Here is a 54,443-nt window from a genome sequence, read left to right as displayed (position 1 = left end):
ACTGGCCCAGGCCTTCGACGAAGGCCCGGCGCAGAAGAACATCAGCGACATCATCAGCCAGGTCGACCGGATGTCGCAGTGGGTGCGCGAGCTGCTGCAGTCGCTGCGTCCGCTCGGCGACGAGGCCGTGCCGGTGGATGTGGCCCAGGCCCTGCGCGACAGCCTCCAGGCCCATGGCCAGGCGCTACAACAGGGTGGTGTGCGGTTGGTACTGGCCGACCTGCCGGCGGTCCGGGTGCTGGGCCAGCCGGCCTTGCTCGGGCAGATCTTCAACAGCCTGATCGCCAACGCCCTGGAGTCGATGGAGGCGGGTGGCGAGCTGCGCGTGGAGGTGATGCGTCACGACCGGCGCACCCTCAGCCTGCGCCTCTCGGACACCGGCAAGGGCATGAGCGAGCAGCAGCAGCGCATGGCTTTCCGGCCATTTTTCACCACCAAGCAGGGTGGCGTAGGGGTGGGGCTGATGCTGGTCAAGCGGATCATGGAGTGCTTTGGAGGCTCGGTGCGGTTGAGCAGTCGCGAGGGGATGGGAACACGGGTGCTGTTGAATTTTCGCGTCGCAGCAATGTGATGTTTAACTGTAAATAAATTTCTTAATGCATTGTTTTAAAAGCATTTTATGAAATATGGGGTACGACTCCCCAGAAGTGGGGGTTTTTTCAATAATCAGCATTAAGAAAATAACTTATGTCTATGATTTATAACAAAATAAAAAATATTGAATGCACTGGCTGACTTTTTGCTTGACCTGACACAGGCCTGCGGTGGCACCGTCTGCCCGGCCTCAATGAAGTCACTTTGCTACCACCGGTAGCAAGGGCATGCCGATAGCCCTCATTGGCCCCCAGGCGGGAGCGACGCGATGCAGACGCTCGAAAACGATGCCCCCGACAAGCCCGGCGCCTCCGCCACCGGGCTGGCAGCGCCGCTGCGCGAGTTCAACCTGCTGCGCTGGTTCTCGCTGGTCAGCCTGTTGATCATCGCCTCGGTCGCCGGCGGGCTGGGATATGTCTCGACGCGTTTCGTGGTGCGTGACAGCGTCGAGCGCGACGCCATGCTCACCGCCCAGTTCATCCAGGCCATGGCCCAGGCCGAAGTGCGCCATTCGCAGCTGCCGCCGGGCATCACCATGGGCGAGCTGCTCGACCCGCGCCTGGACCAGCAGCACCTGCAGTTCACCCCGCAACTGGCCGAGTCGACCCGGGTCGAGTTCCTCGACCACGTCGAACACCTGCCCGACACCCTGCTGGCCAATGTCTATGCTCGCGACCGCCTGGTGGTCTGGTCGACCAACCCCAACTTGATCGGCAAGCGCATCGACGAGGACGACGACCTGGAGCATGCCTTCCATTCGCGCCAGTCGGTTTCGGCCAGCTACCACAAGGCCGACGAGGATCGCGAGGAGCAGAAGTTCCAGCGCGAGCCCCGGCACCTGTTCATCGAGAACTACATCCCGCTGTTCGACAGCCAGGGCGAGCAGGTACTGGCGATGGTCGAGATCTACAAGGAACCCCAGGACCTGGTTCGGCGCATCCAGCGCGGCTATGTGCTGATCTGGGCCTCGACCCTGGTCGGCGGGGCGCTGATCTACTTCGGCCTGTTCTGGATCGTGCGCCGCGCCGCCAGCCTGCTGCGCCACCAGCAGGACCGCCTGGTGGCCAGCGAGACCTATGTGGCCCTGGGCGAGATGTCCTCGGCGGTGGCCCACAGCCTGCGCAACCCGTTGGCCAACATCCGCTCCAGCGCGGAGCTGGCGCAGGACATCGCCAGCCCGACGGCGCAGAAGAACATCGGCGATATCATCACCCAGGTCGACCGCATGTCGCGCTGGGTCCGCGACCTGCTGGTATCGCTGCGCCCGGCCAGCGACGAGCCCGAGTCGGTGGACCTGGTGGCGGCCATCGAGGATGCGCGCCAGACCTTCGCCCCGCAGATCGAGCGCAACGGCGTGCGTTTCGCCTTCGACGGGCCGCCGACGCAATGGGTGGCCAGCCAGCCGCTGCAGCTGACGCAGATCCTCAACAGCCTGTTCGCCAACGCCCTGGAGGCCATGCCACAGGGTGGCGAGCTGCGCGCCGAGGTGCGCCAGCTGGAGGGCCAGCAGGCCCAGCTGCAGCTCAGCGACACCGGCAAGGGCATGAGCGAGCAGCAGCGGCGCATGGTGTTCAAGCCGTTCTTCACCACCAAGCAGGGCGGGCTGGGTGTCGGCCTGGCCCTGGTCAAGCGGATCATGGAACGCTTTGGCGGCGCGGTCGAACTGACCAGCCGCGAAGAGGAAGGAACCCGCGTCAGCCTGACTTTCAACATTGCAGCGGGAGGGGACCATGGAGCACAGCATCCTGGTGGTCGAGGATGATGAAATCCTCGCCGACAACATTCGCACCTACCTGAGCCTGAAAGGCTTCGAGGTCACGGTGTGCCACAGCGCGGAGCTGGCGCTGGAGCAGATCAAGCGCGCCCAGCCGGACGCCGTGCTGACCGACAACTCGCTGCCCGGCATGAGCGGCCACGACCTGCTGCGCACGCTGGTGGCGCAGGCGCCGGAGCTCAAGGTGATCATGATGACCGGCTACGGTAACGTCGAGGACGCCGTGCTGGCCATGAAGGAGGGGGCGTTCCACTACCTGACCAAGCCGGTGGTGCTGGCCGAGCTCAAGCTGATGCTGGACAAGGCCCTGGCCGCCGAGCGCATGGAGCGCACGCTGTCGTTCTACCAGGAGCGCGAGGCGCAGAAGTCCGGGCTGCAGGCGCTGATCGGCGAGTCGCCGGCCATGCTCGAGCTCAAGCACACCCTGCGCCAGCTGCTCGACGCCGAGCAGCGCATGGCCAGCGGCGACCTGCCGCCGGTGCTGGTGGAGGGTGAGACCGGCACCGGCAAGGAACTGGTGGCCCGCGCCCTGCATTTCGACGGCAGCCGGGCCAAGGGGCCGTTCATCGAGTTCAACTGCGCCTCGATTCCTGCCAACCTGCTGGAGGCCGAGCTGTTCGGCCATGAAAAGGGCGCCTTCACCGATGCCAAGGAGCGCCGTGTGGGCCTGGTCGAGGCGGCCGACGGCGGTACCTTGTTCCTTGACGAGATCGGCGAGATGGACCTGGTGCTGCAGGCCAAGCTGCTCAAGCTGCTGGAGGACCGCACCATCCGCCGCATCGGCGCGGTCAAGGAGCGCAAGGTCGACCTGCGGGTGATCAGCGCCACCAACTGCAACCTCGAGCAGATGGTCCAGCAGGGCAAGTTCCGCCGCGACCTGTTCTTCCGCCTGCGCATCATCGCCCTCAAGGTGCCGCGCCTGTACGCGCGTGGGCAGGATATCCTGCGCCTGGCCCGGCATTTCCTGGCCCACCACGGGCGGCGCTACGGCAAGCCCAACCTGCGTTTCTCGGCCGAGGCCGAGGCGCTGATGCTGGGCTACGGCTGGCCGGGCAACGTGCGCGAACTGCGCAACATGCTCGAGCAGACGGTGCTGCTGGCGCCCAGCGAGGTGATCGGCGCCCACCAGCTGAACCTGTGCCTGACCCTGGTCGACGAACCGCAGACGCAACCGGCGCAGGTGCTGGCATTCGAAGCACTGCGCCAAGAGCCTCCGGGCGCCGCCAGCCTGCCGGACATGGAGCGCGACATGGTCTGCCGCACCCTCGACCGTACCGACTGGAACGTCACCAAGTCGGCACGACTGCTGGGGCTGTCGCGGGACATGCTGCGCTACAAGATCGAGAAGCTGGGCCTGACCCGCCCGGACAAGCGCCAGTGGTGACCAGCCCTGCGCGATCCCTGTAGGAGCGGCCTTGCGTCGCGAAAGGGCCGCACAGCGGCCCCGGCAGGCCCAAATCGGACGTTAAATATCAACACCTTGAAAGGGCCGAAAACGGAGCGCCCCAGTATCTATGAGGCGCTACGGACTTGAGCCATAGGATAAAACATTTGAGGTATGGCTGTAGTCAGTTTGTCGTTATCCTCAGGATCATACTCACGTAGAGGCATTGGTTTACCATCTTCCGAAAGCTGGTTAATTAGGTGGGCCTTGGGGGCTTTGAGCTTTCTCATGTATGCGATGACTGGTCTGTGCAATGTATCGGCGACAATCTGTGCGGCGCCAGTGGACCCTGCATAGCATGCGAGTAGAATGAGGGGTTTGTTTGGGTCTTCGCGGTAGGCTTTCATCCCCATCAGTCGAGGGGCAATCTCTTTCCTTGCCACTTTTTTCGCTGCCCTGAGATGACCGAATTCATTGGTCAATCGCGAGTCGCTCGGTGTGGAGTGTGTAACGAAACCTGCCATCCCACTACCTAGTACCTCTTTATGGAACACGGTTGGCGCAATCTGGTCATTACCTTTGAACAGAACCTGGTATGCACCTTCGAACACAACCCTTCCGGTAATAGCATTACGGACTTTCTCCAAGATATGCCCGGACGGGTCAGTATTGTTGACCGGGTCACCCGCGCAGTAACTGTAGGCATTGATGCCTCCATCACCAAACGGGCTTTTACTATCGGCGGAGTGGAAGCGCATCAAGACGCTATTGAAGGCACGATAGCCATTGCCCAGAAGATAGAGGGGGATGGGCAGTTCCAGAGGCTGTCCGTTGAACCTCAACAACGTTGAGTTGTTACGTTCTGGTAGGTAGCCGTAAGGGCAATAGGTGAATGTGGAGGGCTGTGATACATGGCTTCTCCTCAATACAGTGGCCTGCCGGTCGACAGCCAGTATTCCCGGGGCTGCTGAACGGCCCCGGTTTGATTTGTCCATGTGTCGCCCCCGACCAGTATTCCCTGGTAATACTGGTGCGCCACTGGGTGCTGTACAACTGGTAAAAATGTCAGGTGGCAGGACTCAGGGCTTGCTGCTCCCTGAACTTCCCCCGTCACGCCCCATCCCCTCCGACCCACTACCCCCCATCCCCGGCAGATCACGATCATCGTTCTGCTCGGCTGGCGGGCTTTCCGGGTCATTGCCCTTGATCCGCGGGTCGGCATCCCGCGGCATGGGCTTCTCGATCGGATTGAGGGTGCTGTCGACCCCCGGCTGTGGCGCCGGATTGTGCGGATCGTCAGGGTAGGTGGCGCCGGTACCGGCGGCCAGGGCCAGGGGCGAGGCGAGCAGGGCGGCGAGGAGGAAGGCGTGTTTCATGGGGCAGGCTCCTTTGCAACGGAGAAAGCGGCCCTGCCTGCGCAGGGCCTCTGTCTCACTTGGGCCTGTGGCCCGTCAGCAAGGTGCCATGACGGCGACCAACGGTCACACCACCATCGACAGCAGCATGATGAAGATGATGCCGACCACCGAGAGGATGGTCTCCATCATGCTCCAGGTCTTGAAGGTCTCGGCCACGGTCATGTTGAAGTACTGCTTGACCAGCCAGAACCCGGCGTCGTTGACGTGGGACAGGATCAAGGAACCGGCGCCGGTGGCCAGCACCAGCAACTCACGGTTGACCCCCGGCACCAGATCGATCACCGGGGCGACGATGCCGGCGCCGGTGATGGTGGCCACGGTGGCGGAGCCGGTGGCGATGCGAATTACCGCCGCCACCAGCCAGGCTAGCAGGATCGGCGAGATCTCGGCCTGCACTGCCATCTGCCCGATGACGTTGCCGACACCGGTGTCCACCAGCATTTGCTTGAAGCCGCCGCCGGCGCCGACGATCAGCACGATGGCGGCGGTGGGCGCCAGGCTCTGGTCGAGCATCTTCATGATCTGCTGGCGGTTGAAGCCACGGGCCGAGCCGAAGGTGTAGAAGGCCAGCAGCAGGGCGGCGAGCAGGGCGGTGATCGGGTGGCCGATCAGGTCCATCCACTGGCGCACGATGTGCTCGGCCGGCAATACCACGTCGGCGAAGGTTTTCAGCAGCATCAGCACCACCGGCAGCAGCACGGTGATCAGGGTCACGCTGAAGCTCGGCAGGTTCTGCTGGTTCGACTCGCGGGCGATCTGGTCCATCAGCTCCTGGGACGGGTTGCCCGGGATGTAGCGCGAGATGAAGTTACCGAACAGCGGGCCGGCGATCACTGCGGTCGGCAGGGCCACTAGCAGGCCGTAGAAGATGGTCTTGCCGATGTCGGCGTGGAAGATGCCGATCGCCAGCAGCGGCCCCGGGTGCGGCGGCACCAAGCCGTGCACCACCGAAAGGCCCGCCAGCAGCGGGATGCCGATCTTCACCAGCGACACGCCGGAGCGGCGGGCGACGATGAACACCAGCGGAATCAGCAGCACGAAGCCGATCTCGAAGAACAGCGGGATGCCCACCAGGAAGGCGGCGAACATCATCGCCCAGTGCACCTTCTGCTTGCCGAAGGCGCGGATCAGGGTCTGGGCGATCTGGTCGGCGCCGCCGGAGTCGGCCATCAGCTTGCCGAGCATGGTGCCCAGCGCCAGGACGATGCCGACGAAGCCGAGCACGCCGCCGAAGCCGTCCTGGAACGACTTCATCACCTTGGCCACCGGCATGCCGGAGGTCAGGCCGAGAAAGCCCGCGGCCAGGGTGAGGGCGACGAAGGGGTGGACCTTGAAATGGGTGATCAGCAGGATGAGCCCGACGATGGTGACCAGTGCGTCGAGCAACAGGAAGGTATCGGTAGCCAGTCCGAACATGGTTCGTGAACCTCGGTCTTTTCGTTGTTGTTTTGGTGTCGCGTGTCTTGCGTCATTGCGTCTTGAGAAGCATGGAGACAGCGCTGTCTTTGGTGAGCCGGAAAAACCGCCGGATCAGGCAGTCCGCGCCAGCGCCTGCTCACCGCAAGGCTTTAGCCATTGGTGCACGTCCTCGGCCAGCGTCGTCAGCGGGCGGGTGGCATCCAGGGCCAGGGTCAGGGGTTCGGCGTGCGGTGGCTCCAGTGCGGCGAACTGGCTGTCGATCAGGCTGGCTGGCATGAAGTGGCCTGGGCGGGCCAGCACGCGCTTTTCCGCTTCCTGCGGGGTCAGTTCGAGGAACACGAAGCACAGTTCGGGCACGGCCTGGCGCAGGGTGTCGCGGTAGCGGCGCTTGAGGGCCGAGCAGGTCAGGATCGGGCGCTCGCCGACGGCCAGGGTGTCTTGCAGCTCCTGGCCCAGACGCACCAGCCAGCCGGCGCGGTCGTCGTCGTCCAGGGGAATGCCGGCACTCATCTTGGCGATGTTCGCGGCGGGGTGGAAGGCATCGCCTTCGATCAGGCGGCCGCCGCTGCGGGTGGCGATGGCGGCGCCGACGCTGCTTTTACCACAGCCGGCTACGCCCATGACCACGATCGCGGACAGGGAAGGGTTCATCTGTACCTCCTGCTGGGTGAGATAGCGCTGTCTTGGCCGGGACGAGCCTAAGGTGATGCGCCACCCTCCCGGGTGTTATTGATCTTGTCTTTGGCAGTATGGACGCTGAACGCATGCCTGCTACCAAGATTGCATTGCCTGCATTCAGAGACAGCGCTACCTTAGTGACCGTTCCCCATTCCTGCAAGCGGTAAAATTACAACACTCATGTCCCGCACTGGCTCGCGCACTACCGGTCGTCCCACCCTGGCGGAAGTCGCCAGGCTTTCCGGGGTTTCCCCCATCACCGCTTCCCGCGCCCTGCGCGGCGTCAGCACGGTCGCGCCGGAACTGGCGCAGAAGGTCATGGCCGCGGCGGCCAGCCTGGGCTACGTCGCCAACCCGGCGGCGCGCGCCCTGGCCTCGGCACGCAGCCAGTCGGTGGTGGTGTTGATCCCGTCGCTGTCCAACCAGCTGTTCATCGACACCCTCGAGGCCATTCACGAGGTGATGCGTCCCCGTGGCCTGGAAGTGCTGATCGGCAACTATCACTACGATATCGCCGAGGAAGAGAACCTGATCCGCAACTACCTGGCCTACCAGCCGTGCGGCATGCTGCTTACCGGCTTCGAACGCAGCGACGCCTCGCGGCAGATGCTCGCCGCCAGCCGGGTGCCGTGCGTGCACATGATGGAGCTGGGCGGCGAGGCCGATGCCCTGTCGGTGGGCTTCTCCCAGCACGAGGCCGGTCGCGCCGCGGCCCGCCACCTGATCGAGCGTGGTCGGCGGCGTCTGGGCTTCATCGCCGCGCAGCTCGACCCGCGGGTGATGCAGCGCGCCGAGGGCTTCCGCCAGGCCCTGGCCGAGGCCGGCCTGCAGGCGCCCGAGCTGGAAATGCTCGATCCGCAGCCATCGTCCATCGGTCTGGGCGGCACGCTGTTCAGCCACCTGCTGGCCAAGGCGCCGGATGTCGACGGCATCTTCTTCTGCAACGACGACCTGGCCCAGGGCGCGGTGCTGCAGGCGCTGCGCGAAGGCGTCGAGGTGCCGCGGCGGGTGGCGATGGTCGGCTTCAACGACCTGCCAGCCTCGGCGCACATGGTCCCGCGGCTGACCTCGATCCGCACCCCGCGTGCGGCGGTCGGCCGCGGCGCGGCCCAGGCGCTGCTGGCGCTGCTCGACGGCAAGCGGGTGGCCAGCGGGCAGCAGGACCTGGGGTTCGAGTTGATGGTGCGGGAGAGTTCCTGAGCCGCTACAGACACTGCATGAATCTGCCTGCACAAAACGGATAGCACTCTGCACAATCCGGATATCCCCGTCCCACCCAGGGACCTAACCTGACTCGGCCTGAACAATAACAACGGAGGCCCTGGCCATGTCCCTGGGATTCGACTATCTCAATGCCTTGCTCGAGGATGACCGGGAGAAGGGCGTCTACCGCTGCAAGCGGGAGATGTTCACCGACCCGCGCCTGTTCGACCTGGAGATGAAGCACATCTTCGAGGGCAACTGGATCTACCTGGCCCACGAAAGCCAGATTCCCGCCAACAATGACTTCCTCACCCTGACCATGGGGCGCCAGCCGATCTTCATCGCGCGCAACAAGGACGGCGAACTCAATGCCTTCCTCAACGCCTGCAGCCACCGCGGTGCCATGCTCTGCCGGCACAAGCGCGGTAACCGCTCCAGCTACACCTGCCCGTTCCACGGCTGGACCTTCAACAACAGCGGTAAGCTGCTCAAGGTCAAGGACCCGGGCAACGCCGGCTACCCTGACAGCTTCAACTGCGACGGCTCCCACGACCTGACCAGGGTCGCCCGTTTCGAGTCGTACCGGGGCTTCCTGTTCGGCAGCTTGAATGCCGAGGTCAAGCCGCTGGTCGAGCACCTGGGCGAGTCGGCGAAGATCATCGACATGATCGTCGACCAGTCGCCCGAGGGCCTGGAAGTGCTGCGCGGTGCCAGCTCGTACATCTACGAAGGCAACTGGAAACTCACCGCTGAGAACGGCGCCGACGGCTACCACGTCAGCTCCGTGCACTGGAACTACGCCGCCACCCAGAACCAGCGCAAGCAACGCGAGGCGGGCGACGAGATCAAGACCATGAGCGCCGGCGCCTGGGCCAAGCAGGGCGGCGGCTTCTACTCCTTCGAGCACGGCCACCTGCTGCTCTGGACCCGCTGGGCCAACCCCGAGGATCGCCCGGCCTATGAGCGACGCGAGCAACTGGCCGCTGACTTCGGCCAGGCCCGCGCCGACTGGATGATCGAGAACTCGCGCAACCTGTGCCTGTACCCCAACGTCTACCTGATGGACCAGTTCAGTTCGCAGATCCGCGTGGCCCGGCCGATCTCGGTGAACAAGACCGAGATCACCATCTACTGCATCGCGCCCAGGGGTGAAAGCGCCGAGGCCCGCGCCCGGCGCATCCGCCAGTACGAGGACTTCTTCAACGTCAGCGGCATGGCCACTCCGGACGACCTGGAGGAGTTCCGCTCCTGCCAGACCGGCTACGGCGCAGGTGCCGGCTGGAACGACATGTCCCGGGGGGCGAAGCACTGGATCGAAGGCGCCGACGCGGCGGCCAGCGAGATCGCGCTCAAGCCGCTGCTGTCGGGCGTGCGCACCGAGGATGAAGGCCTGTTCGTGCTGCAGCACAAGTACTGGCAGGACACCATGGTCCAGGCCCTGAAGGACGAACAACAGCTGATCCCCGTGGAGGCTGTGCAATGAGCCTGCATGACACCGTGCGCGATTTCCTCTACCGCGAGGCGCGCTACCTGGACGATGCCCAGTGGGACCAGTGGCTGGAGCTGTACGCCTGTGACGCGACCTTCTGGATGCCGTCCTGGGATGACGACGACACCCTGACCGAGGACCCGCAAAGCGAGATCTCGCTGATCTGGTACGGCAACCGTGGCGGCCTCGAGGACCGGGTGTTCCGCATCAAGACCGAGCGCTCCAGCGCCACGGTCCCGGATACCCGCACCTCGCACAACCTCAGCAACATCGAGATCGTCGCGGCGGACGAGGGCAGCTGCCAGGTGCGTTTCAACTGGCACACCCTGAGCTTTCGCTACAAGACCACCGACAGTTACTTCGGCACCAGCTTCTACACCCTCGACCTGCGCGGTGAACAGCCGCTGATCAAGGCCAAGAAGGTGGTCCTGAAGAACGACTACGTGCGCCAGGTCATCGACATCTACCACATCTGATTCACCGCCGAGCCTGTCGGTGTGCCTGAGGGCGCGCCGCGCCCAGGCTCGCCCGCGAGGTGCACCATGAGCTACCAGATCGCACTGAATTTCGAGGACGGGGTCACCCGCTTCATCGAGGCCGCCGGCCACGAGACCGTGGCCGACGCCGCTTACCGCCAGGGCATCAACATTCCGCTGGACTGCCGCGACGGCGCCTGCGGCACCTGCAAGTGCAAGGCCGAGTCCGGGCAATACGCGTTGGGCGACAACTTCATCGAGGATGCCCTGAGCGAGGAGGAAATCGCCCAGGGCTACGTGCTGACCTGCCAGATGCGCGCCGAGAGCGACTGCGTGGTGCGCATCCCGGCTTCGTCGCAACTGTGCAAGACCGAGCAGGCCAGCTTTGAAGCGGCCATCAGCGACGTGCGCCAGCTGTCGGCCAGCACCATCGCCCTGTCGATCAAGGGCGAGGCGCTCAGCCGCCTGGCGTTCCTGCCAGGGCAGTACGTCAACCTCAAGGTGCCGGGCAGCGAGCAGAGCCGTGCCTACTCGTTCAGTTCGCTGCCCAAGGACGGCGAAGTCAGCTTCCTGATCCGCAATGTGCCGGGCGGGCTGATGAGCAGCTTCCTCACTCAACTGGCCAAGGCCGGCGACAGCCTGAGCCTGGCAGGCCCGTTGGGCAGTTTCTACCTGCGGCCGATCCAGCGCCCCTTGCTGCTGCTGGCCGGCGGCACGGGCCTCGCGCCATTCACCGCAATGCTGGAGAAGATCGCCGAGCAGGGCAGCGCGCATCCGTTACACCTTGTGTACGGGGTGACCAACGACTTCGACCTGGTCGAACTGGACCGCCTGCAAGCCCTGGCCACGCGTATTCCCAACTTTACCTTCAGCGCCTGTGTGGCCAACCCCGACAGCCAGTACCCGCAAAAGGGCTACGTCACCCAGCACATCGAGCCGCGCCACCTCAATGACGGCGATGTCGATGTGTACCTGTGCGGCCCGCCGCCGATGGTCGAGGCGGTCAGCCAGTACATCCGCGAGCAGGGCATCACCCCGGCCAATTTCTACTACGAGAAGTTCGCCGCGGCGGCCTGAGGTTTCACAGGGCTGCCTGCATCGTGCGGGTGAGGGTGGCCTCTTTTTATTCGGCGTGTGATTTCGCCTTCGTGGGAGCGGGCTGGCCCCGCGATCGCAATCGCGGGGCAAGCCCGCTCCCACGCTGGTGAATTGGAGAAGTCAGCATGAATGCAAGATTCCACAACAAAGTCGCCCTGGTCACCGGCGCCGCCCAGGGCATCGGCCGCGCCGTGTGCTGGCGGCTCAAGGCCGAGGGTGCGCAGGTGGTGGCGGTGGACCGCTCCGACCTGGTCCACGAACTGGCGGGCGAGGGCGTGCTGACCCTCACCGCCGACCTCGAACGGCATGCCGACTGCGCCCAGGTCATGGCCCGCGCCGTCGAGACCTTCGGCCGCCTCGACATCCTGGTCAACAACGTCGGCGGCACGATCTGGGCCAAGCCCTTCGAGCACTACCAGGTCGAGCAGATCGAGGCCGAGGTACGCCGCTCGCTGTTCCCCACCCTGTGGTGCTGCCACGCCGCGCTGCCGTTCATGCTCGAACGCGGCAGCGGCGCCATCGTCAACGTCTCGTCCATCGCCACCCGCGGCGTCAACCGCGTGCCCTACGGCGCGGCCAAGGGCGGCGTCAACGCGCTCACCGCGTGCCTGGCCTTCGAGACCGCCGGGCGCGGCATCCGGGTCAACGCCACTGCTCCCGGCGGCACCGAGGCGCCACCGCGACGCATCCCCCGCAACGAGGCCGAGCAGAGCGTCCAGGAGCGCGCCTGGTACCAGCAGATCGTCGACCAGACCCTGTCCAGCAGCCTGATGAAACGCTACGGCAGCCTCGACGAGCAGGTCGGCGCGATCCTCTTCCTGGCTTCTGACGAGGCCTCGTACATCACCGGCGTGACCCTGCCGGTGGGCGGTGGCGACCTCGGCTGAAGGCCGCCCCGGCAAGGTTTCTCTGCACACAACAAGAACAACGGAGACAGATGCCATGCGAACACTCGACATCCACGCGATCATCGACAATGCCCGCTTCACCCCCTTCCACTGGATGGTCATGGCCTGGTGCGGCCTGCTGCTGATCTTCGACGGCTACGACCTGTTCATCTACGGCGTGGTGTTGCCGGTGATCATGCAGGAATGGGCGCTGACCCCGCTGCAGGCCGGCGCCCTGGGCAGCTACGCGCTGTTCGGCATGATGTTCGGCGCCCTGGCGTTCGGCAGCCTGGCCGACCGCATCGGGCGCAAGAAGGGCATCGCCCTGTGCTTCGCGCTGTTCTCGGGGGCGACCATCCTCAACGGCTTCGCCAGCAGCCCCAGCGAATTCGGCCTCTATCGTTTCTTTGCCGGTCTGGGTTGTGGCGGACTGATGCCCAACGCCGTGGCGCTGATGAACGAGTACGCACCCAAGCGCCTGCGCAGCACCCTGGTGGCGATCATGTTCAGTGGCTACTCGCTGGGCGGCATGCTCTCGGCGGGTATCGGCATTTTCCTGCTGCCGCGTTTCGGCTGGGAATCGATGTTCTTCGCCGCCGCCGTGCCGCTGCTGTTCCTGCCGGTGATCCTGTTCTACCTGCCGGAGTCCATCGGCTTCCTGGTGCGCAAGGGCCGTACCGAAGAGGCCCGCAGTCTGCTGAAGCGCCTCGACCCGACCTGTGATGTCACCGAGCGCGACACACTGGTCGTGGGAGCGGGCTTGCCCCGCGAAGCTGGCAACGCCTCATCTGTACTCGAACTGTTCCGCAACGGCCTGGCCATCCGCACCCTGGCCCTGTGGCTGGCGTTCTTCTGTTGCCTGCTGATGGTTTACGCCCTCAGCTCCTGGCTGCCCAAGCTGATGGCCAGCGTCGGCTACAGCCTCGGCTCGAGCCTCTCGTTCCTGCTGGCGCTGAATTTCGGCGGCATGGCCGGGGCGATTCTCGGCGGCTGGCTGGGCGACCGTTACAACCTGGTCAAGGTCAAGGTGGCGTTCTTCCTCGCCGCCGCGCTGTCGATCAGCCTGCTGGGGGTAAACAGCCCGATGCCGGTGCTGTACCTGCTGATCTTCATCGCCGGCGCCACCACCATCGGCACGCAGATCCTGCTGTATGCCGGGGCCGCCCAGCTGTATGGCCTCTCGGTGCGCGCCACGGGCCTGGGCTGGGCCTCCGGCATCGGCCGCTACGGCGCCATCGTCGGGCCGTTGCTGGGCGGCGCGCTGATGGGCATCAACCTGCCGCTGCAACTGAACTTCATCGCCTTCGCCATCCCCGGCGCCGTCGCCGCGCTGGCCATGGCCGTGCACCTGGCCAGCGGCCGGCGCCACGCCCTGGCCGTAGCGGCCTGAACTCCCACCCTGACTGAACTGGAGCCTGCATGACACGCCCGACCATCGACCGGCTGGAGACGCTCATCGTCGACCTGCCGACCATTCGCCCGCACAAGCTGGCCATGCACACGATGCAGCGCCAGACCCTGGTGATCCTGCGCCTGCGTTGCAGCGACGGCGTGGAAGGCATCGGCGAGGCCACCACCATCGGCGGCCTGGCCTACGGCTACGAAAGCCCCGAGGGCATCAAGGCCAATATCGACGCACACCTGGCGCCGGCACTGATCGGCCTGCCCGCGGGCAACATCAACGCCGCCATGCTCAGGCTGGACACGCTCGCCAAGGGCAACACCTTCGCCAAGTCGGCGATCGAGAGTGCCTTGCTCGACGCCCAGGGCAAGCGCCTGGGGCTGCCGGTCAGCGAGCTGCTCGGCGGGCGAGTACGCGACAGCCTGGAAGTGGCCTGGACCCTGGCCAGCGGCGACACCGCCCGGGATATCGCCGAGGCCGAGCACATGCTGGAGATCCGTCGTCACCGGCTGTTCAAGCTGAAGATCGGCGCCAATGCGCTGGAGCAGGATCTCAGGCACGTGCTGGCGATCAAGCGCGAACTGGGCGAGCGCGCCAGTGTGCGGGTCGACGTCAACCAGTACTGGGACGAGTCCCAGGCGATCCGCGCCTGCCAGGTGCTGGGCGACAACGGCATCGACCTGGTCGAGCAGCCGATCTCGCGCATCAACCGGGGTGGCCAGGTTCGCCTGAACCAGCGCAGCCCGGCGCCGATCATGGCCGACGAGTCCATCGAGAGCGTGGAGGACGCCTTCAGCCTGGCCGCCGAGGGCGCGGCGAGTGTCTTCGCCCTGAAGATCGCCAAGAACGGCGGCCCCCGCGCCGTGCTGCGCACCGCGCAGATCGCCGAGGCCGCGGGCATCGCCCTGTATGGCGGGACCATGCTCGAAGGGGCGGTGGGCACCCTGGCCTCGGCCCATGCCTTTCTCACCCTGCGCCAGCTGACCTGGGGCACCGAGCTGTTCGGCCCGTTGCTGCTGACCGAGGACATCGTCCGCGAAGCACCAGCCTACCGCGATTTCCACCTGCACGTTCCGGCCACCCCCGGCCTGGGCCTGACCCTGGACGAGGCGCAGTTGTCGCGCTTCGCCCGCCGCTGAGACAAGGAGAGACACCATGCTGTTCCACGTGAAGATGACCGTGAAACTGCCGGTCGATATGGACCCGGCCAAGGCCGCGCAACTGAAGGCCGATGAAAGGGAACTGGCCCAGCGCCTGCAGCGCGAGGGCACCTGGCGCCACCTGTGGCGCATCGCCGGCCACTACGCCAACTACAGCGTGTTCGACGTGCCCAGCGTCGAGGCGCTGCACGACACCCTGCTGCAACTGCCGCTGTTCCCCTACATGGACATCGAGGTCGCCGGCCTGTGCCGTCATCCCTCGTCGATCCATGCCGACGACCGCTGAACCCCACAAGACAAGAACAACCAGAGGTACCTGATCATGACCGTGAAGATTTCCCATACCCCTGAAGTGCAGCAGTTCTTCGAAGAGGCTGCGGGCCTGCACAACGACAACGGCAGCCCGCGGCTCAAGCGCATCGTCCAGCGGGTGCTGCAGGACGCCGCGCGCCTGATCGAAGACCTGGAGATCAGCGAGGACGAGTTCTGGCACGCCGTCGACTACCTCAACCGCCTGGGCGGGCGCGGCGAGGCCGGTTTGCTGGTAGCCGGGTTGGGCCTGGAGCACTTCCTCGACCTGCTGCAGGATGCCAAGGATGCCCGGGCCGGCCTGGGCGGCGGCACCCCGCGTACCATCGAAGGCCCGTTGTATGTGGCGGGCGCGCCGATTACCGAGGGCGAAGCGCGCATGGACGATGGCAGCGAGGAGGGCGTGGCCACGGTGATGTTCCTCGAAGGGCAGGTATTCGGGCCGCAGGGCCAGCCGCTGGCCGGCGCCACGGTCGACCTGTGGCACGCCAACACCCGGGGCACATATTCGTTCTTCGACCAGAGCCAGTCCGCCTACAACCTGCGTCGGCGCATCGTCACCGACGCCGATGGCCGCTACCGCGCCCGCTCGATCGTGCCGTCGGGCTACGGCTGCGACCCGCAGGGGCCGACCCAGGAATGCCTGGACCAGCTCGGTCGCCACGGCCAGCGCCCGGCGCACATTCACTTCTTCATCTCGGCACCGGGGCATCGCCACCTGACCACCCAGATCAACCTCGCCGGCGACCGCTACCTGTGGGACGACTTCGCCTATGCCACCCGTGAAGGGCTGGTGGGCGAGGTGGTGTTGCGCGACGGCGGGCAGGGGCGGGTTGCCGAACTGACCTTCGACTTCCAGTTGCAGCAGGCACAGGACAGCGAGGCCGAGCAGCGTAGCGCAAGGCCACGGGCTTTGCAGTCCGCTTGAAGGCCTTGCGTTACTCAGATCAAAACGTAGCCCGTTGATTTGACAAGGGCAGCGTGGGAGCGGGCTTGCCCCGCGATCACCGGCGAAGCCGGTGCCATACATCGCATCGCGGGGCAAGCCCGCTCCCACGCTGCAGATGCTTGCAACTCTGGTCCCTGCGCGACAGCGCAGCCCAAAGGGCAGCCCCGGTTTCCCTCCGTTCCAGCACTTCATCACATAACAACAAGATCAGAGAGCTTCGGAATGAATCACACCCCTTGCGTCGTCCTGGGCCTGACCCTGCTCAGCCCCTCCCTGCTGGCCGCCGAAGGCGGCTTCCTCGAAGACGCCAAAGCCAGCCTCGGCGCGCGCAACTATTATTTCAGCCGTGACTACGGCGACATCGTCGGCGCCAACCGGCAGTCCCGGGCCGAGGAGTGGGCCCAGGGCTTCATCCTCGACTTCAAGTCCGGCTATACCCCCGGCACCGTCGGTTTCGGTGTGGACGCCCTGGGCCTTCTGGGCATCCGCCTGGACAGCAGCCCCGATCGGGTCAACACCGGGCTGCTGCCGGTGCACGGTGATGGTCGCGCCGCGGCCGAGTACAGCCGCCTGGCGCCGACCTTCAAGGCGCGCTGGTCGAAGAGCGAGCTGCGCCTGGGCGAGCTGCAGCCCAACCTGCCGGTCCTCACCTTCAGCGATATCCGCCTGCTGCCGCCGACCTACCAGGGCATCAGCCTCAGTTCCGCCGAGCTGGAGGGCCTGACGGTGCAGGCCGGTCACCTGAGCAGCACGCACCTGCGCAACGAGGGTGGCGACGACAGGATGAACGCCATGCTTGGTCATGTGCCGATGCGCCAGGCACAGAGCGACGCCTTCGACTATGCGGGCGGCGACTATGGGTTCAATGCCGGCCAGAGCAGTGTCAGCTTGTGGTATGGGCAACTGCAGGATATCTACCGGCAGGGTTTCGTCGGCCTCAAGCACAGCAAGCCGGTGGGCGACTGGGTGCTCAGCGCCAACCTCGGCTACTTCAGCGCCCGCGAGGCAGGCGACGCGCTGCTGGGGCGGATCGACAACCAGGCGTTCTTCTCGCTGCTGACTGCCCGGCGAGGCGGGCACGGCTTTCATGTCGGCTACCAGGGCATCTACGGCGACAGCCCGTTTCCCCGGGTGTTCGCCAACATCTCGCCGCTAGGCAACGAAGTACCGACCTACGAGTTCGCCTACACCGACGAGCGCTCCTGGCAGCTGCGCTACGACTATAACTTCGCCGCCCTGGGCATCCCCGGGTTGACCGCGACGGTGCGCTACATCACCGGCGACAACGTCGACACCGGGCAGGGCTTCGAAGGCCGGGATCGCGAGCGCGATATCGATCTGGGCTACGCGGTGCAGAGCGGGGTGTTCAAGGGGCTGGGGATCCGGGTGCGCAACGCGATGGCACGTTCGAACTATCGCAGCGACATCGACGAGAACCGCTTGATCCTGGTGTACACCTGGCAGCTGTTCTGACTGCCACGATGGCTATTTGCATATTCACTGGCGAAGCAGGTAGCTTGCGCAGGTCTCGCTCAGGAACCGTTCCCTTTGGACTCACTCACCCAAGCCGTACTCGGCGCCGCCCTGCAGGGCACTGTGCTGGGTCGCCTCCAGGGGCGCCGTGCGCTGCTCTACGGCGCTGCCCTGGGCACCGTGCCCGATCTGGATGTGGTGATCCGCTACGCCGATCCGGTGTCGCAGATGACCTTCCACCGTGGCTTTTCCCACTCGATCTTCGTCCTGACCGGCCTGGCCTTGCTGCTGGCCTGGCTGGTCGCCTGGCGCTGGCCGGACAAGGGCTACACCCGGCCCCGGCTGTTCCTGGCCTTCTGGCTGGCACTGGTCACCCACCCGATTCTCGACGCGTTCACCGTCTACGGTACCCAGCTGTTCTGGCCTTTGCACCTGACGCCGGAAAGCTGGGCCGCGGTGTTCATCATCGACCCGGTATACACCGTGCCGTTGCTGCTGGCGGTCGGCTATGCGGCGGTCAAGGGCCTGAAGGGCAGGGCGACCGTGCTGCTCTCCCTGGCGCTGGCGTTCAGCACTGCATACCTGGGCTTCGGCCTGGCTGGGCGGATGGCTGCCGAGCAACGTTTCGCCACGGCCCTGCAGGCGCAAGGCGTCACCAACAGCGAGGTCCGCGCGGTGCCCATCGCCTTCAACAGCCTGATCTGGCGAGTGCTGGCGAAAACCCCAGAGGGCGATTACTACGAGGGCGTGAGCAGCTGGTTCGACCGCGAGCCGCCCGAGATGCTGCGTCAGTCGCGCAACCTGGAGATGGCCGGGGTACTGGCGGGAGCCGCGTTACACGAGCGGCTGCGCTGGTTCACCGATGACTGGTTGCGCTACGACATCATCGGCGACTCGCTGGTGGTCACCGACCTGCGCATGGGCATGCCTGGTAGCTACAGTTTCCGCTTCGAGATGGCCCGGCGTGACGCTGCCGGACAATGGGCGGTTTCCCAGCCCCGGGGCTGGATCGGCGGCGGAGCCGCGTCCCTGTTCGATGGCGGCAGGCTGGCCTTGATCTGGCGCCGCATCCTCGACCAGCAACCGCCGCTGCCTTTGGCGGCGTGGGCGACGCCGGGCTCCGGGCACTTGTGAGGCAAAAAAAAGCCCGCCATGACGGCGGGCAACAAGAGGCGTAGGGAGCAACGCACAACAAATTCGGGGTCAGGCGGCGAACGTATCGCCGAGCAGGCGACCGGCCAGGGTCTCGGCCGAGCGGCGGCTGGTCAGCGGGCCGCTGATGGTTTCACCGTTGCGCATCAGGTACCAGCAGGCCAGCAGGCCTTGTTGGCGCAGGCTGCTGGGTACCGCGCTGCCGACAACGGACATGATCTGGATCGGGGCCATGGTGTATCTCCTCTCGAACATGGCCCCACCTTACGCAGATGCCCTCAGGGTTTGAAATCAATGTCCTCGATAGTGGTCATTGCTTTTATCAACTATGGCGCCTACCAGCGCGGCGGACCGTAGTACACCGGTGGCGGGCCGTAGTAGCGACGGTACACCGGTGGCGGCGGGGCAGGCACATAGCGCTCGACCACATAGGGCTGGTAGTAGACCGGCGGTGGTGGCGCCTGCACGTAGACCGGAGGCGGCGGGTAATAGGCCGGCTGGCGCTCGACGTAGACGGTACGGTCATGGCCGCCCGATACCGCCGCCCCGACCACCGCGCCCACTACCGCCGCGCCGATCACTGGCCCCGGGCCATACCAGCCGCCGCCACCATGGGCCGATGCCTGCCCGCTGATGGCCAGCGCACCGACCAGCAGGGCGATTCCGGGGATGAAACGCTTCATGGCGAACACCTCGCAAGACAACCCCACGCACGGGGCCTGATAACTATGACCGCAGCCACGGTAAAGTGCGCGCTGGCAAAGGGTAAAGGTTGTGTAAGGGGCGACCGGCGGCAGGGTCTGGTACGCTGGCACAATCGATTCAGCCATGACAGAGGAACCGCGATGAGCCATTCACCGAGCCGGGACACGGTGCTGTGCATCTCCCTGGCAGGGCGCCCCGGGACGTTCGGCGTGCGCTTTCACAACCATCTCTACCGCCAGCTCGGGCTGGATTACTACTACAAGGCCATGACCACCCAGGACCTGCCCGCCGCCGTGGCCGGCATCCGCGCTTTGGGCATCCGCGGCTGCGGCGTGTCGATGCCGTACAAGGAGGCGTGCCTGGCGCTGGTGGACGAGGTCGATCCGTCCGCCGCGGCCATCGCCTCGGTGAACACCCTGGTCAACACCGATGGCTATCTCAAGGCCTATAACACCGATTACCTGGCCGTGCGCCAACTGTTGGCCCGGCATGAGCTCGATCCGAGCACCGCGTTCGCCCTGCGCGGCAGCGGCGGCATGGCCAAGGCGGTGGCCAGTGCGCTGCGTGACGCAGGATTCCGTGAGGGCACCATCGTCGCCCGCAACGAGCAGGCCGGGCGGCAATTGGCGGACATCTGCGGGTATCGCTGGCTGCCGGACCTGGGCGACCGGTGTCCGCCGATGCTGGTCAATGTCACGCCGATCGGCATGGCCGGAGGGCCTGAAGCCGAGCAGTTGGCGTTCAGCGAAACCGCCATTGCGGCGGCGCAGCAGGTATTCGACGTGGTGGCCATGCCCGCGCGCACGCCCTTGATCCGCGCCGCCGAGGCGCTGGGCAAGCCGGTGATCACCGGGCTCGATGTCATTGCATTGCAGGCGCTGGAGCAGTTCGTGCTGTATACCGGGGTGCGGCCAACAGCTGAGCAGGTGGCGGCGGCAGTGGCACATGCCCGGGAGGTCTGACCTGAAACCTTGCCCCAAACATCAGACTTGACCGCTTCCTTCTGACCTTGGTTGGGGTAACGGAGAGCGAACCACGCATGGTCTGGGCCGCTCACTATCTCAGTGCCCTGGCCAAGGCGTTGATGGACGATGTCGAATTGGGCAAGGTGCATTAAGCCTCACTTGGCTTGTAATCGCCGGGGCGCAAAGCGCCCCCCGTCTTTGGGGCAGCCTCCCCAGTTTTCTCTGCTACTTTCTACAATACATTGATTTAAAACACTTTTATTGCTGGCATAACGCTTGCTTCCACCCTCCACAGAAGCCTTGAACCCCGTGGAGGTGCAGCATGGTCATCCCGCTCGAAGGCGCTGCCCCGTGCGCGCCCATCCCCGTCAGCGGAGCGCGGGCATGAACCGCAAGCTGCGCCCAGCCTACCTGGGCCTGCTGCTGGGCACCGCGCTGATCGGCCTCGGCGTGGCCTACGAAAAGCTCTGGTGCGACCCCCGCGAGCTGCTGCAGGAGGCTGCCGATCCCCAAGCCTTGCACACGCTCAGCCGCGACGGCGTCACCGTGGAGTTTGAGGCGCGCCCCCTCAGCGGCGGTGAACTGCGTGAAGGCGATTTTGCCAATATCCGCTTCAAGGTCAGCGACCAGTCAAGCGGCCAGCCGCTGTCGGGCATGGCCCCCGGCGCCTGGCTCGACCCTGCGCAGTCGGCGCCGGTCGGCGACCGCGATAGCAGCTGCAAGGCGCGGGTGGCGTTGTTCCTCAAGAGCAGCATCGGCGCTCGACCTTTGCTCGACCTGAACAGCTACTTCCTGCTGGTGCTGAACAAGGACGCGAGCCTCACCGTGATCGACCCGACCGTGTCGGTGGGCGGGGTCACCAGCACCCTGGCGCGCATCGACCTGCCGGGTCGGCCCATGGACTGGGTGGCCACCGGTGACGATAAGCAGGTGTTCGTGTCCATCCCCGAACGCAACCAGGTGGCGCTGATCGACACCGAGACCTTCACCCGCGTCGCCACCCTGGAGGCCGGCGAGCAGCCGCTGCGGGTGGCGCTGCAACCCGACCAGCGCCTGCTGTGGGTGGGCAACAACAGCCAGGACCCGGCCAAGGGCGGGGTGACGGTGATCGACGTGCCCAGCCGGACCATGCTCAAGTCGTTCGTCACCGGCTCCGGCCACCACGAGATCGCCTTCAGCGCCGATTCGCGCTTCGCCTTCGTCAGTAACCGCGACGGCGGCACCCTGAGCGTCATCGACACCGCCCAGATGCGCTTGGTGAAAACCCTCGAAGTCGGACCGCATCCGCTGTCGGTGGCCTACTCGCCCTTGTCGCAGGCGGTGTACGTGGTCGATGGCCAGGAGGGCACGGTGCGGGTGATCGACGCCCGCAGCCATAGCCTGCGCCACACGGTCAAGGCCGAGCAGGGCCTGGGGCCGATGCGTTTCAGCCACGATGGCCGCTACGGCGTGGTGCTCAACACCCTGGAGAACCAGGCGCTGGTGATCGATGCCAGTACCGACCAGCTGATCCACCACATCCCGGTGGCCGCCGAGCCCTACCAGCTGACCTTTACCAAGGCCTACGCCTACGTGCGCGGCCTGGCCTCGCCGAAGGTGAGCATGATCAACCTGGCAAGCCTCGGGCAGGGGCGCACGCCGATCGTCCAGGGCTTCGAGGCCGGTCCGGCGGCGCCGCGCCAGGCCGGTGACCTGCCGCTGGCCCAGGGGGTGAGCATTTCCCGCGACGACAACTCGGTGTTCGTGGTCAACCCGGTGGACAACACCACCTACTTCTACGCCGAGGGCATGAACGCGCCGATGTCGGGCTACAACAACCGCGGCCACCAGGCACGCGCCGCGCTGGTCATCGATCGCAGCCTGCGCGAGGTGGCGCCGGGGGTGTATGGCTCGACGGTCAAGCTGCCAGCGGCCGGAACCTTCGACGTGGCGTTCCTGCTCAACCAGCCGCAGATCATCCATTGCTTCAGCACCGAGGTCGCGGCGCTGCCGCAGTCGAGTCTGCGCAAGCGGGCCCATGCCGAGTTCATCGGCACCGCGCGGCCATTGCTGCAACACGCGCCCTACATGGCCCAGGTACGCATCCTCGGCGAGGATGGCAAGCCGCGCCACGGGCTTGAAGACCTGAGCCTGCGCTACTTCCTCGCGCCTTCGTCGCTACCGCGCGACGTGGCGCTGGTCGAGGTGGGCGACGGGCTCTACCAGGCACCGCTGGAGCTGGCCGAGGCCGGCGCCTGGTACCTGCACGTGCAGTCGCCCAGCCTCGGGCGCGCCTTCACCGAAGACAACTACACCAGCCTGCGCGTCCTGCCGAGCGCAGCAAAGCCCAGCACTTCCCAAGGGGAAGCCAGGAGTGTGCGATGACGCGTCTGCATGGCGGAAAACTGCTGGGCCTGAGCCTGCTGCTGGCCAGCAACCTGGCCCTGGCCCACGCCGGCCACGATCATGGCGGCCAGCCCGAGCCACCACCGGCCGCGCGCCAGGAGAAGGCCAGCGTACGCTTCGCCGACGTGGCGCTGCTGGACCAGGACGGCATGCCGGTGCGTCTGGAGCAGGACCTGGTGGGGGATCACCTGGTGGTCATGGGCTTCATCTACACCAGCTGCACCACGGTGTGCCCGGTGGTCTCGTCGATCATGAGCAAGGTCCAGCAGCAGCTGGGCGGGCGGGTGGGCGAGGAGATCCGTCTGGTGTCGATCAGCGTCGACCCGCAGCGCGATGACTCGAAACGCCTGGCCGGGTACGCCCGGGCGTTCCAGCACGGGCCGGGGTGGAGCTGGCTGACCGGCTCGCCCTATGCCATCAGCGAGACGCTCAAGGGGCTGGGCAGCTTCAGCGCCAACCTCAGCGAACACCCTCCGTTGATCCTGGTCGGTGACGGCCGCAGCGGGCACTGGACGCGCTACTACGGCTTCACCGACCCCAACGTGCTGATCGGCGAGATCAACCGCCTGAGCGCGCGCCGGGTGCACGCCAAGAGCACGGCCATCGCCGGCCAGGAGGTGCGGCCATGAGCACGCAGACCTCCCGCCATGCCGGCATGCGCAGCCTCGACTGGCTGGTGCTCGGCGGCTGCCTGTGGATCCTCGCCTCGGTCGCGTTCGCCCACGAGGGCCACGCGCCGGCGCCGCAACCCGCGCCGCAGCCCATGGTCAGCGGCGGCGGTACCCGTGATGCACAGACCTGGTTCACCGACACCGTGCTCAAGGACCAGGATGGTCGCGAACTGCGCTTCTACAGCGATGTGCTCAAGGACAAGGTGGTGATGCTCAACGTGATCTTCACCCACTGCAACGACGCCTGCCCGCTGATCACCCGCAAGTTGCGCGAGGTGCGCGAGGCCATGGGCGCCGAGCTTGCGGCGCAGGTGACCTTCGTCTCGGTGAGCAGCGATCCGCTGAACGACACGCCCGAGGTGCTCAAGGCGTTTGCCCGCAAGCAAGGGGTGGACGGGCCGAACTGGCTGTTCCTGACTGGCGACAAGGCCAGCGTCGACCTGGTGCTCGGGCGCCTGGGGCAGTTCCTGCCCAGCCCCGAACAGCATTCGACGCAGTTGATTGCCGGCGACGTGGCAGGCAAGCGCTGGAGCAAGATCCGCCCGGACGCGCCACCGGCGGCGATTGCCCAGCGCATGCAACTGCTGGCCCAGCCGTTGGCCGGGCGGTGACATCATGAACAGGCGCACCGCCGCTCCCACGTTGGCCCTGCTCATGCTGTGGTGGTGCCTGTGCGGGGCGGTGCAACTGAGCGAACAGGAACTCGCCGGCAAACGCCTCTACCGCGAAGGCGTCTCCAGCAGCGACGCCCAGTTGCTGGCCCGGGTCGGCCCCGCTGACATGAGCGTGCCGGCCAGCGTGCTGCCCTGCGCCAGTTGCCACGGCAACGACGGGCGCGGCCGCAGCGAGGGCGGGGTGCGCCCGCCAAGCCTGGATTGGCAGCGCCTGGCCCTCGGCCCGGGCGATCGCGAGGTCAACAACCGACGCTACCCGGCCTATACCGAAGCCAGCCTGGCGCGGGTCGTGCGCAGCGGCATCGACCCCGCCGGCAATCGACTGGACCCGGCCATGCCGCGCTTCGAGCTGAGCCTGGCCGACCAGCGCAACCTGGCGGCCTACCTCAAGCGCCTGGGCGAGGACCGCGATCCGGGCGTGGAGGAGGGTATCCTGCGCCTCGGCACCTTGCTGCCCGAACAGGGTCCGCTGGCCGAGGCCGGGCGGACGGTGAGGGCGGTGCTGGAGGATGGTGTCGCCCAGCTGAACCAGGCGGGGGGCATCCATGGCCGTCGCTTGCAGCTGATCGCGCTGGACCCGGGGCCGGATCCGGCCAGTACCGCACAGGCGCTGGACCAGCTGATCCAGCGCGAGCGGATTTTCGCCCTGATCGCCCCCGTGGCACCGCTGCTCGACAGCCGCCAGCTGGAACAGGCGGGCCTGCCGCTGATCGGCGCCACGCCGCGCAGTGGCGGCAGCGCCCAGGTGTTCGACCCTTTGCCGGGCGTGCCCGAGCAATTGCTCAGCGTGGCCCTGCATGCCCGCGACAGCCTTGGCCTGGCAGCCGATGCCGTGCAGGTGGTCTACGCCGGCGAAGACCAGGCCGAGGCGGCACAGGTCGTACAGCAACGTTTGCGCCAGTTGGGCTTTACCGGTGTATCCGCGCAAGCGTTCACGGGCCAGGCGCCGGCAGGCGAGGGCATCGTCTTCCTGGGGCGCGCCCAGGCGTTCGCCGAGCTGGCCGCCAGCCTGCAGGCCGCCGGCCGCAACCCCTACCTGCTGGCCGCGTCGAGCCAGGTGGCCGGTGCCGTACCGGGGCTGGCACCGGCCTGGTCGCGGCGGGTGCTGCTGGCCTATCCGTTCGTGCCCGGCGATTGGACCGCACGAGGCCGGGCGACCCTGGCCGGCGTGCAGCAGCGCCAGGGGCTGGAACCGCGCCAGGCGTCGCTGCAGGTGAGCACGCTGTGTGCCTGGCAGTTGCTGGTCGAAGCGCTGAAACAGGTGGGGCGCGACGCCAGTCGTGAACAGTTGCTCGGCGCCCTGGAACAGCTGCATGACGTCGACACCGGGCTGACACCGCTGCTGGGCTTCGGTCCTGGGCGGCGCCAGGGCATGGCGGGCGCCCATGTAGTGGCGGTGAGCCTGCCGGGACCGGGCTATGTCGAGGTGGCGCCGTATCGTCCGGTACCGGACTCACCATGACCCTTTCAGGAGTGGATGACCATGCGCGTACTGATTGCCTGCCTGCTGTCATTGCTTGCCCTGGCAAGCCACGCCGACACGCCGGCGGCGCGAGTCAATGGCGTGGACATCGGCGTGCTGCGCCTGGAGCGCTACTTCAGCGAATACCTGCAGGCCCAGGGTCGGGCGGTGGCGAGCATCCGCAACCCCAACCTGTACCAGCGCCTGCGCGAGCAGGCCCTGGACGAGCTGATCGACAAGGAACTGCTGTGGCAGGAGGCCCAGCGCCAAGGTGTCGAGATCAGCGAGGCGCAGTTGACGGCGCGGGTCGGCGAGGTGGAGGCGGCCTTCGGCAGCCCCGCGGTGTTCGAGCGCCGCCTGGAGGAGGCGGGCTTCGATCGGCGCAGCTTCGCTGACTACACTCGTCAGGAGATGGCCGCCCAGCAGGTCTACGCCCGTCTGACGGCGGTGGCCGAGCCCAGCGAAGCCGAGGTCGTGGCCTTCCATCAGGCCAATCGGCAAAGACTGCAAGGGATGCAGAACCAAAGTGATAATACTTCTGTCTTACCTGAACACGGCCTGCACCTGGCCAGGGCTGCGCTCGTCGCGCAAATGCAGGCTCAGGCGCGGCAAGCGGTGCGCCAACGTTTGCGTGATTCCGCTACAGTGGAGCGCGCCGATTGAAGCGGCGCCAGGGCGTTCCCCCACTGTTGGGGAATGCCCCAAAGGCAAAGTGCCATCAGCTTCCCCGGTTGTGGGGGACGGCCTGCCGGCACGGCCTGAGGTGGATGGAAAGCGACAACGATATCAATGACTTGAAAGCGGTGCGCAATGACTTTTCATGCCTGGCACGAAGCCTGCTCAAGCCTCTACAAGGCCGCACTTCGCAGACCGGGAAACCGGGCAGTTCATGGGAGTGGACCTTGGTGAACAGAGTATTGGTAGTCGATGACGAACAGACCCTTGCGCAGAACCTGCAAGCGTATCTGCAGGCGCAAGGCCTGGAGGTCCATCTCGCCCATGACGGTGCCAGCGGCATCGATCAGGCCGAGAGCCTGGCACCGGACGTGATCGTGCTGGATTACCGCTTGCCCGACATGGAGGGGTTTCAGGTCCTGGAGACCGTGCGCAGGAACAGGTCGTGTCATTTCGTGCTGATCACCGCCCACCCGACCGCCGAGGTCCGTGAGCGCGCCGCCGAGCTGGGTGTGACCCATGTCCTGTTCAAGCCGTTCCCGCTGATGGAACTGGCCCGCGCCGTCTTCGACCTGATGGGCATCGAGCGCCAGCGCAGGAGCACCGACCAGCCGGCCGCGGGGTTCGTCGAACGACGCCAGAACAGGAACGAGTCGTTCCCCTTGCAGTTGTACGATGGCAGCTGGGTCCTGGCCGACCGCCGACGCAACGGCGCCAAGCCAGGCGAACCTGACGACGAACAACTGCTCACCGGGGAATAGCGGCGCCCAAGGTCCCCCAGCCTGCGGCGCCGCCCCTGAGCGGAGTCGCAGGCCATGTCCCAGGCATTCGATGCAGATCCACTGGAGCAATCGCGGGGCAAGCCCGCTCCCACGCAACTGGCTACGGACTCGTGGGAGCGGGCTTGCCCCGCGATTGCTGGCTACCCCCGCGATCTCCTGACCCAGGCCCGCCAGCAAGCCGGCGAAGAGCGCCTGCTGGCCTGCCTGGAGCGTCTCTGCAGCGACACGCCTGCCACCTTCACCCAGCGCCTGGCCGCCACCCTGCATTACCCGGTCCTCGCCACCCAGACCCTGTTCGCCTGCACCCCGGCCTTCGACCAGGTCAGCCTGGCGCAATGCCTGAAGCGTGAATTCGCCCTGGTCGAGCACGGTGGCGAGCGGGTCGGGGTGTTCGCCGACCCCTTCGACAGCGCCCGCCTGGCCTGGATCGACGACTGCCTGCAGGGCGCGCCGCTGTACCTGGTCCATGCCGCCGACCTGGCCGCGTTCCTGGCCCGCCACGAAGAGAGCTTCCACGCCGTCGACGCCCTCGGCCATGACGTCGAGGCCGGCGGCGAGGCCGACCCGCTGCAGCGGCTGTCGCTGACCAGCATCAGCGAAGACCAGAGCCGGGTGGTCAAGCTGGTCAACTCGACCCTGTACGACGCCCTCAAGCTGCACGCCAGCGACATCCACTTAGGCATGACCGGCCAGGGCCTGACCATCAAGTACCGCATCGACGGCGTGCTCAACGGCGCCGGCAAGGCCAGCGGCAGCGCCTTCGCCGAGCAGGTGATCTCGCGGATCAAGGTCATGGCCGAACTGGACATCGGCGAGAAGCGCGTGCCCCAGGACGGGCGCTTCAAGGTGGCCATCGGCGAGCGGCAGATCGACTTTCGCGTCTCGATCATGCCGAGCATCTTCGGCGAGGACGCGGTGCTGCGGGTGCTGGACAAGCAGGACCTGTCCGACCAGGTCAGCGGCGTGCAGCTGCAGGCCCTGGGCTTCGAGGAGCACACCCTGCGCGCCCTGCGCCGCCTGGCCAGCGAGCCCTACGGCATGATCCTGGTCACCGGGCCCACCGGCAGCGGCAAGACCACCACGCTGTACGCCATGCTCAGCGAGATCAACCACGGCGTCGACAAGATCATCACCATCGAGGATCCGGTCGAGTACCAGCTGCCCGGCGTGCTGCAGATCCCGGTCAACGAGAAGAAGGGCCTGACCTTCGCCCGCGGCCTGCGTTCGATCCTGCGCCATGACCCGGACAAGATCCTGGTCGGCGAGATCCGCGACCCGGACACCGCGCAGATCGCCGTGCAGTCGGCGCTCACCGGGCACCTGGTGTTCACCACCATCCACGCCAACAACGTGTTCGACGTGATCGGCCGCTTCAGCCAGATGCAGGTCGACCCCTACAGCTTCGTCTCGGCGCTCAACGCCGTGCTGGCCCAGCGCCTGGTGCGCCTGGCCTGCCCGCATTGCGCGGTGCCCTGCGAGCCTGATGACGAACTGCTGGCGGCCTCGGGCCTGGCCCGTGACGCGGTGGCCGGCTGGCGCTTCGTGCGCGCCCAGGGTTGCGGCCAGTGCCGCGGCAGTGGCTACCGCGGGCGCAACGCCATTGCCGAGCTGCTGCACCTGGACGACGACCTGCGGCAGATGATCGTCGAACGCCGCCCGCTCGCGCAGATCAAGCAGCTGGCCTGCCAACGCGGCCTGCGCCTGCTGCGCGCCTCGGCCCTGGACCTGGTCCGCGACGGCCGCACCACACTCGAGGAGATCAACCGTGTCACATTTATCGCCTGATCGGTATTGCGCCGTGCTCGGCGCCGAGGGTGTCGGCCTGGGTCGCTGGCACGGTCATCAACACCAGTGGCTGGGCAGCCGCGCCTTCAACTGCGACGCTGCCCAGCCGGCCTGGGCCCCGGCCCTGGAAGCCCTGGGCGGCCTGCTTGGCGAGCACCCGGCACGCGGCGCGCAACTGCGGGTGCTGCTCTCGGCCCGCTACAGCCGCTTCTGCCTGGTGCCCTGGAGCGACGCCATCGGCACCCCGGGCGAACTGGACAGCTACGCCAGGGCCTGCTTCGAACACCTCTACGGCCAGGCCCTGGACGATTGGCGCATCGTGCTGTCGCCGGAGCCGGCGGGCGCCGCGCGCATCGCCACCGCGCTGCCCGAGGCGCTGCTCCAGGGCCTGCAGGCCCTGGGCCGGGAAAGCCGCCTGAGCCTGCGCTCGGTGCAGCCTTACCTGATGGCCGCCTACAACCGCTGCTCGGCGCAGCTGGCCCAGGGCGACTTCCTCTTCGTGCTCGCCGAGCCGCGCCGCAGCGTGCTGCTGCTGGCCGCCGGCGGTGCCTGGCAACAGGTGCTGGCGCAGGGCTGCGCCGACAGCGACCAGGCCCTGCAGGCACTGATCGAGCGCACCTGTGAGCTGTACGGCGAGCAACTGCCACGGGTGTACCTGCATGCGCCGGGGCGCACGGTGGCCTCGCAGCTGGCGGCTGTGCAGCTGTGCGCGGCGAACGCCGAGGCCGATCCGCTGTGCGCCATGTGGCGGGCGGTGGCCTGACATGCGCCGCCTCGACCTGGAATTCCAGCCCCGTCACAGCAGCCCCCTGGCCTGGTCGTTGCTGGCCCTGGGCGGTGCCGTGCTGGCGGTGCTGGTGCTGGCCCAGCAGCAACTGGTGAGCGAGCAGGTGGACCTCGAAGGCCGCGTGCATCAGCTCGAACTCAAGCTCGGCCGGCGCCCGGCCACCGCCGCCGTGCAGAGCAGCGCAGTAATCCGCGAGCAGGCCGAGCGCCTGGCACAGATGCGCAGCGTCTCGCAGCAGCTGCAGCGGCCCTGGCAGCAACTGTTCGCCATGCTCGAGGCGATGCCCCAGGAAGACGTGGCGCTGCTCAGCCTTACCCCCGATGCGCGCAAGGGCCAGGTCCGCATCAGCGCCGAGGCGCGCAACCTAGAGGCGATGCTGCAGTACCACCAGCGCCTGGAGCGCAGCAGCGAGCTGTCCGACGTGTCGCTGCTCAACCATGAAGTGCTGGCCGGACAGGCCGAGCATCCGGTGCGCTTCAACCTCACCGCCACCTGGGAGACCGGCCATGCGCGTCCCTAGCCTGATCGTCCATGAAGCGCTGCGGCGCCTGGGCCGGGCAGGGCTGGCCGCCGTGCTGGTCGGTGCCCTGGCGCTGGCCGTCGCCCTGGCCGGGGTGCTGCCGCAGTGGCAGGCGGTGCGCGAGCTGCGCGCCAGCGAGGCCGACGCCACTGCTCAGGTGCAGCGCCTGGCGCGTGGCGAGCTGAAGGTCCAGGCCCGGCCCGAGCAGCAGGCACTGGACGAACTGCGTCAGCAGTTGCCCGGCCAGCCCCAGGCCAGCGAGCTGATCGAGCGCCTGTACCACCTGGCCAGCGCCGAGCGCATCAGCCTGTCCCGCGGTGAGTACGCCCTTGGGGTGGACCCCAAGACCCAGCTGGCGCGCTACCAGATCGTCCTGCCGGTGCGCGGCAGCTACCCGCAGATACGCGGCTTTCTCAAGGCGCTGCTCGGCCAGTTGCCGACCCTGGTGCTGGAAGACCTGGAGCTGCAGCGCAAGCGGATCGGTGACCGGGAACTGACCGGTCGTGTGCGCATGACCCTTTACCTGTCGAGGTCGTGATGAACACTCAGCGTGCGGTGATGTGGGCCGGGTTCCTGGGGTTGAGTGCCGCGCTGGCGTGGGCACCGGGGCACTGGTTTGGTGTGGAGGAGGAGGTTGGCCCGATCGCGGGGCAAGCCCGCTCCCACGCAGCATCCACGGTCCCGGTGGGAGCGGGCTTGCCCCGCGATGAGGCCGCCAGCCCTTCACGCGACCTGTTCCCCAGCCAGCAATGGACCCCACCCCAAGCCCTGGCCACCGTCACCGAGCAACCCGTGGTCGCCACCCCGGTGGCCGCCGCGCCCACCGCCCCGATACTGCCGTTCCGCTTCATCGGCCGCATGGGCGAGCGCGACGACCTGCAGATCTTCCTGCAGAGCGGCGACAAACTCTACGTCGTGCGCCAGGGCGACGTGATCGATGAAACCTACCGTCTGGATCACGTCTCGGCCACCGAGCTGAGCCTGGTCTACCTGCCACTGCACCAGCCACAGACCCTGTCTGTCGGGAGCGCACCATGAAATCGTCGAAGTTGTGCAAGCCTGCGCCGTTCATGCTCCTGGCCCTGTGCGTGGCCATCGGCGGATGCGGCTCGAGCGCCGCGCGCAAGGACAGCCAGGAACTGATCAAGGAAGGCCAGTACGAGGCCGGGATCGCCCGCCTGGAAGAGGCCCTGCGCGAGGACCCGCGCGACACCGAACTGAACATCGCCCTGGCCCACGGCCGCCAGGCCGCGGTCGAGGCGCTGCTGACCCAGGCCGACAGCGACCGCGTGCGCCACGACTTCGCCGGCGCGCGCATGGGCTACGGCCGGGTGCTGACCATCGAGGCGAACAACCGCCGCGCCCAGGAAGGCATCCGCCAGCTGGAGCTGATCCGCACCCTCGACGATCGCGTCGCCCTCGGCCAGGCGGCGTTGCGCCAGGGCGACCTGTTCGGCGCCGAACGCTACATGCGCGAGGTGCTGCGCCTGGATCCGCAGAACCAGAAGGGCCAGACCCTGCGCAGCGACATCGAGAATGTCCAGGCGCGCACCGCCACGCCGTACCCGCAGCTGCGCAGCAAGCTGGAGCGGCCGGTGACCCTGGAGTTTCGCGATGCTGACCTGAAGACCATCTTCGAGGTGCTGGCCCAGGTCGCCGGGATCAATTTCATCTTCGACAAGGACCTGCGCCCGGACATGAAGGCCACCATCTTCGTGCGCGAGGTGCGCATCGAGGACGCCGTGGCCCTGCTGCTGGAGCAGAACCAGCTGCGCCAGAAGATCGTCAACGACAACACCCTGCTGATCTACCCGGACTCGCCGCAGAAGACCAAGGACTACCAGGAGCTGGTCATGCGCACCTTCTACCTGACCAGCATCGACGCCAACACCGCGCTGAACATGGTCAAGACCATGCTCAAGACCCGTGACGTGTTCGTCGACGAGCGCCTCAACACCCTGACCATGCGCGACACCCCCGACGCCGTGCGCATGGCCGAGAAGCTGCTGCAGTCCCAGGACCAGTCCAACCCCGAGGTGGTGCTGGAGGTGGAGGTGATGGAGGTGGCCACCTCGCGCATCCTCGACCTCGGCCTGCAATGGCCCAACACCTTCGGCGTGCTGACCAGCGACGGCAAGTCGGTGAGCGTGCTCGACCAGCTGCGCGGCATCGACTCCAGTCGCATCAGCATCTCGCCAGCGCCACAGGCCAAGATCAACGCCCAGGACAAGGACATCAACACCCTGGCAAGCCCCGTGATCCGGGTCAGCAACCGCGAGCAGGCGCGCATCCACATCGGCCAGCGGGTGCCGATCATCAGCGCCACCTCGGTGCCCTCGACCCAGGGCCCGGTGATCACCGAGAGCGTCACCTACCTGGACGTCGGCCTCAAGCTCGAGGTGCAGCCCACCGTGCACCTGAACAACGAGGTGGCGATCAAGGTGGCCCTGGAAGTGAGCAACGCCACGCCCCTGGAGGCGACCCGCCAGGGCACCATTCCGGTCCAGGTCGACACCCGCAACGCCCAGACCAGCCTGCGCCTGCACGACGGCGAGACCCAGGTGCTGGCCGGGCTGGTGCGCAACGACCACAACGCCAGCGGCAACAAGATCCCGGGGCTGGGCGACATTCCCGGCCTGGGCCGGCTGTTCGGCAGCAACAAGGACGACATGAGCAAGTCCGAACTGGTGCTGGCGATCACCCCGCGCATCGTGCGCAACCTGCCATACCAGAGCCCGTCGGACATGGAGTTCGCCACCGGCACCGAGTCGGCCCTGCAGGTGCGCCAGCTGGCCCAGCCGGTGCCGGCCAGCGCCGTGCCCACCGAGGTGCCGGGTAGCGAATCGCAGGAGGCGCCGCTGGTGGAAGGGCAGATGGCGGTGGTGCCGGCCAGCCCGAGGCCACGGCCATGACACGCCGCCAGCAGGGCTTCAGCCTGATCGAGGTGGTGCTGACCCTGGCGCTGCTCGGGCTGCTCGCCAGCATGGCCGCGCCACTGACCGAGACTGTGGTGCGCCGGGGCAAGGAGCAGCAGCTGCGCGAGGCCCTGTACCAGATCCGCGACGCCATCGATGCCTACAAGCGCGCCTTCGACGCCGGCTACATCGAGAAGCGCCTGAACGGCAGCGGCTATCCGCCGAACCTACAGGTGCTGGTGGACGGCGTGCGCGATGTACGCAGCGCCAAGGGCGCGAAGTTCTACTTCCTGCGGCGCATCCCCCACGACCCGCTGCGCGCCGCCAAGGCCGACGACCAGGGCGGCTGGGGCCTGCGTGCCTACGACAGCGCGGCCGACAATCCGCGCGAGGGCGAGGATGTGTTCGACGTCTATTCCAAGGCCGCCGGCAAGGGCCTCAACAACGTCCCCTACGGGCAATGGTGACGGCGATGAAACCGAGCAAGGGCTTCACCCTCATCGAACTGCTAGTGGTGATGGCGATCATCGCCACCCTGATGACCATTGCCATGCCGCGCTACTTCAACAGCCTGGAGGCCTCCCGCGAGGCCACCCTGCGCCAGAGCCTGGCGGTGCTGCGCGAGGCCCTGGACCACTACTACGGCGACACCGGCCACTACCCCGATTCCCTCGACCAACTGGTCGAGCAGCGCTACCTGCGCAACACCCCGGTCGACCCGATCACCGAACGCCGCGATGCCTGGCAGCTGGTGCCACCGCCCGAGGGCGTGGCCGGCGGGGTGGCCGACATCAAGAGTGGAGCCAGCGGGAGGGCGCGTGATGGCAGCCTCTATGCCGAATGGTGAAACCGGCTTCACCTACGTGGGCGTGCTGCTGCTGATCGCCGTCAGCAGCGTGGCCCTGGCGGCCACCGGCACCCTGTGGGCCACCAGCGTGCAGCGCGAGCGCGAGCGCCAGTTGTTGTGGGTGGGCGGCCAGTACGCCCAGGCCCTGCGCAGCTACTACCGGGCCTCGCCGGGCCTGGCCCAGTACCCGCAGGACCTGGGTGAACTGGTGGAGGACAACCGCTTTCCGGCGCCGCAACGCCACCTGCGCAGGCTTTACCCGGACCCGATTGGCGGCGGCGAAGAGTGGGGCCTGCTGCGCGCGGTCGATGGCCGCATCACCGGGGTGTACAGCCGCTCCGAGGCCGCGCCGCTCAAACGCAGCGGTTTCGATGCCCAGTGGAGCGCATTCGAAGGGCTGGAGCACTACAGCGACTGGCAGTTCGTCGCCGAGCAGGCCTTTGCCGAAAGCGCCGGCGGCGCCCGCCAGCACGCAGGCCCGGGAGAAGCGCCATGAAACGCCTGGCCGCGCTGCTGTGCCTGTGCCTGGCGCTGCTGCAGGGCCAGGCCCGGGCGGGTGCCGAGGACGAGATGATGGGTTTTATCGTCGACAACACCATCTCGCACATCGGCCACGACTTCTATCACGCCTTCAGCGACCGGCTGCGCGCCACCAGCCGGCTCGACTTCAACCTGGTGGTGCGCGAGCGCCCGGATGCCCGCTGGGGCAGCCTGGTGACGGTGGAATACGAGCGCGAGGTGCTGTACCGGCGTTTCCTGCCGCCCAACACCACGCAACTCAACGACGAGGCCATCGCGGCCGCCGACCTGGTCAGGCAGCAGATCGTCCAGCGCAAGCTGCAACGACTGCTGCAGGACACAACCGATCTGGAGAGGGACGAGCTATGAGCACCCACCTTGCACGACGCATCGCCGCCTGCCTGCTGGCCGCCGGCCTCGGTGGCCAGGCCCTGGCCACGGAGCTGGTGTACACCCCGGTCAACCCGTCCTTCGGCGGCAACCCGATCAATGGCACCTGGCTGTTGAACAACGCCCAGGCGCAGAACGACTACGACGATCCCGACCTCAAGGACCGCAGCTCGGCATTCGCCGGCACCTCGGCCCTGGAGCGCTTCAGCAACCAGCTCGAGTCGCGCCTGCTCGGGCAGCTGCTGGACAACATCAGCAACGGCAACACCGGCAGCATGTCCACCGATGCCTTCCTGATCGACGTCATCGACGACTCGGGGGCGCTGAGCATCAAGGTCACCGACCGGGCTACCGGGGAAGTCTCGATCATCGAGGTCAGCGGCCTGAACCCCTGAGAGGGACGGGTCTTTACTGGGGAGAGAACGCCATGAAACGCCTGCTGAGCACACTGCTGGTCCTCGCCGCCCTGGGTAGCCTGCCAGGTTGCGGCCTGCGCGAGCCGATGCCCGCCGAACAGGACCCCGAGACCCCGACGCTGACGCCGCGGGCCTCGACCTACTACGACCTGGTCAACATGCCCCGGCCCCGCGGCCGGCTGATGGCGGTGGTGTACGGCTTCCGCGACCAGACCGGGCAATACAAGCCGACCCCGGCCAGTTCGTTTTCCACCAGTGTCACCCAGGGGGCGGCGAGCATGCTGATGGACGCGCTCAACGCCAGCGGCTGGTTCGTGGTGCTGGAGCGCGAGGGCCTGCAGAACCTGTTGACCGAGCGCAAGATCATCCGCGCCTCGCAGAAGAAGCCCGACGTCGCGGAAAACATCCAGGGCGAATTGCCGCCGCTGCAGGCGGCCAACCTGATGCTCGAGGGCGGTATCATCGCCTACGACACCAACGTGCGCAGCGGCGGTGAGGGCGCCCGCTACCTGGGCATCGGCCTGTCCCGCGAGTACCGGGTCGACCAGGTCACGGTCAACCTGCGGGCGGTGGACGTACGCACCGGCCAGGTGCTGGCCAACGTGATGACCAGCAAGACCATCTACTCGGTCGGGCAGAACGCCGGGGTGTTCAAGTTCATCGAGTTCAAGAAACTGCTCGAGGCCGAGGTGGGCTACACCACCAACGAGCCGGCGCAGCTGTGCGTGCTGTCGGCTATCGAAGCCGCGGTGGGCCACCTGCTGGCCCAGGGGATCGAGCGGCGGTTGTGGCAGGTGGCGGGGGATGGGGCGCAAGGGCAGGCTACGGTGGACAAGTATCTCAGCCAGAATCAGAAACCGTGATTGCGCTTGGGGGACTAGGAGACTGAATCAGTTGTATAACCTGAAAGCACGTCGATGTCCCCGAAGACAATATAATTGCTTGGGTAGCGCAGATGCAAAATATGACAACTAGCAATTATGCCAGTGGTAGGTTTGACGCTTGTCTGTAATGGTTAGCGTAGGGCGACGTTGTCGATACGATTTACTGATGCGCTAGTGTTGAGTGTGAGCAGGTTTGCTGCTGAAACTACACGTGGTGCATTTGGTAGTGAGAACGGTGGCAGGATGTAGTGTTAAAGGTTGTTGGTGCGGTAGCAGTGCAAAAGGAGGGTGTATGGTTTTATTGAACGTCGATAAGTCGCAGACAGTGCTCGGCAGGATGAGTTCACGCCATTCGCTTCAGACCTCCACCTACACAGTGTATGGTCATTGCCAAAAGGGGGATAGATTACTCGGGTTCAATGGTGAACAAGTAGATCGATTGGTCAGGAATTACATATTGGGTAATGGTTATAGGATGTTCTGTGTGAACTTGATGCGTTTCAACTCACCGGATGATATCAGTCCGTTCGATTCGGGTGGTTTGAATGCATATAGTTACTGTATGGGGGACCCGGTAAATCTAATAGACACGAACGGGCATAGCCCCATACCGTCCTTGTCACCGAGTTTTAACTATTATAGGTATAGGCAGGCTGCTATGGATGTCTACAAAGTGACAGGTGTACCTAGAACAAGATCCAACTCATTACCTTCGCTAATTGATCGCCCACCCCAAGGCCATGCACCAAAGGACTGGGATTTGATTGGATATCATACTAGTTCGATAGAGAATGGTGCCAGCCTGAAATTGGGTCTGGATCCGAAATTCATCGGGAGTAATTACGACAGTGAGCCAGATTTTGGTCCAGGGTTTTATCTTGCGGTGATGAAAGATCTGACTGTAAAAATTGGTCTTTACATAAGAGATGTCAAGGGTAAGACACCTGGCTTGTATGGTGTGTATGTCCAAAATATGGGGCGCCTTAAACAGGGTAGAGACTTTACTTTTGGCCAGCTTCCCGAATACCCTTCTCACCGTAGAAACATGGAAGTTATTATAAGGGAGTCTGCATATCCTTTAATAGAGGTCCGATCTCTGAGAGAAGGTGACACGCAAGTCGTCTTGCCTAGATCTAAAGAAGCCCCTTTTTGAGCCATCCTCTAATCGACTGATGGGGGATGCCTAGGCCGAGGTGGGCCACTTGCTGGCCCAGGGAATCGAGCGGCGGTTGTGGCAGGTGGCGGGGACAAGGCGGTGCTGGACAAGTACCTGAGTCAGTATCAGCAGCCGTGAGCCGAGGTTACGCGCTTCTCTGTAGGAGCGGCCTTGCGCCGCGAAAGGGCCGCACAGCGGCCCCGGGATTTCCGCATTGATGCAAAGATCGCCGGGGCTGCTTTGCAGCCCTTTCCGACCGGTCCGACGCCTCGGCAAGGCGCTCCTACAGGGAAAGTGCATTGTAGGGGGATCCTGGGGCCGGCCTCTTATCGTAGCGTTGCCGAGCCTGAACAATCGCCGGCATGTTCGACTCCGCCCAATGCGCCAGTTGCTCCACCGTGCCACCCAGTGTCGCGCCCAGTTCGGTCAGGGCGTATTCGACGGTGGGCGGCACGGTCGGGTGTACCTGGCGTTCCACCAGGCCGTCGCGCTCGAGCTTCTTCAGGGTCTGCGACAGCACCTTCTGCGAGACGCCAGCGATATCCCGGCGCAGCTGGTTGAAGCGCACCCGCTCGCCAGCGCTGAGGCGGTCGATGAGCAGCAGCACCCACTTGTCGGCCAGGCGATCGAGCACCAGGCGTGCCGGGCAGTTCGGGGCGAAGACGTCGTAGGCCGGGCATTCGCGGTAGTGGGCCATGGGTTACTCCAAGGTAATCAGGTGAGTGAAAAGTGCCTTCTTGAGCACTTCGTCGGGGCTGGTTAGGCTGTTGTGCATGGTTCGCGGCCGCGCCATGCCCCCTTGTAAACGCACTGAAGGAAATCAGGATGAACACCGAAACCAAGGCTTCGGCGCTGCGTGCCGCCCGCTGGATCTCCATGCTGCTGCTGAGCGCGGCGGCCAACCTGGGCAACGCCAGCGAACTGGTGACGCCGGTCACGCTGGTGGTCGACCAGAGCCTGCCCGAGGCCCAGGCGCAGCAAAAGATCCTCGCCGCCCGCCGCTACGACACCTTCTGGAACACCGGCGACGAGGCCATGGCCCGCGCCGCGCTGGCCGCCGACTTTCGCGACAACACCCTGCCGCCGGGGCGGCCACAGGGCGTCGAAGGGCCGCTGAAGGCTTCCCGGGCATTCCGCGCGGCGGTGCCGGACCTGCGCTGCGAGGTGCTGCAGATGATCGTTGCCGGCGACCGGGTCACCGCGGCGCTGCGCTTCACCGGCCATTTCACCGGCACGCTGGGCGAGCACCAGGGGCAGGGCCAGGCCATCGACTTCATCGCCATGGACATCTATCGCATCGCCGATGGCCGGATCGCCGAGGACTGGCATCTGGAGGACAACCTGGCGTTCATGCGCCAGGCGGGCCTGGTGGGGCTGTAGGAGCGGCCTTGTGCCGCGAAAGGGCCGCAGAGCGGCCCCTGGATTTCAGCTTTAATGCAAAGGTCGCCGGGGCTGCCTTGCAGCCCTTTCGCGGCACAAGGCCGCTCCTACAGGTTGGGCCAGGCTGGCCTGCGATCAGCCGAACACCCGCGGCGGATTGACCGGCGCATCGCCCTGGGCCAGGGTCCAGCGGGCGATGTCGTCCTTGCGCATGAACGCCACCCCGGCATGGCTGCGGGCATAGGCGAAGAACTGGTCCAGCGCCCGCACTACGGTGGGCGTGCCGCCGATGCGGTCATGGGCCGACAGCGACATCAGCCGGCGGCGCTGGCGGCCTTCGGCGTACAGCACGTCGAACTCGTCCTTGAGCTCCTGCAGCAAGGCGGCGCCGGTCATCGCCGTGGACCCGGCGATGCGGCCGATGTCATTGTTGCGCAGGGTGTAGGGCACCACGGCGAACGGCTTGCCGCGCACCGGGGTGATCGAGGGCTCGTCGCGGGCCAGGTCGTCGATGTGGTAGAGGAAACCCAGGTCCTGGAGGATATTCAGGGTCTCGCGGGAGTGGCGCATCCAGAACGCGTTGAAACCCAGCGGACGTTGCCCGGTGACGCGCTCGATGATGACGCTGGCCTGCTTGTATTGGTGGCGCTCCTCGGCGGGCGTCAGGCTGTACTGGGGCGCCCAGTGCAGGCCGTGCCCGGCGGCCTCGTGACCGCGCCGGACCACCTCGGCCGCCAGCTCCGGGTAGGCTTCCACGGCCTTGCCGACCATGTGCGAGGTGACCTTGATGCCGTGCCGGTCGAACAGCGCGAGCAGGCGCGGGACGCCTTCCAGCGGGCCGTAGCGATACCAGCTGGGGGCGATGGTGTCGGGGTAGCGTGGGTCCAGGGGCGGGAAGGGGCTTTCGGCATGCTCCGGCTGGCCGCCCGATTCGAACTGCAACGACACCGAGATCACCAGTTGCGCGCCGTTGGGCCAGAACGCCTTGCCACCGCCGCTCCCTGGCGTCGCCCCGTTGCTGCTGCCGGGGTCGCTCGCCAGTGCCGCGCCCGCCGCCACGGCGATGCCGCCGGCGAGGGTGCCTTTCATGAAGTCTCTTCTGCTGGTCATCGGTTCGCTCCTGAGTGCATGGGTTTCGATGCCGGGCAGTGTAATTAGCGAGAAAATCGCTAATAATCAGCCGAAAGGCAAAATCATATTTCGGAAAAGTCGAAAGCCATGCTGGATCAACTGGCGTTGTTCCTCACCATCATCGAAAAGGGCAGCCTGTCGGCGGCGGGCCGTGAGCGCGGACTGTCACCAGCCACGGTGTCCGAGCGTCTGTCGGCGCTGGAGGCGCATTACGGGGTGGCGCTGCTGACCCGCAGCACCCGCTCGCTCAGCCTGACCGACGCCGGTCGCCTGCTGGCCGACGGCGCCCGGCGCCTGCTGGCCGAGGCCGACGAGCTGGAGAGCCAGCTGCGCCACGGCCAGCAGAAGATCTCCGGGCTGGTGCGCCTGAGCGCCCCGGTGGACCTCGGCCAGCACTGCATTGCGCCACTGCTCGACCGCTTCCTGGAGGCGCACCCCGACGTGTCGATCGACCTGGACCTGACCGATGGCTACGTCGACCTTGTCGGGCAGGGCATCGACTTCGCCATCCGCTACGGCACATTGGCCGACAGCTCCCTGCGCGCCCGACCGCTGGGCGACAATCGCCGGGTGGTGTGCGCCGCGCCCGCATACCTGACTCGGCACGGCACACCGCTGCACCCGGACGACCTCGCGCGGCACGACTGCATTGTCATGCGCTTCGGCATCCATACCGAGCGGGTCTGGCCGTTTCGCCTGGGCGCGGCGGCGTATCCGGTCAGCGTGCGCGGGCGGCGGGTCGCCAACAACGGTGAGCAGGTGCGGCGCTGGGCCCTGGCCGGGCATGGCCTGTGCCTGAAGTCGCTGCGTGATGTGCGCGATGACCTGGACAGTGGCCGGCTGGTGGAGGTGCTGGGCGACTTCAGCGCCGGACCGGTGGCGCTGCAGATCGTCTATCCGCCGACCCGGGTGCAGCCGAGGCGGGTGCGGGCGTTGATGGAGATGATCGTGGCGGAACTTGGTTGAACGGGCCCTTGTAGGAGCGGCCTCGCCGAGGCGTCGGACCGGCCGGAAAGGGCCGTGCAACGGCCCCAGGATGTCAGCATTGACGCAGAGATCGCCGGGGCCGCTTTGCGGCCCTTTCGCGGCACAAGGCCGCTCCTACAGGTGATAGACAGTGGCCTGTCTGAACTATAGTGATGAGCGGCCAGTGCGTGACGACAAGGGACTTTGATGGCAGCAGCCAGGAAACAGACTGATGACGGCGTCTTCGCGGTGACCGGCGAGGGCCGCGCCGTGTCGTTGTTCCGCCTGGTGCTGGGTTTCATGGCGGTGGTCATGCTGGCATTCGTGCTGATCGAGGGCTGGCGGATCTGGCGCGAGTACCGGCAGGTGTTCGGTGATGCCGAGAATGCGGTCACCAACCTGGCCCGGGCCACCGCCCAGCACGCCGAGGACGCCATCCGCCAGGTGGACGCGATCACCGCGGTCCTGGCCGAGCGCCTGGAAGGCGATGGCTTTGCCCATGTCGATCGAGCGCGGATGCACGCCCTGCTCAAGCAACAGGTGCGGATCATGCCGCAGTTGCACGGCCTGTTCGTCTATGGCGCCGATGGCAGCTGGATCGTCACCGACAAGGATGCCGTGCCGCCGGGGGCCAATAACGCCGACCGCGACTATTTCATCTACCACCAGACCCACGCCGATCGCCAGGTGCGTATCGGCTCGGTGGTGCGCAGCCGTTCCACGGGCGACCTGATCATCCCTATCTCGCGGCGCCTGGACCTGCCTGATGGGCGCTTCGCCGGGGTGCTGCTGGGCACCATCAAGGTCGACTGGTTCGTGCGCTATTACGGCGACTTCAAGATCGATGAACGTGGCGCCCTGGTGCTGGCCAAGCGCGACGGCACCATCCTCGTGCGCCGGCCCTTCGTCGAGCAGGTCATCGGCCGCAGTCTGGCCGGCAGCGAGATCTTCCGACTTTACCTGCCCTACGCCAGCGAAGGGGTGGCCGAGGCGGTGGCGGTGGTTGATGGCACCACTCGGCTGTATGCGTTCCGCGCGCTGTCCAGCTATCCGCTGGTGGTGCAGGCGGGCTTGTCCCGCGAGTCGATCGTCGCGCCTTGGCGGCATGACATGATCAAGTCACTGGCCGTGCTGGTCCTGCTGCTGGTCGGCCTGGCCGGTTTCGGTTGGATCGTCCTGCGCCAGTTGCGCGAGCGCATCGCCATCGAGCGCGCGCTGCACCAGGCCCACCAGACCCTCAAGGCGCTGGCCCTGAGCGACAGCCTGACCGGGCTGGGCAACCGCCGGCGGCTGGACGCGGTGTTCGAACCGGAGATCCGCCGGGCGCGGCGTCAGGGCCGGCCGCTGGCTTTGGTGATGCTCGACCTGGACTACTTCAAGGCCTACAACGACCGCTACGGCCACCCGGCGGGCGACCAGTGCCTGCGGCGTTTCGCCGAGCTGCTGCAACAGGCGCTGAAGCGCCCAGGGGATCTGGCGGTGCGTTATGGTGGCGAGGAGTTCACCCTGTTGTTGCCCGATACCGATGTCCAGGGTGCCAGCCAGATCGTCCTGGAGATCCTGCAGCTGTTGCGTCGGCTGGCCATCGAGCATGCCGGCAGCCCGTTGGGGCATGTCACGGCCAGTGCCGGTATCGCGGTGGGCGCACCAACGCTGGAGACGGTGACCCCGGAGAACCTGATGGCGGCGGCGGATGCGGCGCTTTATGAAGCCAAGCGTCAGGGGCGGGATCGCTATTGCCTGGCGGCCAGCGTGGCGCAGCATCCGGCGCATTGACGCGGCAGGAGATCGCCCAGGAATCAGTAGCATTGTGCGGCCTTTCGTGGGAGCGGGCTTGCCCCGCGATAGGTCCCCGTCCGGGGTGTTACTCCACCTCTACCAACACCCCATCACGGCCAAACCGATAACGCTGCAGGTCCCGGGCCAGGGTCAGGTGTCCGTTGTAGTGCGCCTGCGCCTCTTCGCGGACTTCATCGATGGAGCCACCACGCCCACCGCCCGACTGGTAGCGAGCACTGAAATGCGTCAGCACCAGGTTCCTCACGCCCGCCGTTTCGGCAAAGCGCGCCACTGCGGCGGCGGTGCTGTGGCCGAAGGTGGCCTGGGCACGCTCGACCACCGGCTGGGTGAAGGTCGCCTCATGGACCAGCACATCCACGTTCGCCGCCAGCGTGCTCAACAGCTCCGGGCGATCATTGTCGCCACAGACGATGATCCGCTGCGCCGGGCGCGTCGGTTGCAGGTAGGCCTGCGGGTCGAGCTGGCGCCCCTCGTGCTCGACAGTCCTGCCACGGGCCAGTTGCCCCCACAACGGCCCGGCGGGGATGCCGTCGGCCTGCAGGCGCTGGGTGTCCAGCCGTGGCTCTGGGTCACGTTCCTCGAACACGAAACCGTAGGACGGCACCCGATGCGACAGCTCGACCACGCCGATCTGCACATTGCCATGTTCCAGCCCGGTGAAGGTCTCGACCGGCTGCATCTGCAGCTCGAAGGGCAGGTAGGTATCGCTGACCGCCAGGCTCTGGCGCACCCAAGCCTGAAGCTCGGCTGGCAGCACCAGCTGCAAGGGTTCCTTGCGCCCCGACATGCCGGCACTGGCCAGCAGCCCCGGCAAGCCGAAGCAGTGGTCGCCGTGCACATGGGTGATGAGGATGGCGCGCAGGTCGCGCACCGACAGCGGGCTGTGCAGCAACTGGTGTTGGGTACCTTCGCCGCAATCGACCAGGTACCAGCCGGTGCCGGAGGATTCGATGACCGCGGTCGCACTGACGTTGCGGGCCTTGGTGGGCACACCGGAAGAGGTGCCCAGAAACTGCAGGTCCATTGCCTGACTCCTTGATTCGATGTTGTTGCGACCCCGCAGGGCGGGGCGCGCGGAGGCTAGCATGGTGCTGCCGGAGGGGCCAGTGCTGCTTCCTGCTGTTACCGGACCGCTCCCAACATCGAGCTTACGCCCTACAAAGCCTAGTAGACACCGCCCTGGGCGATGGCAGCGTTCCCCTCCTTGAACTTGCCCGCCAACCCCTGCAAGCCGCGCATCAGCACCGTGGTGTCCACTCCCACGGCGACGAACGCCGCGCCCAGCTCGATGTACCGGCGCGCCAGCGCTTCGTCGGCGCTGAGGATCCCCGCCGCCTTGCCGGCACGGCCGATGCGCACGATGGCGTCGTCGATGGCCGCCTGCACTTCGGGATGCCCCGGGTTGCCCCGGTGGCCCATGGCGGCGCTGAGGTCGGCGGGGCCGATGAACACGCCATCGACGCCTTCGACAGCGCAGATCGCATCGAGGTTGGCCAGGCCTTCGCGGTTCTCCACCTGCACCAGCAGGCACATCTGTTCGTCGGCCTGGTCCAGGTAGTCGGGCAGGCTGTTCCAGCGTGACGCCCGCGCTAGCGCGCTGCCGACACCGCGCATGCCGTGGGGCGGGTAGCGCATCGCCCGCACCAGCTGGCGTGCCTGCTCGGCGCTTTCGACCATGGGCACCAGCAGGGTCTGCGCGCCGATATCCAGCAACTGCTTGATCAGCGCGGTATCGCCGATCACCGGGCGCACGATGGGTTGGGCCGGGTAGGGCGCCAGCGCCTGCAACTGGCCGAGCAGGCTGCGCAGGTCGTTGGGCGCGTGCTCGCCGTCGAGCAGCAGCCAGTCGAAGCCGGCATTGGCCGCCAGCTCCGCGCAGTACGGGTCGGCCAGGCCGAGCCACAGGCCGATCTGCGCCTGGCCAGCGCGCAGGCGTTGCTTGAAGGTGTTGATGGGCATGTCCATGGCGGGTCCTCAGATAAATCGGCAGGCGATCGAACCGAGTTGATCGTAGTCGACGTGGAAGGTATCGCCGGGGCGGGCGGCCACTGGGCGGGTGAACGAGCCGCCGAGAATGATCTGGCCGGCTTCGAGGCCCACGTCGTATGGCGCCAGCTTGTTGGCCAGCCAGGCCACGCCCTTGGCCGGGTGGTTGAGCACCGCCGCCGACACGCCGGACTCCTCGATCACGCCGTTGCGGTACAGCACCGCCGGCACCTTGCGCAGGTCGACGTCGCCCGGGCGCACGGCGCGGCCGCCCATGACCACGCCGGCGTTGGCGGCATTGTCGGAGATGGTGTCGAACACCTTGCGGGTGGCGCCGCTGAACGGGTCGACCTGCTGGATGCGCGCATCGATGATCTCCAGGGCCGGAATCACCCACTCGGTGGCGTCGAGCACGTCGAACAGGGTCACGTTCGGCCCCTTTAGCGGCTTGCCGAGGATGAACGCCAGCTCCACCTCGACCCGGGGCACGATGAAGCGCTCGAAGGGAATGTCGCTGCCTTCGTCGAACAGCATGTCGTCGAGCAGCGCGCCGTAGTCCGGCTCGGTGATGTTCGAGGAGACCTGCATGGCCCGGGAAGTCAGGCCGATCTTGTGGCCGACCAGCTTGCGGCCGTCCTTGATCTTCTGCGCCACCCAGGCGCGCTGGATGGCGTAGGCGTCCTCGATGCTGATCGAGGGGTGTTCCAGGGAGAACTGGCCGACCTGTTCGCGGGTGCGTTCGGCCTGGTCGAGGCGGGCGGCGGCTTGCTGGATGATGCGGGCGTCGAGCATGGAGACCTCAGGGCTGACGGGTGAACAGGGGATGCAGGCTGCTGTGCTTGGCGTCGTACACCTGCGCCTGGCTTTCATCGATCTGCAGGGTCACGCCGACCGGGCGACGTTCCAGCAGCGCGTCCAGCTGCCGGCGCAGCACCGCCAGCAGCGCATCGCCGACCTGCCGGTGCACCGTGGCGCTGCGACCGCTGCCCATGCGCAGGTTGGCGTAGACGAAGCCGTAGTCGCCACGACCATCGGCGATCGCCGCGTGGGCGGCCGGGTAGGCCAGCACGCGGGTGCCGCCGGTGGGGAACACCTGTCGATCATCTTCATCGCGCTGGGCGAGCATGCAGTCGGCCAGGGCGCGGCACAGGCCGGGCATATCGGTCTCGGCCTCGATGTCCGGACTGTAGAGCAGGACCAGATGGGGCATGACGGTGCTCCTTACAGGCGGCTGGTGGAAGTGACGCCGGCCGGGTTCGAGGCCTGGGCGGCGGGGATCGCGCGGCCGTCCTGCGGGGTGACCGGGAAGATCGCGTTGATCTGGCCGGTGCCGGAGGAGCCGAAGTACGGCGTCACCACCTCGGCCTTGCCGTCGTACTGCGACCAGCCCAGGGCGCCGAGCAGCATGGCGGTGTCGTGCATGAAACCTTCGCCGTGGCCCTTGACCGCGTACTCGGGCAGCATCGCGCAGAAGTCGGCCCAGTCGCCGTCCTGCCACATGCGCACCACGCGGTGGTCGAGGGTCTCCAGGAACGGGCTCCATACCTTGGTGGCAAAGTCCGGGGCCTGGCCGTTCTGGGCGAAACGGTGCGACAAAGAGCCACTGGCGAGGAAGGCCACGGTGCCGTCGTAGTGGTCCTCGACCGCCTTGCGCATGGCCCAGCCCAGGCGCGCGCTGTCATTGAGGTAGTGCGAGGTGCACAGCGCCGAGACCGAGATCACCTTGAAGTGACGGTCGGCGTTCATGTAGCGCATGGGCACCAGGGTGCCGTACTCCGGGGCCAGGGTGGTGGCGTCGTGGGCCATGGTCTCCACGCCCAGGCGGTTGCATTGCTCGGCGAGGATCCGCCCCAGTTCGGGGTTGCCGGGGAAGCCGTAGTCCATGTTGGCGATGAAGTGCGGTAGTTCGTTGCTGGTGTACAGGCCTTCGAAGTGCGCGGCGCAGTTGATGTGGTAGTTGGCGTTGACCAGCCAGTGGGTGTCGAACACGACAATGGTGTCCACGCCCAGTTCGCGGCAGCGCCGGCCGATCTCGTGGTGGCCGTCGATGGCCGCCTGGCGAAAGCCCTGGCGCGGGCCGGGCAGTTCGGACAGGTACATCGAGGGTACATGGGTGATCTTGGCGGCGAGAGCGAGTGTGCCCATGGGAATCTCCTGTGATTGTTGTTGTGGCCGCATCGCGGGGCAAGCCCACTCCCACGAACCGATGCCTTTGTGGGAGCGGACTTGTCCCGCGATGACGTCAGATGCCCCAGCGCGGAATGTGATGGCTACCCATGGATATACACACGTTCTTGATCTCGGCGAAGACCTCGAAGCTGTATTGCCCACCTTCGCGCCCGGTACCCGAGCCTTTCACCCCGCCGAACGGCTGGCGCAGGTCGCGCACGTTCTGGCTGTTGATGAACACCATGCCCGCCTCGATGCCGCGGGCCAGGCGGTGGGCCTTGCCGATGTCCTGGGTCCAGATGTACGAAGCCAGGCCGTATTCGGTGTCGTTGGCCAGCCGCAGCGCCTCGGCCTCGTCCTTGAACGGGATCAGGCAGACCACCGGGCCGAAGATCTCTTCCTGGGCGATGCGCATCGAGTTGTTCACATCGGCGAACACCGTCGGCTGGATGAACTGCCCCTTGGCCAGGTGCGCCGGCAGCCCGGCCGGACGCTCCAGGCCACCGGCCACCAGGCGTGCGCCTTCCTCGAGGCCGATGCGGATGTAGCCGGTGACCTTGTCGTAGTGCTGCTGGGTGATCATCGAGCCGACCTGGGTCTTCGGATCGGTCGGGTCACCGACGACCAGGCGCTTGGCGCGGGCGGCGAACTCGGCGACGAACTGCGGGTACACGCTCTCCTGGATGAAGATCCGGCTGCCGGCGGTGCAGCGCTCGCCGTTGAGCGAGAAGATGGTGAACAGCGCGGCGTCCAGGGCACGGTCCAGGTCGGCGTCCTCGAAGACCAGCACTGGCGATTTGCCGCCCAGTTCCATGGAGTACTTCTTAAGGCCCGCCGTCTGCATGATCTTGCGGCCGGTGGCGGTGCCGCCGGTGAAGGAGATGGCGCGCACGTCCGGGTGGCGCACCAGGGCATCGCCGGCAGTGGCGCCGTAGCCCTGGATCACATTGAGCACGCCATTGGGGATGCCGGCCTCGACCGCCAGGCGTCCCAGCTCATTGGCGGTCAGCGGCGACAGCTCGCTCATCTTCAGCACCGCGGTGTTACCCAGGGCCAGGCACGGCGCGGTCTTCCAGGTGGCGGTCATGAACGGCACGTTCCAGGGCGACACCAGCCCGCACACGCCCACCGGCTGGTACAGGGTGTAGTTGAGCATCTGGTCGTCCACCGGGTAGGTGTGGCCATCCATGCGCGTGCACACCTCGGCGAAGAAGTCGAAGTTGTGCGAGGCCCGGGGAATCAGCACGTTGCGCGTCTGGTGGATCGGCAGGCCGGTGTCCAGGGTCTCCAGTTCGGCCAGCTGCGGTACGTTCTGGTCGATCAGCTCGCCCAGGCGGCGCATCAGCCGGGCGCGCTCCTTGGCCGGGGTGTTGGCCCACTTCGGGAAGGCTTGCTTGGCCGCGGCCACGGCCTGGGCGACTTCCTCGGCGCCGCCGCTGGCGACTTCGCCGATGGCTTCGCCGGTGGCCGGGTTGTAGTTGATGAAAGTGTCGCGGCTCTCGACTTCGCGGCCGTTGATCCAGTGCTTGATCATGCTGTTGCCTCGTGTGCTTTGCGGGCGAAGAACTCGGCTTCGCTGACGATTCGGTTGACCAGGCGGCCGACGCCTTGCACTTCCACCACCACTTCGTCGCCCGGCACCACGTCGGCCAGGCCTTCCGGGGTGCCGGTGGCGATCATGTCGCCGGGCTGCAGGGTCATGAAGCTGGAGAAGTATTCGATCAGGTAGGGGATGTCGAAGATCATGTCGGCGGTGCTGCCTTGCTGTTTCAGCTCGCCGTTGATCCAGGTGCGCAGCGTCAGCTTCGACGGATCCGGCACGTCGGCGACGTCGACGATCCACGGACCCACCGGGGTGGTGGCGTCACGGTTCTTCACCCGCAGGTTGGGGCGGTAGTAGTTCTCCAGGTAGTCGCGGATGGCGTAGTCGTTGCACACCGTGTAGCCGGCCAGGTAGGCGAGGGCGTCCTCGCGCTTGACGTTGCGCGCCGGCTTGCCGATCACCGCCACCAGCTCGCACTCGTAGTGCATGTACTTGACGTTGTCCGGGCGCCAGGTGACCTGCTCGTGCCCGGTGTAGGTACCCGGCGACTTGATGAAGGCCAGCGGTTCGGTGGGCGGGGTGAAGGCCAGCTCGGCGGCGTGGTCGGCGTAGTTCAGGCCCAGGGCGAACATGTTGCCGGTGGCCGGCGGCAACCAGGTGACCTGGTCGGCATGGACCAGGCGGCCATCGGCCAGGCGCAGGTGCTGGTCGTCCTCGACGGTGACCTGATGGACCTGGCCATCGAACTGGATACGGGCGTGCTTCATGGGGCGAGTCCTTGTTCGGCGACGATGGGGTTGGTCAGCTGGCCGAGGCCGTCGATCTCGACCGTCACCCGGTCGCCGGGCAGCACATCAACGCGGCCTTCGGGGGTGCCGGTGATCAGCACGTCGCCGGCATGCAGGGTCATGAACTCGCTGATCTCGGCGATCAGCCGGGCCACGCCGCGCACGCAGTTGGCGGTGGTGTTCTGCTGGCGCAGCTCGCCGTTGATCCACAGGCGGATGCCCAGCGCGTCGGGGTTGCCGACCTGCGCGGCCGGCACCAGCTGCGGGCCGATGGCGCAGAAGCCGTCGCGGCACTTGGCCTTGACCGCCGGGCGGTAGTAGCTGTCCTCGGGCAGGCTGAACTCGTTGACGATGGTGTAGCCGGCCACATGCGCGAGGGCGTCGTCGACGCTGACGCGGCTGGCGTCCTTGCCGATCACCACACCCAGTGCGGGGCCGGGTTGCAGGCGTTCGACTGCCGACGGGTAGGTCACTGGCTGGGCGTGCCCGTTGCGGGTGTTCGGGGTCTTGATGAACAGCACCGGCTTGACCGGCGGCTGCCGGTACGGCGCTTCATGGAAGGATGCCAGATGCTGCTGCAGCAGGCCCTGGTAGTTCAGGGCGACGCCGAACAAGCTGCCGTTGGCGACCTCGTGCAAGGCACGGCTCATGCTTTTCTCCTGCGGTGATTGAGGCGACCAGGGGCGCCTCGTGGTGTTTTTGTTAATGTGTTAACGTTATATTTAATATGTTAACGATCGTCAAGGCGTCCACCGCTGGCTGGTGGTGCTACGATGGTTTCCCCGGCGCGTTTCACCGCTGCGAGAACAACAATGAAAGAACGACAGCCGATCCCCAACATCAACATCGGTCAGGTCTACGACCAGCGCTACAGCGACAGCGAGGTGCACTACGACCGCCTGGGCAACCTGGCCGGTTTTTTCGGCCGCAACATGCCGGTGCACCGCCACGACCGCTTCTTCCAGGTGCACTACGTCAAGACCGGCAGCGTGCGGGTGTACCTGGACGAGCAGCGCTACCACGAGTCCGGGCCGATGTTTTTCCTCACCCCGCCAACCATTCCCCATGCCTTCGTCACCGAGGCCGACGCCGACGGCCATGTGCTGACCGTGCGCCAGCAACTGGTCTGGCAACTGCTGCAGGCCGAGCCCGGGCTTGCCTTGGGCCCGCGGCTGCAACCGGCCTGCGTTGCCCTGGGGCATCTGCAGGGCGCGGCGGCCGGCGAGGTACGGCGCCTGGAGCAGCTGTTCGACCTGCTCGGCGATGAAATCGGCCATGGCCAGGCCGGGCAGGGCACCGCGGTGCAGGACCTGGCGCGCCTGGTGATGATCAGCCTGCTGCGCCTGGGCGCCAATTCGCTGGAGGCCACGCCCGCGCGGCACGAGGACCTGCAGCTGTTCCATCGCTTCAACGAGCTGATCGAGCGCCACTACCTCGACCACTGGACGCTGCCGGCCTATGCGGCGGCGCTGGGGGTGACCGAGGCGCGGCTGAACGATGTGTGCCGGCGCATGGCCGACCTGCCGTCCAAGCGTCTGGTGTTCGAACGGCTGATGCAGGAGGCGCGGCGGTTGCTGCTGTACACCGGCGGTTCGGCCAACGAGATCTGCTACCGGCTGGGGTTCAAGGATCCGGCGTATTTCAGCCGCTTCTTCCAGCGCCATGCGCAGATGACGCCGGGAGAGTACCGCCAGCGCCAGGCGGGATTGCGTTGACATGGGGCGATCAGTTCCGGGCTGGGGGCTTCAACTGATCGTGCAACGAAGGCGGTGCGTGGAAAATGGGCGTTTGCCGGGAGCGCTGGTACTTTTCACAGGGGCTGGACAGCACGGGTGAAAATGGTTTTCACTTTATTAATATCTTAATAAAACCAGCCGTTTATCCTGATGACCAATCCTAGACCCTCCCTGACATTGACCCTGTTGCAGGCCCGCGAAGCGACCATGGCGTTCTTCCGTCCGGCCCTCAATGCCCACGACCTGACCGAGCAGCAGTGGCGGGTAATCCGCATCCTGCGCCAGCAGGGCGAGCTGGAAAGCCACCAGTTGGCGGACCTGGCCTGCATCCTCAAACCGAGCATGAGCGGCGTGCTCAAGCGCCTGGAGCGCGACGGCCTGGTGGGCCGGCGCAAGTCGCCGGAGGACCAGCGGCGGATCTTCATCAGCCTGACCGTGCGTGGCCAGCAGGCGTTCCTGGCCATGAGCGAGGAGATGGAGCGCAATTACCAGGAGATCCAGCGTCAGTTCGGCGAGGACAAGCTGGAGCAGTTGATGGGACTACTGAATGAGCTGAAGAAAGTCAGGCCCTGATGCCGTGAGCGCTGGTCACCCTATCGCGGGGCCCTTTAGTCGTATACAGGGTCCTGCTACAGCCCGGCAAGATACAGCGAATCATCAAGAATCTTCAGCAACGAAGCCGCCCGCCGCGCATACACCGCCGGGTTCGCATACAACAGTTCCACATGCAGGCTGTCGATGATCCCCAGATACGCATCACCATACAGCTCCAGCTTGTTGCCATCGCTGCGGGCCCAGGCATGGCGCTCGCGCAGGGCCTGGCAGAAGCCCAGGCGGATCTGCTCCAGGTAGGCCTCGAAGCCGCCGGTGACGATCGCACGAATCGGCGCCGGCGGCAGGAACGCCGTGCGCAGCACGAAGCGCAGGTTGGCCGAGGCGGCGTAGCGCTCGGCCAGGTGCAGCGGGTGCCAGTGTCCCGGTGCCTCGCGGTCCGCCGCCTCGTGGCCGAATCCGGCCTCGACGTAGGCGGTCTCGTCTGCCAGCGCCCGTTCGAAGGCGTGCACGAACAACGCATCCTTGTTGGCGAAATGGGCATACAGCGAGGCCTTGCGCATGCCCGCCAGGACGGCGATCTCGTTCAGCGACGAGCCGTCGTAGCCGTGTTCGGCAAAGTGCTCGACGGCATGGTCGCAGATGCGCGCGGCGGAAGGGGTCAGGGCTTTCAAAGCGGTCACTCCGGGTTGACGCTGGGATGGGGCGAGGCGCTGATTGTCTTTGCCGCGGCGGCGCGGGTCAAACCGACGATCACCAAGGCAGCGGCCGCCAGCAGCCAGGCCCAGGCCAGCGGCCCCAGCGTTGCCAGGTGCCCGGCCAACGGTGTGGCACTGGACGAGATCACCAGTTGCAGGGCACCGAGCAACGCTGCGGTAGAGCCGACGTCACGTTGTTGCGACGACATCGCCAGGGCCATCAAGGTGGCCTCGCAAATGCCTAAGCCGAACAGCGCCAGTACCACGCCCGCCAGCAACAGCGCCAGGCCCGCGCCGCTCAGCCCGGCAAGTACTGTCAGCAGCGCGCCGCCACCCATGCACAGCGCGCCCCACCAGGCCACGCGGGCCACGCCATGGCGCGTTACCCAGTAACCGGACAGCGCCGCGCCGAGCAGGATGGCCACGCCACAGCCCCCGAACAGCAGGCCGAAGTGGGCGCTGGAAAGGCCGAAGTGCTGCTGGTACACGTAGGCGGAGCCGGCGATGTAGGCGAACAGGAAGAAGAACACCGCCGACAACGCCAGGGCCGGTCGCATGAAGGCGCCGTCGGCGGCGATGCGCGCATAGGTGTGCCATGCAGTGGTTGGTGCCAGGCGTACCCGCTGCCCTGCAGGCAAGGTTTCGCCGAGCGTCAGTATCGAATTGAGCAGGGTCAGCAGCCCTAGCCCGGCCAGCACCAGCATGATCGCCCGCCATCCATAGGCCGCATCGATCACCCCGCCCAGCGCCGGGGCGAGGATCGGCGCCAGGCCTTCGATGGTCATCAGCAGGGCGAAGATCTGCGCCGCCCGCGCGCCGTCGGCGCTGTCGCGCACCATGCTCATGATCACCACCAGCGTCAGCGCGCTGGCCAGGCCCTGGACCAGGCGTGCGATCAGCAACAGGTCCAGCGAAGGCGCGGCGGCCGCGCCAAGGGAGGCCAGGCTGAACACCATCAGTCCCGCGAGCAGCGGGCGACGACGGCCCAGGGCGTCGACCACGGGGCCGAACAGCAATTGACCGGCACCCATTGCCAGCAGGAACACGGTCAGGGTCAGCTGCACCTGGGTATAGCCGGTGGCGAAGTCGCGGGCCATTTCCGGCAGGCTGGCCAAGTACATGTCGATGGCCGAAGGGCCGAGGGCGCCGATCAGGGCGAGGGAGGCGGCGAAGCGCAGGTGGGAGGCAGGCATGACTGGGAAATCCGTTGGAAAAATAAACCTACCGACCGGTAGGTAGTGTGAATTATGCCAGAGTGCGTGAAAGGGTCAACCATGCCTGCATCCGCTTGCGTCCCAGATACAGGGCATCGGCATGTTTAGCGCCACCGGTCCGATCACCCCGGAATAATCCGAATCCCTCCTTATCGCCGTACTCCCAATCCTGTACGGCATGCAGCCGTGCATCCCCTAGCCACACGAGGTTTTGCAACCATGGCCAACAAAGACAGCAACATGACCGGTCGGCAGGACAGCAACAAGACCGGCAGCCAGGGTGGATCGAAGAACCCGGGCAACTTTGCCAATGACCGCGAGAAGGCATCCGAAGCCGGCCGCAAGGGCGGTCAGAGCAGTGGCGGCGACCACCGCCAGACCGAGTCCGGCCGCAAGGGTGGCCGCTCGTAAGTGAAGGCACGCGGTGCCGGGATTGCCTGGCACCGCGCATAACCCAACGTGGATCGCCTGCCTCTACGGTCCGGCGAAAACGCCGAGTTTCAGCGCTTGTCGAGGGCCGGCCCGGCCTGTCGGCGCAAGGCCTTGGCACGCTTCTCGAGGATCAGGTAGGTGACCACCGCCAACAGCAGCGGAGTCAGGTAGTACAACGTTCGATAACCCAGCAGCGCGGCGACCAGCGTGCCTTGGCCGAGCTGGCCGTGGAGCAGGGCGAGGAACACAGCCTCGAGCACGCCGAGCCCTGCGGGAATATGCGCGACCACGCCCGCCACGCAGCTGATCAGCAGCACGCCCAATACCGACGGATAGAACAGCTCCGGCGGCAGCAGCAGGTGGATCAGCGCCGCCATCAAAGCCCAGTTGCTGACCCCCAGGGCTACCTGGCACAACGCCAGGCGCAGGCTCGGCAGGGTGACTTCGTGCCCGCGCAGGTCCCACGTTCGCCGCTTGGCGAAGGCACAGGCGAACAGGTAGGCCAATGCGACCGCCACCATCAACACGCCGATCAGACGCAGGCCGCCGGCGCCCACCGCCCAGCTATCCGGCAGCTTGACCAAGCCCAAGGCGAACACCGTGCCGGCCAGCAGCAGGTAGCCCATCCAGTTGGTCAACAGGCCC

General features: G+C 66.3%; 58 protein-coding genes and 4 pseudogenes (1 of these 62 running past the window's edge). 43 read left to right on the top strand and 19 right to left on the bottom strand.

What is annotated here, in order from left to right; all coding sequences use genetic code 11:
- The 3 genes from HU735_RS16445 to HU735_RS16435 all read left to right on the top strand — a co-directional run.
- Positions 1-571, top strand: the final stretch of a protein-coding gene (locus HU735_RS16445) for an ATP-binding protein (protein ID WP_186714360.1). The gene continues 875 nt to the left of window position 1, outside the view; 571 of the gene's 1,446 nt are visible here — the last part of the coding sequence; the start codon falls outside the window, past its left edge; it ends in the stop codon at positions 569-571.
- A 291-nt stretch (positions 572-862) separates the two neighbouring features.
- A complete protein-coding gene (locus HU735_RS16440) occupies positions 863-2,356 on the top strand; it encodes a HAMP domain-containing sensor histidine kinase (RefSeq protein WP_186714359.1) in 1,494 nt (497 codons plus the stop codon).
- Positions 2,325-3,752, top strand: coding sequence for a sigma-54 dependent transcriptional regulator (locus tag HU735_RS16435; protein ID WP_186714358.1), 1,428 nt, complete (start codon positions 2,325-2,327; stop codon positions 3,750-3,752). The genes HU735_RS16440 and HU735_RS16435 overlap by 32 nt, the downstream gene beginning before the upstream one ends.
- Positions 3,753-3,880: 128 nt before the next feature.
- On the opposite strand, the gene HU735_RS16430 is transcribed toward HU735_RS16435, so the two are convergent.
- From HU735_RS16430 to HU735_RS16415, 4 genes are all read right to left on the bottom strand, one after another.
- The gene (locus HU735_RS16430; protein ID WP_186714357.1) at positions 3,881-4,747 is read right to left on the bottom strand and encodes an RHS repeat-associated core domain-containing protein; all 867 of its coding nucleotides are present in this window, start codon (positions 4,745-4,747) and stop codon (positions 3,881-3,883) included.
- Positions 4,748-4,831: 84 nt separating this feature from the next.
- On the bottom strand, positions 4,832-5,128 hold the full coding sequence (locus HU735_RS16425; protein WP_186714356.1) for a hypothetical protein: 297 nt from the start codon (positions 5,126-5,128) through the stop codon (positions 4,832-4,834).
- A gap of 105 nt (positions 5,129-5,233) precedes the next feature.
- Positions 5,234-6,586 (bottom strand): GntP family permease, encoded by a 1,353-nt coding sequence (locus HU735_RS16420; protein ID WP_186714355.1) that lies wholly within the window; start codon positions 6,584-6,586, stop codon positions 5,234-5,236.
- Positions 6,587-6,700: 114 nt separating this feature from the next.
- The gene (locus HU735_RS16415) at positions 6,701-7,240 is read right to left on the bottom strand and encodes a gluconokinase (RefSeq protein WP_186714354.1); all 540 of its coding nucleotides are present in this window, start codon (positions 7,238-7,240) and stop codon (positions 6,701-6,703) included.
- A gap of 207 nt (positions 7,241-7,447) precedes the next feature.
- On the opposite strand from HU735_RS16415, the gene HU735_RS16410 reads away from it, so the two are divergent.
- The 11 genes from HU735_RS16410 (at position 7,448) to HU735_RS16360 (ending at position 18,847) form a co-directional block, all read left to right on the top strand.
- Entirely contained in the window at positions 7,448-8,467 is a 1,020-nt protein-coding gene (locus tag HU735_RS16410; protein WP_186714353.1) for a LacI family DNA-binding transcriptional regulator, read from the top strand.
- A gap of 127 nt (positions 8,468-8,594) precedes the next feature.
- Positions 8,595-9,953 (top strand): benzoate 1,2-dioxygenase large subunit, encoded by a 1,359-nt coding sequence (gene benA, locus HU735_RS16405; RefSeq protein WP_186714352.1) that lies wholly within the window; start codon positions 8,595-8,597, stop codon positions 9,951-9,953.
- Positions 9,950-10,435 (top strand): benzoate 1,2-dioxygenase small subunit, encoded by a 486-nt coding sequence (gene benB, locus HU735_RS16400; protein ID WP_186714351.1) that lies wholly within the window; start codon positions 9,950-9,952, stop codon positions 10,433-10,435. Before benA ends, benB begins: the two co-directional genes overlap by 4 nt.
- Positions 10,436-10,501: 66 nt before the next feature.
- The gene (gene benC, locus HU735_RS16395) at positions 10,502-11,512 is read left to right on the top strand and encodes a benzoate 1,2-dioxygenase electron transfer component BenC (RefSeq protein ID WP_186714350.1); all 1,011 of its coding nucleotides are present in this window, start codon (positions 10,502-10,504) and stop codon (positions 11,510-11,512) included.
- Positions 11,513-11,658: 146 nt separating this feature from the next.
- The gene (locus HU735_RS16390) at positions 11,659-12,420 is read left to right on the top strand and encodes a 1,6-dihydroxycyclohexa-2,4-diene-1-carboxylate dehydrogenase (protein ID WP_186714349.1); all 762 of its coding nucleotides are present in this window, start codon (positions 11,659-11,661) and stop codon (positions 12,418-12,420) included.
- A 55-nt stretch (positions 12,421-12,475) separates the two neighbouring features.
- Entirely contained in the window at positions 12,476-13,810 is a 1,335-nt protein-coding gene (locus tag HU735_RS16385; RefSeq protein ID WP_186714348.1) for an MFS transporter, read from the top strand.
- 29 nt (positions 13,811-13,839) lie between these two features.
- The gene (locus HU735_RS16380; protein WP_186714347.1) at positions 13,840-14,961 is read left to right on the top strand and encodes a muconate cycloisomerase family protein; all 1,122 of its coding nucleotides are present in this window, start codon (positions 13,840-13,842) and stop codon (positions 14,959-14,961) included.
- A gap of 16 nt (positions 14,962-14,977) precedes the next feature.
- Positions 14,978-15,268 carry a muconolactone Delta-isomerase gene (gene catC, locus HU735_RS16375; protein WP_186714346.1) on the top strand — a complete coding sequence of 97 codons (291 nt, stop codon included), beginning with the start codon at positions 14,978-14,980 and terminating at the stop codon, positions 15,266-15,268.
- Positions 15,269-15,304: 36 nt separating this feature from the next.
- A complete protein-coding gene (catA, locus tag HU735_RS16370) occupies positions 15,305-16,219 on the top strand; it encodes a catechol 1,2-dioxygenase (RefSeq protein WP_186714345.1) in 915 nt (304 codons plus the stop codon).
- Positions 16,220-16,462: 243 nt separating this feature from the next.
- Positions 16,463-17,713, top strand: coding sequence for an OprD family porin (locus HU735_RS16365; protein ID WP_186714344.1), 1,251 nt, complete (start codon positions 16,463-16,465; stop codon positions 17,711-17,713).
- A 75-nt stretch (positions 17,714-17,788) separates the two neighbouring features.
- Positions 17,789-18,847, top strand: a complete 1,059-nt coding sequence (locus HU735_RS16360) for a metal-dependent hydrolase (protein ID WP_186714343.1) — start codon at positions 17,789-17,791, stop codon at positions 18,845-18,847.
- Positions 18,848-18,916: 69 nt separating this feature from the next.
- On the opposite strand, the gene HU735_RS16355 is transcribed toward HU735_RS16360, so the two are convergent.
- The gene (locus HU735_RS16355; RefSeq protein WP_186714342.1) at positions 18,917-19,099 is read right to left on the bottom strand and encodes a hypothetical protein; all 183 of its coding nucleotides are present in this window, start codon (positions 19,097-19,099) and stop codon (positions 18,917-18,919) included.
- Between the two features lie 101 nt (positions 19,100-19,200).
- Positions 19,201-19,548 carry a hypothetical protein gene (locus HU735_RS16350; RefSeq protein ID WP_186714341.1) on the bottom strand — a complete coding sequence of 116 codons (348 nt, stop codon included), beginning with the start codon at positions 19,546-19,548 and terminating at the stop codon, positions 19,201-19,203.
- 162 nt (positions 19,549-19,710) lie between these two features.
- On the opposite strand from HU735_RS16350, the gene HU735_RS16345 reads away from it, so the two are divergent.
- The 23 genes and pseudogenes from HU735_RS16345 to HU735_RS27125 form a co-directional block, all read left to right on the top strand.
- Positions 19,711-20,532, top strand: a complete 822-nt coding sequence (locus tag HU735_RS16345; RefSeq protein WP_186714340.1) for a shikimate 5-dehydrogenase — start codon at positions 19,711-19,713, stop codon at positions 20,530-20,532.
- Between the two features lie 41 nt (positions 20,533-20,573).
- A pseudogene (locus tag HU735_RS16340) lies at positions 20,574-20,687 on the top strand (DUF3077 domain-containing protein); the annotation flags it as partial.
- Between the two features lie 232 nt (positions 20,688-20,919).
- On the top strand, positions 20,920-22,899 hold the full coding sequence (locus HU735_RS16335; protein ID WP_186714339.1) for a cytochrome D1 domain-containing protein: 1,980 nt from the start codon (positions 20,920-20,922) through the stop codon (positions 22,897-22,899).
- Positions 22,896-23,549, top strand: coding sequence for an SCO family protein (locus HU735_RS16330; protein WP_186714338.1), 654 nt, complete (start codon positions 22,896-22,898; stop codon positions 23,547-23,549). The genes HU735_RS16335 and HU735_RS16330 overlap by 4 nt, the downstream gene beginning before the upstream one ends.
- Complete coding sequence (locus HU735_RS16325) at positions 23,546-24,202, top strand: SCO family protein (RefSeq protein ID WP_186714337.1); 657 nt, start codon at positions 23,546-23,548, stop codon at positions 24,200-24,202. The genes HU735_RS16330 and HU735_RS16325 overlap by 4 nt, the downstream gene beginning before the upstream one ends.
- Positions 24,203-24,245: 43 nt before the next feature.
- Positions 24,246-25,727, top strand: a complete 1,482-nt coding sequence (locus HU735_RS16320; protein ID WP_186714409.1) for an ABC transporter substrate-binding protein — start codon at positions 24,246-24,248, stop codon at positions 25,725-25,727.
- A gap of 21 nt (positions 25,728-25,748) precedes the next feature.
- A complete protein-coding gene (locus tag HU735_RS16315) occupies positions 25,749-26,390 on the top strand; it encodes a SurA N-terminal domain-containing protein (protein ID WP_186714336.1) in 642 nt (213 codons plus the stop codon).
- Between the two features lie 239 nt (positions 26,391-26,629).
- Positions 26,630-27,163 carry a response regulator gene (locus HU735_RS16310; RefSeq protein WP_186714335.1) on the top strand — a complete coding sequence of 178 codons (534 nt, stop codon included), beginning with the start codon at positions 26,630-26,632 and terminating at the stop codon, positions 27,161-27,163.
- Between the two features lie 54 nt (positions 27,164-27,217).
- Positions 27,218-28,969, top strand: coding sequence for a GspE/PulE family protein (locus HU735_RS16305; protein WP_238349833.1), 1,752 nt, complete (start codon positions 27,218-27,220; stop codon positions 28,967-28,969).
- Positions 28,950-29,732 carry a hypothetical protein gene (locus HU735_RS16300; protein WP_186714334.1) on the top strand — a complete coding sequence of 261 codons (783 nt, stop codon included), beginning with the start codon at positions 28,950-28,952 and terminating at the stop codon, positions 29,730-29,732. The genes HU735_RS16305 and HU735_RS16300 overlap by 20 nt, the downstream gene beginning before the upstream one ends.
- Before the next feature lies 1 nt (position 29,733).
- Positions 29,734-30,276, top strand: coding sequence for a PilN domain-containing protein (locus HU735_RS16295; RefSeq protein ID WP_050705925.1), 543 nt, complete (start codon positions 29,734-29,736; stop codon positions 30,274-30,276).
- Positions 30,263-30,814: a type 4a pilus biogenesis protein PilO gene (gene pilO / locus HU735_RS16290; RefSeq protein WP_186714333.1), complete on the top strand. Its 552-nt coding sequence runs from the start codon at positions 30,263-30,265 to the stop codon at positions 30,812-30,814. Before HU735_RS16295 ends, pilO begins: the two co-directional genes overlap by 14 nt.
- On the top strand, positions 30,814-31,314 hold the full coding sequence (locus HU735_RS16285; RefSeq protein WP_186714332.1) for a hypothetical protein: 501 nt from the start codon (positions 30,814-30,816) through the stop codon (positions 31,312-31,314). The genes pilO and HU735_RS16285 overlap by 1 nt, the downstream gene beginning before the upstream one ends.
- The gene (locus HU735_RS16280) at positions 31,311-33,188 is read left to right on the top strand and encodes a secretin N-terminal domain-containing protein (RefSeq protein WP_186714331.1); all 1,878 of its coding nucleotides are present in this window, start codon (positions 31,311-31,313) and stop codon (positions 33,186-33,188) included. Before HU735_RS16285 ends, HU735_RS16280 begins: the two co-directional genes overlap by 4 nt.
- The gene (locus tag HU735_RS16275; protein ID WP_186714330.1) at positions 33,185-33,658 is read left to right on the top strand and encodes a type II secretion system protein; all 474 of its coding nucleotides are present in this window, start codon (positions 33,185-33,187) and stop codon (positions 33,656-33,658) included. The genes HU735_RS16280 and HU735_RS16275 overlap by 4 nt, the downstream gene beginning before the upstream one ends.
- Before the next feature lie 5 nt (positions 33,659-33,663).
- On the top strand, positions 33,664-34,038 hold the full coding sequence (locus HU735_RS16270) for a type II secretion system protein (protein ID WP_096050074.1): 375 nt from the start codon (positions 33,664-33,666) through the stop codon (positions 34,036-34,038).
- Entirely contained in the window at positions 34,013-34,534 is a 522-nt protein-coding gene (locus HU735_RS16265) for a type II secretion system protein (protein WP_186714329.1), read from the top strand. The genes HU735_RS16270 and HU735_RS16265 overlap by 26 nt, the downstream gene beginning before the upstream one ends.
- Positions 34,531-34,926 carry a curli production assembly/transport protein CsgE gene (csgE, locus tag HU735_RS16260; RefSeq protein ID WP_028688936.1) on the top strand — a complete coding sequence of 132 codons (396 nt, stop codon included), beginning with the start codon at positions 34,531-34,533 and terminating at the stop codon, positions 34,924-34,926. Before HU735_RS16265 ends, csgE begins: the two co-directional genes overlap by 4 nt.
- Positions 34,923-35,342 (top strand): curli assembly protein CsgF, encoded by a 420-nt coding sequence (locus HU735_RS16255; RefSeq protein ID WP_050705917.1) that lies wholly within the window; start codon positions 34,923-34,925, stop codon positions 35,340-35,342. Before csgE ends, HU735_RS16255 begins: the two co-directional genes overlap by 4 nt.
- A 32-nt stretch (positions 35,343-35,374) precedes the next feature.
- On the top strand, positions 35,375-36,226 hold the full coding sequence (locus tag HU735_RS16250; protein WP_186714328.1) for a CsgG/HfaB family protein: 852 nt from the start codon (positions 35,375-35,377) through the stop codon (positions 36,224-36,226).
- Between the two features lie 313 nt (positions 36,227-36,539).
- Positions 36,540-36,836: pseudogene (locus tag HU735_RS27135) on the top strand (RHS repeat-associated core domain-containing protein); the annotation flags it as partial.
- Between the two features lie 69 nt (positions 36,837-36,905).
- Positions 36,906-37,400, top strand: coding sequence for a hypothetical protein (locus tag HU735_RS27130; protein ID WP_238349836.1), 495 nt, complete (start codon positions 36,906-36,908; stop codon positions 37,398-37,400).
- A 34-nt stretch (positions 37,401-37,434) separates the two neighbouring features.
- Positions 37,435-37,541 (top strand): annotated as a pseudogene (locus HU735_RS27125) (curli production assembly/transport protein CsgG); the annotation flags it as partial.
- A gap of 145 nt (positions 37,542-37,686) precedes the next feature.
- On the opposite strand, the gene HU735_RS16240 reads toward HU735_RS27125, so the two are convergent.
- Entirely contained in the window at positions 37,687-38,100 is a 414-nt protein-coding gene (locus tag HU735_RS16240) for a helix-turn-helix domain-containing protein (protein WP_186714326.1), read from the bottom strand.
- Between the two features lie 179 nt (positions 38,101-38,279).
- Between HU735_RS16240 and HU735_RS16235 the strand changes: the two genes are divergently transcribed.
- The gene (locus HU735_RS16235) at positions 38,280-38,783 is read left to right on the top strand and encodes an ester cyclase (RefSeq protein ID WP_238349834.1); all 504 of its coding nucleotides are present in this window, start codon (positions 38,280-38,282) and stop codon (positions 38,781-38,783) included.
- Between the two features lie 135 nt (positions 38,784-38,918).
- Here HU735_RS16235 and HU735_RS16230 read toward each other — a convergent pair whose 3' ends face one another.
- Entirely contained in the window at positions 38,919-39,893 is a 975-nt protein-coding gene (locus HU735_RS16230; protein ID WP_186714324.1) for a polysaccharide deacetylase family protein, read from the bottom strand.
- Between the two features lie 108 nt (positions 39,894-40,001).
- On the opposite strand from HU735_RS16230, the gene HU735_RS16225 reads away from it, so the two are divergent.
- Together HU735_RS16225 and HU735_RS16220 are read left to right on the top strand one after the other, a co-directional pair.
- A complete protein-coding gene (locus HU735_RS16225; RefSeq protein WP_186714323.1) occupies positions 40,002-40,880 on the top strand; it encodes a LysR family transcriptional regulator in 879 nt (292 codons plus the stop codon).
- A 207-nt stretch (positions 40,881-41,087) separates the two neighbouring features.
- On the top strand, positions 41,088-42,656 hold the full coding sequence (locus tag HU735_RS16220; RefSeq protein WP_186714322.1) for a sensor domain-containing diguanylate cyclase: 1,569 nt from the start codon (positions 41,088-41,090) through the stop codon (positions 42,654-42,656).
- Between the two features lie 88 nt (positions 42,657-42,744).
- On the opposite strand, the gene HU735_RS16215 is transcribed toward HU735_RS16220, so the two are convergent.
- The 8 genes from HU735_RS16215 to HU735_RS16180 all read right to left on the bottom strand — a co-directional run bounded on the left by HU735_RS16215 (position 42,745) and on the right by HU735_RS16180 (position 49,816).
- A complete protein-coding gene (locus HU735_RS16215; RefSeq protein WP_186714321.1) occupies positions 42,745-43,704 on the bottom strand; it encodes a ribonuclease Z in 960 nt (319 codons plus the stop codon).
- A 140-nt stretch (positions 43,705-43,844) separates the two neighbouring features.
- On the bottom strand, positions 43,845-44,645 hold the full coding sequence (hpaI, locus tag HU735_RS16210) for a 4-hydroxy-2-oxoheptanedioate aldolase (protein ID WP_186714320.1): 801 nt from the start codon (positions 44,643-44,645) through the stop codon (positions 43,845-43,847).
- Positions 44,646-44,654: 9 nt separating this feature from the next.
- Positions 44,655-45,458, bottom strand: a complete 804-nt coding sequence (gene hpaH, locus HU735_RS16205; protein WP_186714319.1) for a 2-oxo-hept-4-ene-1,7-dioate hydratase — start codon at positions 45,456-45,458, stop codon at positions 44,655-44,657.
- Between the two features lie 7 nt (positions 45,459-45,465).
- Complete coding sequence (locus HU735_RS16200; protein ID WP_186714318.1) at positions 45,466-45,876, bottom strand: 5-carboxymethyl-2-hydroxymuconate isomerase; 411 nt, start codon at positions 45,874-45,876, stop codon at positions 45,466-45,468.
- 11 nt (positions 45,877-45,887) lie between these two features.
- Positions 45,888-46,811 carry a 3,4-dihydroxyphenylacetate 2,3-dioxygenase gene (gene hpaD, locus HU735_RS16195; protein ID WP_186714317.1) on the bottom strand — a complete coding sequence of 308 codons (924 nt, stop codon included), beginning with the start codon at positions 46,809-46,811 and terminating at the stop codon, positions 45,888-45,890.
- A gap of 97 nt (positions 46,812-46,908) precedes the next feature.
- Positions 46,909-48,369, bottom strand: coding sequence for a 5-carboxymethyl-2-hydroxymuconate semialdehyde dehydrogenase (hpaE, locus tag HU735_RS16190; RefSeq protein ID WP_186714316.1), 1,461 nt, complete (start codon positions 48,367-48,369; stop codon positions 46,909-46,911).
- Positions 48,366-49,145, bottom strand: coding sequence for a fumarylacetoacetate hydrolase family protein (locus HU735_RS16185; RefSeq protein ID WP_186714315.1), 780 nt, complete (start codon positions 49,143-49,145; stop codon positions 48,366-48,368). Before HU735_RS16185 ends, hpaE begins: the two co-directional genes overlap by 4 nt.
- Positions 49,142-49,816, bottom strand: coding sequence for a fumarylacetoacetate hydrolase family protein (locus tag HU735_RS16180; RefSeq protein ID WP_186714314.1), 675 nt, complete (start codon positions 49,814-49,816; stop codon positions 49,142-49,144). Before HU735_RS16180 ends, HU735_RS16185 begins: the two co-directional genes overlap by 4 nt.
- A gap of 162 nt (positions 49,817-49,978) precedes the next feature.
- On the opposite strand from HU735_RS16180, the gene hpaA reads away from it, so the two are divergent.
- Positions 49,979-50,881 (top strand): 4-hydroxyphenylacetate catabolism regulatory protein HpaA, encoded by a 903-nt coding sequence (hpaA, locus tag HU735_RS16175; RefSeq protein WP_028688922.1) that lies wholly within the window; start codon positions 49,979-49,981, stop codon positions 50,879-50,881.
- Between the two features lie 171 nt (positions 50,882-51,052).
- Positions 51,053-51,475 carry a homoprotocatechuate degradation operon regulator HpaR gene (gene hpaR, locus HU735_RS16170; RefSeq protein ID WP_186714313.1) on the top strand — a complete coding sequence of 141 codons (423 nt, stop codon included), beginning with the start codon at positions 51,053-51,055 and terminating at the stop codon, positions 51,473-51,475.
- Positions 51,476-51,531: 56 nt separating this feature from the next.
- Here hpaR and HU735_RS16165 read toward each other — a convergent pair whose 3' ends face one another.
- Positions 51,532-52,128, bottom strand: coding sequence for a TetR/AcrR family transcriptional regulator (locus HU735_RS16165; RefSeq protein WP_186714312.1), 597 nt, complete (start codon positions 52,126-52,128; stop codon positions 51,532-51,534).
- Between the two features lie 5 nt (positions 52,129-52,133).
- The gene (locus HU735_RS16160; RefSeq protein WP_186714311.1) at positions 52,134-53,345 is read right to left on the bottom strand and encodes a multidrug effflux MFS transporter; all 1,212 of its coding nucleotides are present in this window, start codon (positions 53,343-53,345) and stop codon (positions 52,134-52,136) included.
- A 240-nt stretch (positions 53,346-53,585) separates the two neighbouring features.
- Between HU735_RS16160 and HU735_RS16155 the strand changes: the two genes are divergently transcribed.
- Positions 53,586-53,777: a KGG domain-containing protein gene (locus HU735_RS16155; protein WP_186714310.1), complete on the top strand. Its 192-nt coding sequence runs from the start codon at positions 53,586-53,588 to the stop codon at positions 53,775-53,777.
- Positions 53,778-53,866: 89 nt separating this feature from the next.
- Here the strand turns inward: HU735_RS16155 and HU735_RS16150 are convergent.
- Positions 53,867-54,443 (bottom strand): annotated as a pseudogene (locus tag HU735_RS16150) (UPF0104 family protein); the annotation flags it as partial.

The sequence above is a fragment of the Pseudomonas sp. BW16M2 genome (assembly GCF_014268865.1).
Taxonomy (GTDB): Bacteria; Pseudomonadota; Gammaproteobacteria; order Pseudomonadales; family Pseudomonadaceae; genus Aquipseudomonas; species Aquipseudomonas peradeniyensis.
This window is presented reverse-complemented; position numbering and strand designations above follow the sequence as displayed.

What these genes read in the sequence shown, in the direction of transcription:
- HU735_RS16345 (WP_186714340.1), top strand. Translation starts at nt 19,711, where the DNA reads ATGAGCCATTCACCGAGCCGGGACACGGTGCTGTGCATCTCCCTGGCA.
- hpaH (WP_186714319.1), bottom strand. Translation starts at nt 45,458, where the DNA reads ATGCTCGACGCCCGCATCATCCAGCAAGCCGCCGCCCGCCTCGACCAG.
- hpaE (WP_186714316.1), bottom strand. Translation starts at nt 48,369, where the DNA reads ATGATCAAGCACTGGATCAACGGCCGCGAAGTCGAGAGCCGCGACACT.
- catC (WP_186714346.1), top strand. Translation starts at nt 14,978, where the DNA reads ATGCTGTTCCACGTGAAGATGACCGTGAAACTGCCGGTCGATATGGAC.
- catA (WP_186714345.1), top strand. Translation starts at nt 15,305, where the DNA reads ATGACCGTGAAGATTTCCCATACCCCTGAAGTGCAGCAGTTCTTCGAA.
- pilO (WP_186714333.1), top strand. Translation starts at nt 30,263, where the DNA reads ATGCGCGTCCCTAGCCTGATCGTCCATGAAGCGCTGCGGCGCCTGGGC.
- HU735_RS16385 (WP_186714348.1), top strand. Translation starts at nt 12,476, where the DNA reads ATGCGAACACTCGACATCCACGCGATCATCGACAATGCCCGCTTCACC.
- HU735_RS16280 (WP_186714331.1), top strand. Translation starts at nt 31,311, where the DNA reads ATGAAATCGTCGAAGTTGTGCAAGCCTGCGCCGTTCATGCTCCTGGCC.
- HU735_RS16225 (WP_186714323.1), top strand. Translation starts at nt 40,002, where the DNA reads ATGCTGGATCAACTGGCGTTGTTCCTCACCATCATCGAAAAGGGCAGC.
- hpaA (WP_028688922.1), top strand. Translation starts at nt 49,979, where the DNA reads ATGAAAGAACGACAGCCGATCCCCAACATCAACATCGGTCAGGTCTAC.
- HU735_RS16425 (WP_186714356.1), bottom strand. Translation starts at nt 5,128, where the DNA reads ATGAAACACGCCTTCCTCCTCGCCGCCCTGCTCGCCTCGCCCCTGGCC.
- hpaR (WP_186714313.1), top strand. Translation starts at nt 51,053, where the DNA reads ATGACCAATCCTAGACCCTCCCTGACATTGACCCTGTTGCAGGCCCGC.
- HU735_RS16430 (WP_186714357.1), bottom strand. Translation starts at nt 4,747, where the DNA reads ATGGACAAATCAAACCGGGGCCGTTCAGCAGCCCCGGGAATACTGGCT.
- hpaI (WP_186714320.1), bottom strand. Translation starts at nt 44,645, where the DNA reads ATGGACATGCCCATCAACACCTTCAAGCAACGCCTGCGCGCTGGCCAG.
- HU735_RS16305 (WP_238349833.1), top strand. Translation starts at nt 27,218, where the DNA reads ATGTCCCAGGCATTCGATGCAGATCCACTGGAGCAATCGCGGGGCAAG.
- HU735_RS16155 (WP_186714310.1), top strand. Translation starts at nt 53,586, where the DNA reads ATGGCCAACAAAGACAGCAACATGACCGGTCGGCAGGACAGCAACAAG.
- HU735_RS16410 (WP_186714353.1), top strand. Translation starts at nt 7,448, where the DNA reads ATGTCCCGCACTGGCTCGCGCACTACCGGTCGTCCCACCCTGGCGGAA.
- HU735_RS16365 (WP_186714344.1), top strand. Translation starts at nt 16,463, where the DNA reads ATGAATCACACCCCTTGCGTCGTCCTGGGCCTGACCCTGCTCAGCCCC.
- benC (WP_186714350.1), top strand. Translation starts at nt 10,502, where the DNA reads ATGAGCTACCAGATCGCACTGAATTTCGAGGACGGGGTCACCCGCTTC.
- benB (WP_186714351.1), top strand. Translation starts at nt 9,950, where the DNA reads ATGAGCCTGCATGACACCGTGCGCGATTTCCTCTACCGCGAGGCGCGC.
- HU735_RS16215 (WP_186714321.1), bottom strand. Translation starts at nt 43,704, where the DNA reads ATGGACCTGCAGTTTCTGGGCACCTCTTCCGGTGTGCCCACCAAGGCC.
- HU735_RS16420 (WP_186714355.1), bottom strand. Translation starts at nt 6,586, where the DNA reads ATGTTCGGACTGGCTACCGATACCTTCCTGTTGCTCGACGCACTGGTC.
- HU735_RS16440 (WP_186714359.1), top strand. Translation starts at nt 863, where the DNA reads ATGCAGACGCTCGAAAACGATGCCCCCGACAAGCCCGGCGCCTCCGCC.
- HU735_RS27130 (WP_238349836.1), top strand. Translation starts at nt 36,906, where the DNA reads ATGGATGTCTACAAAGTGACAGGTGTACCTAGAACAAGATCCAACTCA.
- HU735_RS16275 (WP_186714330.1), top strand. Translation starts at nt 33,185, where the DNA reads ATGACACGCCGCCAGCAGGGCTTCAGCCTGATCGAGGTGGTGCTGACC.
- hpaD (WP_186714317.1), bottom strand. Translation starts at nt 46,811, where the DNA reads ATGGGCACACTCGCTCTCGCCGCCAAGATCACCCATGTACCCTCGATG.
- HU735_RS16240 (WP_186714326.1), bottom strand. Translation starts at nt 38,100, where the DNA reads ATGGCCCACTACCGCGAATGCCCGGCCTACGACGTCTTCGCCCCGAAC.
- HU735_RS16265 (WP_186714329.1), top strand. Translation starts at nt 34,013, where the DNA reads ATGGCAGCCTCTATGCCGAATGGTGAAACCGGCTTCACCTACGTGGGC.
- HU735_RS16185 (WP_186714315.1), bottom strand. Translation starts at nt 49,145, where the DNA reads ATGAAGCACGCCCGTATCCAGTTCGATGGCCAGGTCCATCAGGTCACC.
- HU735_RS16250 (WP_186714328.1), top strand. Translation starts at nt 35,375, where the DNA reads ATGAAACGCCTGCTGAGCACACTGCTGGTCCTCGCCGCCCTGGGTAGC.
- benA (WP_186714352.1), top strand. Translation starts at nt 8,595, where the DNA reads ATGTCCCTGGGATTCGACTATCTCAATGCCTTGCTCGAGGATGACCGG.
- HU735_RS16355 (WP_186714342.1), bottom strand. Translation starts at nt 19,099, where the DNA reads ATGGCCCCGATCCAGATCATGTCCGTTGTCGGCAGCGCGGTACCCAGC.
- HU735_RS16315 (WP_186714336.1), top strand. Translation starts at nt 25,749, where the DNA reads ATGCGCGTACTGATTGCCTGCCTGCTGTCATTGCTTGCCCTGGCAAGC.
- HU735_RS16295 (WP_050705925.1), top strand. Translation starts at nt 29,734, where the DNA reads ATGCGCCGCCTCGACCTGGAATTCCAGCCCCGTCACAGCAGCCCCCTG.
- HU735_RS16235 (WP_238349834.1), top strand. Translation starts at nt 38,280, where the DNA reads ATGCTGCTGCTGAGCGCGGCGGCCAACCTGGGCAACGCCAGCGAACTG.
- HU735_RS16330 (WP_186714338.1), top strand. Translation starts at nt 22,896, where the DNA reads ATGACGCGTCTGCATGGCGGAAAACTGCTGGGCCTGAGCCTGCTGCTG.
- HU735_RS16380 (WP_186714347.1), top strand. Translation starts at nt 13,840, where the DNA reads ATGACACGCCCGACCATCGACCGGCTGGAGACGCTCATCGTCGACCTG.
- HU735_RS16160 (WP_186714311.1), bottom strand. Translation starts at nt 53,345, where the DNA reads ATGCCTGCCTCCCACCTGCGCTTCGCCGCCTCCCTCGCCCTGATCGGC.
- HU735_RS16255 (WP_050705917.1), top strand. Translation starts at nt 34,923, where the DNA reads ATGAGCACCCACCTTGCACGACGCATCGCCGCCTGCCTGCTGGCCGCC.
- HU735_RS16180 (WP_186714314.1), bottom strand. Translation starts at nt 49,816, where the DNA reads ATGAGCCGTGCCTTGCACGAGGTCGCCAACGGCAGCTTGTTCGGCGTC.
- HU735_RS16320 (WP_186714409.1), top strand. Translation starts at nt 24,246, where the DNA reads ATGCTGTGGTGGTGCCTGTGCGGGGCGGTGCAACTGAGCGAACAGGAA.
- csgE (WP_028688936.1), top strand. Translation starts at nt 34,531, where the DNA reads ATGAAACGCCTGGCCGCGCTGCTGTGCCTGTGCCTGGCGCTGCTGCAG.
- HU735_RS16270 (WP_096050074.1), top strand. Translation starts at nt 33,664, where the DNA reads ATGAAACCGAGCAAGGGCTTCACCCTCATCGAACTGCTAGTGGTGATG.
- HU735_RS16220 (WP_186714322.1), top strand. Translation starts at nt 41,088, where the DNA reads ATGGCAGCAGCCAGGAAACAGACTGATGACGGCGTCTTCGCGGTGACC.
- HU735_RS16415 (WP_186714354.1), bottom strand. Translation starts at nt 7,240, where the DNA reads ATGAACCCTTCCCTGTCCGCGATCGTGGTCATGGGCGTAGCCGGCTGT.
- HU735_RS16350 (WP_186714341.1), bottom strand. Translation starts at nt 19,548, where the DNA reads ATGAAGCGTTTCATCCCCGGAATCGCCCTGCTGGTCGGTGCGCTGGCC.
- HU735_RS16285 (WP_186714332.1), top strand. Translation starts at nt 30,814, where the DNA reads ATGAACACTCAGCGTGCGGTGATGTGGGCCGGGTTCCTGGGGTTGAGT.
- HU735_RS16200 (WP_186714318.1), bottom strand. Translation starts at nt 45,876, where the DNA reads ATGCCCCATCTGGTCCTGCTCTACAGTCCGGACATCGAGGCCGAGACC.
- HU735_RS16435 (WP_186714358.1), top strand. Translation starts at nt 2,325, where the DNA reads ATGGAGCACAGCATCCTGGTGGTCGAGGATGATGAAATCCTCGCCGAC.
- HU735_RS16390 (WP_186714349.1), top strand. Translation starts at nt 11,659, where the DNA reads ATGAATGCAAGATTCCACAACAAAGTCGCCCTGGTCACCGGCGCCGCC.
- HU735_RS16230 (WP_186714324.1), bottom strand. Translation starts at nt 39,893, where the DNA reads ATGACCAGCAGAAGAGACTTCATGAAAGGCACCCTCGCCGGCGGCATC.
- HU735_RS16335 (WP_186714339.1), top strand. Translation starts at nt 20,920, where the DNA reads ATGAACCGCAAGCTGCGCCCAGCCTACCTGGGCCTGCTGCTGGGCACC.
- HU735_RS16325 (WP_186714337.1), top strand. Translation starts at nt 23,546, where the DNA reads ATGAGCACGCAGACCTCCCGCCATGCCGGCATGCGCAGCCTCGACTGG.